Consider the following 57456-nt stretch of genomic DNA (forward strand, 5'->3'; position numbering starts at 1 on the left):
AAACTCATAAAAGGGATTCCCAAACAGGCGAAGATATGATTCAACGCTTCTCAAATCATTGAGGAGGTTTTGATGCGCCGCCGCCGGTATGAACTGACAGATTATGAATGGTCGATCATAGAGCCTTTGCTGCCGAACAAGCCGCGCGGGGTGCCTAGGGTGGATGACCGCCGGGTGATCAACGGCATCTTGTGGCGCTTTCGGGCGGGAACGCCGTGGGCAGACATTCCCGAAAGATATGGTCCCTACACCACCTGCTACAACCGGTTTGTCCGCTGGCGCAAGGCCGGGGTGTGGGACCGACTGTTCGAGGCGGTGAGCAAAGCCCATGACGGTGACATCATTATGATCGACAGCAGCTGTGTCCGTGTGCATCAACAAGGGGCCACGGCAAAAAGGGGGATCAGGACGATGGCTGCATGGGCCGTTCCCGGGGTGGACTGACCACCAAAATCCACGCCCTCGTCGATGCGGATGGTCTGCCGATCAGGCTTTCGCTGACTGCTGGACAGACCCACGACAGCAAACCGGCCCTTGATCTGATTGAGGACATCAAGGAGGAAGCGATCTTGCTCGCTGACAAAGCCTATGATACCGACGCGCTTCGTGCCTTCACCACAGCGCGCAGAGCTTGGGCCAATATTCCGCCAAAAGCCAACCGCAAGCAGTCCTTTACCTTCAGTAAATGGCTGTACCGACACCGTAATCTCGTCGAGCGTTTCTTCAATAAGCTCAAGCACTATCGGGGCATTGCAACGCGCTATGACAAAAACCCGGAGAATTTCCTCGCCGCTGTAAAACTGGCTTCAGTCTGTATCTGGTTGAAAAATTATGAGTCTACGACCTAACAAAAAAAGGCGCCACATAGGGCGCCTTTTTTGTTTCCCGCTTGTCTCTCACCGCCTTAGCTGGCGTTGGCCATATAAGTGGGCAGCCAGCCTTCGTGCGCTGCCTTGAGGGCGTGCAGGTCAAGGTCTAGCGCGCCGTGGTTGACGGTGATGCGTTCGCCGCCGGTTTCACCCAGCACGGTGACCGGGATACCGGCGTCCTTGGCTTCCTTGCGGATTTCCTCAGCCGTGTCGGCGTCGGTTGCGACAAGGTAACGGGCCTGACTTTCGGAGAACAGGTGTGTGTGCACGGGCAGGTCATCGCCCACCGTCACGTTCACGCCCACGCCGCCAGCCATCGCCATGTCGGCCAGCGCTGCGATCAGGCCGCCGTCAGAAAGGTCATGACAGGTGGCAACCTGGCCGTTTTCAATCAGCGCACGCACGAAGTCACCATTGCGGCGCTCAAGCGTGAGGTCCACATGCGGCGGTGCGCCGGCGTCCTCGCCCATAATTTCGCGCTGGTACAGGCTTGCGCCCAGTTCATCCTTCGTTTCGCCGATCAGCACCACGGTTTGGCCCGCGCCCCCAAAGGCAACGGTGGCCATGCGGGCGCTGTCTTTCATCACACCCACACCGCCGATGGCAGGGGTGGGCAGGATGCCTTTGCCGTTGGTTTCGTTATAGAGCGACACATTGCCTGAGACGATCGGGTAATCAAGCGCGCGGCAGGCTTCGCCCATGCCTTCAAGGCAACCAACAAATTGGCCCATGATGTCCTTGCGCTCAGGGTTGCCGAAGTTCAGGCAGTTGGTGATGGCAAGCGGCAGGGCACCCACGGCGGTGATGTTGCGCCATGTCTCCGCCACGGCCTGACGGCCGCCCTCAACGGGGTCCGCAAAGCAGTAACGCGGGGTAACGTCGGTGCTGATGGCCAGTGCTTTTTCCGTGCCGTGCACGCGCACAACGGCGGCGTCGCCACCGGGGCGCTGGATCGTGTCGCCCATGACCATATGGTCATACTGTTCCCATATCCAGCGGCGCGAACACAGGTTCGGCCCGCCGATAAGGTCCATCGCGGCTTTATTCAGGTCCGCCGGTGCTTTCACACTGATGGCCTGACGCTTTGGCGTATACTCAAACGGGCGTTCATACTCAGGCGCGTCTTCAACAAGGCTGTTGATCGGCATGTCGCCCACCACTTCGCCGCCGAACTTGAGCGTCAGGTTGCCGGTGTCGGTGATGTGGCCGATGACGGCAAAATCAAGCTCCCACTTCTCGAAGATGGCCTTGGCCATGTCTTCGCGGCCGGGTTTGAGCACCATGAGCATACGCTCCTGAGACTCCGAGAGCATCATCTCATAGGGCAGCATGTTGGTTTCGCGCTGCGGCACGGTATCAAGGTCCAGCTCAAAACCCACACCGCCCTTGGAAGCCATCTCAACGCTTGAGGAGGTCAGCCCCGCCGCGCCCATGTCCTGAATGGCGATAATGGCGTCGGTTGCCATCAGCTCAAGGCAGGCTTCAATCAGCAGTTTTTCGGTGAAGGGGTCACCCACTTGCACGGTAGGGCGCTTTTCTTCGCTGTCGTCGGTAAACTCGGCCGATGCCATGGTGGCGCCGTGGATACCGTCGCGGCCGGTTTTGGACCCCACGTATACCACAGGGTTGCCCACACCTGCGGCAGCGCAGTAGAAAATCTTGTCCGCATCGGCAAGGCCAACCGTCATGGCGTTGACGAGGATATTACCGTTATAGGACGGGTCGAAATTGGTTTCGCCGCCCACGGTGGGCACGCCTACGCAGTTGCCGTACCCGCCAATGCCTTCCACCACACCAGCCACAAGGTGGCGGGTTTTTGGATGGCTTGGCTCGCCGAACCGGAGCGCGTTCATGTTGGCCACCGGGCGTGCGCCCATGGTGAAGACATCACGCAGAATGCCACCCACACCCGTTGCTGCGCCCTGATAGGGTTCGATATACGATGGGTGGTTGTGGCTTTCCATTTTGAAGATGGCAGCCTGGCCGTCTCCAATGTCGATCACACCGGCGTTTTCGCCCGGGCCCTGAATAACCCATGGGGCTTTGGTTGGCAGTTTCTTGAGGTGAAAGCGTGAGGATTTGTAGGAGCAATGCTCAGACCACATCACGCTATAGATGCCAAGCTCGGTATAGTTTGGCTCACGCCCCATCGCACTTTTGATGCGCGCGTATTCTTCCTCGTTCAGGCCATGTTCCTTGACGAGTTCCGGGGTGATTTTAATCTCGTTACCGTTTTTCATGTCTTTTCCCCTTAACCCAGCGTGTTCATGACGGATTCGAACATCTTGCGGCCGTCTGAGCCACCAAGTGGGCTCTCGATCATGCGTTCGGGGTGGGGCATCATGCCCAGCACATTGCCGCGGGCGTTCATCACGCCGGCAATGCGGCGCTGGGCACCGTTGATGTCTTGCGCATATTTGAACGCGACCTGGCCTTCACCCTCAAGCCGGTCAAGCGTTTCATCGTCGGCGAAATAGTTGCCGTCGTGGTGCGCGACAGGGATGGTGATCTCTTCCCCTGCCTTGTAGGCGTTGGTGAACATGCTGTCGGCGTTTTCCACCGTCATCTTCACGTCCTTGCACACAAAGTGGAGGTTTGCGTTGCGCATCAGAGCGCCGGGCAGGAGGCCGGTTTCTGTCAGGATCTGGAAGCCATTGCACACTCCGAAGGTGGGCACGCCGTCTTCCGCGCGTTTGACAACTTCTTTCATCACGTGGCTGCGCGCGCTCATGGCGCCGCAACGCAGATAGTCGCCGTACGAAAAACCGCCGGGCAGCGCGATGAAATCGACCTTGTCGAAGTCATAGTCCTGATGCCAGACCATGAGTGGCTTTTGCCCGGTGATTTTCTCAAGGGCGACAGCCATATCCCGGTCACAGTTGGAGCCGGGGAAAACGATAACCGCGGATTTCATCAGCTCTACTCCAGCTCGATGGAGTAATTTTCGATCACCGTGTTCGCAAGCAACTTGCGGCACATCTCGTCGACGTTGGCCTCGGCTTTCGCGCGGTCGGTCTCTGATAGCTCAAGCTCGATAAACTTGCCCTGGCGGGCTTCGTCGACACCTTCAAATCCCATATTGGAAAGGGCATGCTCAATGGCTTTGCCTTGGGGGTCCAGAACGCCGTTTTTAAGGGTGACAAAGATACGGGCTTTCATGGGGCTCACTTTCTTCTCAAGTCAATTTCGCCTGATAGGCATTGGTGATGGGCGATATAAAAACTGAGACCAGAAGCGTTACTTCTGGTCCTTGTTGCGGTGGTCTGCAAATTCGGTGATGTCGGCGGAGGGCAGGATACCAAGACGGCGGGCGACTTCCTGATAAGCTTCCATCTCACCACCGAGGTCACGGCGGAAACGGTCTTTGTCCATTTTTTCGCCGGTTTCCATGTCCCACAGGCGACATCCGTCCGGGCTGATCTCGTCCGCGAGGATGGTGATGCAGTCGTCGCCTTCATAAAGACGGCCGAATTCGAGCTTGAAATCCACCAGTTTGATGCCGATGCCGGCAAAAAGGCCGGATAGGAAATCATTGATGCGGAACGCATAATGGGTCATTTCCTCAAGCTCAAGCTCATTGGCCCAACCGAAGGTGAGGATATGTTCCTCCGCGATCAGCGGATCGCCAAGTTCATCCGACTTGAAACAGAATTCAATCAGTGGGCGGGGCAGGTGAGTGCCTTCCTCGATGCCGAGGCGGCTTGAGATGCTGCCAGCCGCGATATTGCGGACGATGACTTCAACCGGAATGATCTCAACCGCTTTGACCAGCTGTTCCCGCATGGAGAGACGCTCGATAAAATGGTTGGGGATGCCGATGTCATTCAGGGCAGTGAAAATATATTCAGAGATATGGTTGTTCACCACGCCCTTGCCTTGCAGGGTGCCCTTTTTCTGGGCATTGAAGGCCGTAGCGTCATCTTTGAAATATTGAATGATAGTTCCTGGCTCGGGCCCTTCGAAAAGTACTTTGGCCTTGCCTTCATAAAGCTTGTTGCGGCGGGACATATATTGCCTCTTCCTCAGCTTGAGGGATGTCAGTGGGTTGCGCGGGCGCGAACATAACCGAGAAGGTGCGCCGCGACAATCTTTCTGTAATAATTTGCAATAAGTTTTGTTTACGCTATGGAAATGAGCAAGCAAACACCCTTAATAAAGGGAATGCTATTGTGTTTCAGCGAGATCTCACAGTGAGACTCGGACAGGAGGAAGTAAAGCCATGACCACTTTTGACGGTCGCGAGAAAGCGTTTGAAGACAAGTTTGCCCATGATGAGGCGATGATGTTCAAGGCGCGGGCACGCCGGAACCGGCTGCTTGGCGAATGGCTCGCCGGGGAACTTGGCCTCGCGGGTGAGGATGTGAAAGCCTATGCTGCGTCTGTCGTGAAAGCTGACCTTGAAGAAGACGGCGATGAAGATGTGATCCGCAAGGTGATGAAGGATATTCAAGCCAAAGGCGTGGACATCTCCCGCCACCGGGTTGAGAAGCACCTTGACGAGATGCTGGCACAGGCCAAAGTACAGTTGATGAGCGAAGTTTAGTCGCTTCAGCGGCGGGAAAAGGAAAACGGGGCTTTTGGCCCCGTTTTTTTATGCTTGCACGATATTTTCATGCTTACGCGATGGCAGCGTGCCGCTTCCTGCGCTCACGCCGTGCGATGAGGGCAAGGCCCGGCAGCAGCAGGAGTGCACTTAGCGGTTCCGGCACGCTTGAAGGCGGTACGGTTGGTGTTATAGGCCCTTCGGCTACAGTGAAATATCCTGACCAGCTCCAGTCGCTCGAGCCGCCTTGTGCATAACCGCCGCCCGGTAGCGCAATGGTGTCACCGTAGGAAATAACATGCAGGCCAATAAAATAGGTCCCTGCGGTATTGATTACGTTGCTTCCGCCAGTGGCTATGGTTTTTTGCAGGTTCGGTGCTACCTGGCCCTGATGATAGGTGTATTGTGCGAGCCATTCGTCGTAATTGTACTGGGTGTTACGGCGAAGGATGAACCACTCGATCCCAAATTTGTTGGTGCTCGGCAGGTCACAGATAGAATAGCCGGCAAACGAAGAGCCACAAGCGTCGAGGATGATGTTGCTCCCAAGCGATACAGGTGAGTAGGTACCCGCATCGGCAATGGTTTGACCGTTTGGATAGGTCGCGCTTGCGCCGACTGACATCGCAGTCAGCAATCCTAGAGCCAGTCCAACTGAAGCCAATTTTCTGATGAAGAAATTGACCATGATTATATCCTTCAAAAAGCCTGTATCAGGCAGCCATGGTTTTGGCGTTAGCCCGCCGACGGCGCTCACGCCGTGCAATCAGGATAAAGCCGGGTAGTAGCATCAGCGCAGCCATTGGCTCCGGGACAGGAGTATAAACTTCGCTGACTGCAAAAGTGTTGGAAAATCCGCCACTTGTATTTGTGGAGCCATCATAGGCGAGATCCGTATCGTTGCCGGTTGCGCCATAACTGCCGTAAGGCAGTGGAACATAGGTGTCACCGGCAACCGCGACGTATAGGCCGATCAGATAGTTTCCGACGTCACTGAAAAATGTACCGGTACCGGTACTGACAGTCGTCTCAAGCCCGTTGGCGACGTTGCTGCCTTCATACCATGACAGAATTTGATAGCTGTCTTCGCTGTAGGCGACCCATCCCAGCGTAAAGTCCTGCAGATTGCTGAGGTCACAGATCGAATAGCTTTCCGACGACCCGTCCGCTCGGTGGAAAGTGGAGCCGCAGGCGTTCAAGTTGATATCGTCACCAAGCGAAATAGGTCCATACGTACCGGGATCGGCAAGGACGTCGAAGTAATTGTAATTGTAGGTGGCAGCCGCACTGAAGGATATACCCACGCCAAATGCTGACACGAGTCCAACCCTTACAAGTGAACGACAAATCTTCAAGTACTTCTTAACCATCGACCTAACCTTCATTCAACCCAAACAAGCCGCCCCTCGGCTACTTTATGTTTGTATCCACCTGTTTGTATCCGCTATTGCTGAGCGAGAATTCTAGCCAGCATTGAGTTGACAAATATTGCATATAAATCAAAATCGCGAAATATTCGTGTAAAATTTTATTAAAATAGAAGAATTCTGGGCGGGAGGAAAAGCTCAAGGCTTGCCATTGTCGGGTTTGACAAGGCATAGTTGCGACGTATTGCTGCCAAAGCTTGTTGCTGGGGCGCTGTACCTCGCCAGCGGGGGTGACGTTCAGCAAAGGCGAACGCCGCGCGCCGCGATCAGTTACGGGGGAACTCATGAGATTTATTATTAAACCGGCTTTGATTGCATCGTTCGGATTGCTTGCCGCGTGTGGTGGTTCGGAAGAGGAAGAAGCCGAGAAAATCGACTATGCATCATTTGATGACAAGGCGGTGCAGCAGTTGGTTGATGACGGTGAGTATCAGAAGGCACTTGAGGTCATTAAGGCGCAGGACGAGCTTGAAATCTCCGACAAAACCGATTTCCTGACGGCGGCGGACATCTACCTGAACTTGCTTGATGGCGTGGCTGCGGAAGTGGCGATTGAAGACGCGCGCGAGGCCGGTGCCTCGGATGGCGAGATTCTGCTAAAACTCAGCCGGGCGCTGCTGCTGCAGCAAAAATTCAAAAAGGCCGACGAAATTTTGAACGACACTTCATTTGAAGGGGAGGAAAAATTCCAGGCCCTTTTGTTGCGCGGGGACATTGCACAACAAAAGCAGGACATACAGGGCGCGCGGTACTTCTATAGGCTGGCAATTGAAGAGAAGCCTGAGGATTTTCGTGGCTATCTCGGCATGGCGCTCCTGTCTCTGAACCAGGGGCAGTTGACGGAAGCCAATGCGTTTGCCGACGAAGCAGCGTCCCGCGTTGAGGATGATCCTATTGTTCAATACGTAAAAGGGGCGGTGGCCAGATATGAGCGCCGTACCGAGGATGCCGAGAAGCATCTGCTGAAAGCGGTTGACCTTCATAGTGGTAACATGCTCGCCTATTTTGAACTGATCGGCATGTATATAGAAACCGGTCAACTGGAAAAAGCGCAGGAACAACTGGATTCTGTGTATGCGCTGGTGCCCAATAACCCGATGGCACAGTATTTTAACGCCCTCATTCTGGCCGTTGAAGGCAAGACCCAGGAAGCAGAGTATATGCTTTTGCGGACCGGTGACTTCACGCGCACGTTTCCACCTGCGGCACGAACATACGGGCATATTGCCTTTGAACTTGGTAAATATTCCACGGCGCAGCCCTATCTTGAGCGGTTTTTGTCCCAGGCGCCGGCCGATCGTTCCACCCGCCTCAAACTCGCCGAGTGTCTGACACGCCGAGGGCAGTCAGCGCGGGCGTTGCTGTACCTTGAACCTCTCATTGGTGAGGGTAGTGAGGACATAGAAGGGCTTTTGCAAGCCGCAGCGGCAAACGGGGCGCAGGGGAACATTGTAGAGACACGCACCTACATTGAACGGGCCAATGAGATTGCCAAGGCTGCGGAGGATATGGATCAGAACCTGATCGCCCAGCTCGGCCAGCGGCTTGCGCTGACGCGTTTTATCAGCGGGGACGAGGTCGGTGCGATAGCCGAACTTCAAGCGCTCTACTCCAATGCGGAAGGCGACGCGGAAAGCCTGACCTTGCTGGCAAACATGCAGATGGAAAACGGTGACCTTTCAGGAGCAGTGGCTACGGCCAAACGCATTCTTGAGGTTGAGCCGGACAGCGCCGTCGGAAATAATCTGCTGGGGGCGGTGGCCTACCGGCATCGTGAAATTGACGCTGCCATGACCTTTTATAACAAGGCGCTGGAGCAGAACCCCGATTATCAGTCAGCGCTTAAAAATCGCGGGCTGGCCAACCTGACGGCAAACAAGTTCGAGGCCGCAAAAAAAGACTTTGAGGCAGTCCTCAGCAAAGGGGCGGAGGATGCCCAGGTCCATGCCATGTTGGGGCGTGCATATCTGGAACTGGGAAATGGTAAAGACGCAGCAACACACCTGAAGCAGGCGGAGGCGATCATCCCGGAATCCGCGATTATCTCCACTGATCTGGCTGAAGCGCTGACGCTTTCGGGGTTGCGCTCGTCCGGCATCACGCAGGCTCAAAAGGCAAAACGTCTGGCCAAGGCCGATGAAAACCTGATGCAGTATATCGACGACCTCATCGTCAAGTGGCAGAAAGAAGAGCTTCAGGCTCAAAAAGACGCTGAGGCGGAGCGCGAAAAGCGCCGCGAAGAGCTGGCGAAGAAGCGCGAGGAAATGGAAAAGGCACGTCGCGCTCTCATCGAAGACGGCAGTCTTAAAGACAAGGAAACGCCGCCGCCCGAAGGTGCTGACGAGCCAAAGAATGAAGGCGATCCGGATGAGGGTGAAGCAGAAGGTGACGCAGAGGATGGCACGCCAGGTCTGCGATCTTAAGTGCCCCGGTGATCTGGTTTAAGGGGGGAGGCCGGCAGACAGACCTTCCCAATTTTTTCTGACATAGGGTGATTATGCCTATCCTGTTCCTCGTCATTTTTGTGGTCATGGCCAGTTTTGCCCTGTTGCTTCCCTCCATCATGTTTGTATTGCAGAACCTGGGTGCAAGCGAGGCGCTCGCCACGCCCATTTTGGCCAGTTACGGATTTGCACAGTTCCTCTCTGGCCCACTGTGGGGGCGGTTGTCCGACCATGTTGGCCGCAAACCGGTCCTCGTTGGCAGCCTGCTGCTTGCGTCATTGGCCTATGTATTTATTGCTTTTGGTGCTGACACTGTATTGAAGATGCATCTTGGGTTGGTGTTTGCGGGCCTGTGTGCGGGAAATTCAGCGGTTTTGTATGCTGCGGTGACCGACCTGACCGGGCGTGAAGGCCGCGCAAAAGGCATGGGGCTTATTGGCGCTGGGATCGGGTTGGCCTTCACCATAGGCCCGGCAGTTGGTGCCATTTTGGGGGGCGGGTCGGCAGAAACCGCTGATATTTCCGCACCAGCCAAGGTATCGATCGCGGCCTGTTTCCTGGGGGCGGTTGTGGTTATGCTGAGGTTCCGTGAGAGCCTGTCGTCCAGCCATATGCCCGAATTTGGCCGGATGGGCCGGATCGAAGCCATACGGCGCCTGGGGCGGCGGCCACTTATGCTGCAATTGAGCATTGTGATGTGTTTTTTCACGTTTGGCCTTGCCATGATGGAGTCGATCATGTCCTACCTCATGAATGACAAACATGGCTGGGGGCCAAGCGACCTGGGGGTGATGTTCGCTTATTTTGGCTTGATTCTGATTGTTGTGCAGAGCGGGCTTGTCGGCCGGCTCGCCACCCGCTTTGGTGAACGAAGCTTGGCGAAGGCAGGTATCGTATTCATGGCGATCGGCCTTGGGGCAATCGCATTTTCCTCCATGAGTGTCGGGGTGTTTGTTGGCCTGACCTTCGTCAGTGTCGGGACCGCTATCTTTAATACCTCTGTGCTTTCAATAGCATCACACTCAAGTGACGCTGGTGAACGGGGCTTGGTGATGGGGGTATTTCAGTCGATGCAGGCGCTTGGGCGCTCCATTGGGCCAATCCTTACCGGCCTTTTGTATGGTGTCTTTCATGAGCTGCCATTTGTTGTCAGCATCGCTATCATGGTCATGCTGTTCATGTGGTCGTCTTTCCTGTTTCTGCAGATAAAGCGACAAGAGGCTTAATAGTGCCTCAGCTTTTGTGATCACAGTACCATGCTGGGTTCCCAAGCCTTGCTTTGCTGGAATATGGCACTGGTTCTCATTCTGGCGCTTGCAATTTTCTGTAATATCTGACAGCTTTTCTTTCAATGTGATCACATTTGGGAGCAAAATAATGCATAAGTGGCTTTTGTCGGCAACGGCCATGGGCTGTCTGGCGTTGACGGGACCGTTGGCGCACGCAGCTGACGATGCGGACGTGGTGTTAACCGGTGGGCGAATTTATACCATCGATGCCAAGGGCCAGACTGCATCGGCTATGGCGATTGCCGACGGTAAAATCGTTTACGTTGGTGATGACGAAGGCGCGACTGCATTCACCGGGCAGAATACCAGGAAATATGACCTGGCTGGTCGACCGGTATTTCCCGGGTTTACTGATAGCCACGCCCATTTGCCAGACGGGGGTGGTACACTTCTAGGCCTTGGCCTTGGTGGCATGGAGACGCCTGAAAAAGTGCTCGCGGCGATTGGCGCTTATGCTCAAGCTCACCCAGAAATGCCTGTTATCGTGGGCTCGGGCTGGGAGTTGAGCCTGTTTCCTGAAGCGAACCCGAGCAAAGACTTGCTGGATGAAATTCTGCCGGACAGACCTGTCTTTTTGTCCGCCGCGGACGGGCATAACGGTTGGGTAAACAGTGCCATGTTGGCACTTGCAGGCATCACCGCTGAAACCGAGGACCCTCAAAACGGTCGTATCGAACGGGATGCACAGGGTGTGCCCACCGGTACCCTAAGGGAAGCCGCCATGGGGCTGGTGGTTCCCTATCTGCCTGAACCCGATCTTGACGATGTGAGTAAAAACCTCGACGCGGGAATGGGCTACCAGTTGTCCCACGGTATTACCGCCAGTATCGATGCCGCCATCATGGACGATATGTTGGAGGAAGCCTATCTTAAGGCCGCCGAACGGGCAGACCTGCCGCAACGGGTACGGGTCTCGCTTCTTGCGGCAACAGAAATGGTCACCTCCACAGTCACGGTTGACAATGTGGATGACACCGTCGCCAATGTTTCCGCGCGCCGCGAGGCTTACCGTAAGCGCAGCAAGGGGCGTGTGGACGCCGAAGCGGTTAAAATCTTTGTTGACGGCGTTGCTGAAAACCATACGGCGGCAATGCTCAAACCATATGTCGGTGCGCCTATGGGCCCCCACCATCGCGGTGATACCAACCTGAGTGAAGCGGCGATGCAGGCGTATGTCACCAAGCTGGATCAGGCAGGCTTTCAGGTTCATATGCATGCCATTGGCGACCGGGCGGTGCGGGTTGCACTGGACGCGGTTGAAAAATCTCAGCAAGCCAACGGCGAACTGGGCCACCGACACCACATCGCGCACCTGGAAATAGTGCAGCCGGAAGATATCAAGCGGTTTGCCAAACTTGGTGTAACGGCCAACATGCAAACGCTTTGGCACTTTCGTGATGCTTATATCACCGACCTGACAGAACCCTTCCTTGAGAAAGACGTGCAGCGCTGGCTGTATCCCGCCCAGAGTTTTGAGGATGCCGGTGTACGTGTGGTGTGGGGCAGTGACTGGCCTGTTTCGACGAGCGATCCGTTTGATTCGATTGAAGTGGCCGTTCTGCGCCGCGACCCACACGCTGATGAGGGGGAGACATGGAATAAGGCCGAAGTATTGAGTGTGGACGAAATGATCCGCGCGCTAACGATCGACGGCGCCTATATCATGGGGCAGGACAAGACACGTGGCTCGCTTGAAGTGGGCAAGCTGGCTGACTTCATCATTCTCAATGCTGACCCCTATAAGGTCGAGCCACAGGATATCAGCGAAATCTCTGTGCTGGAGACCTATATGGAAGGGAAGCTGGTCTACTCAAGGACTGAATGAACATTGCGCAACATGGGCGTCTGTGGGCACCCATGCTGCCATTAAATGTCATCTGGCCCTGCAGACGAGGCGTCCTCGGTGAAGGCGTTAAGGCCAATGATTGTGTAGGTGTCCTTGACACCCGGAGCAACCTGTACCGTTTTCGTAATGAAGCGCCCGATTTCCTGGTTGGGAGAAAGCTGGAACTGGGCCAGCAGATCATAGTTGCCCGAGGTGGAATACACGCTGCGGACTTCAGGCACATTGTCAGCAAGGTGGGCAGCAACATCATAGGTACGGCCCAATTCACATTTGATCATGACAAAGACGGTTTTCATACGGACGTTTCCCGGTTTTGGGTGTCAGATACCCCAAGAATGAATTTTAGTCGCTTGTATCCAATTGTGGCTGGCTTGTGAAGTGCAGATACGGCAAGGTGCCGAAAAGTCAGGACACTGAACCCGCTGTGGCGGCGCAACTTTCACAGGAAAAGCGTGGCTGGATCGGGCTGTCAGTTATGACATAAAACCTTAAGACTCTGGGGAGGGGACTTCATATGTATGATGTGGTGATTGTTGGCGGTGGGCATAACGGGCTGACCTGCGCTTTTTATCTGGCAAAGGCAGGCCTGAAGACTTTGGTGCTGGAGCGCAGGTCCATTGTAGGAGGCGCGGCAGTCACCGAGGAATTCCACCCCGGGTTCCGCAACTCTACCGCGTCCTATACCGTCAGCCTGCTGAACTCGAAAATCATCAAGGATCTGGACCTGAAACGCCATGGCCTGACTGTCGCAGAGCGTGCGGCGTCCAACTTTTTCCCGCTTGATGAAGAGCGTTACCTGATGTTCCCGGTGGACGGCGAAGCCAAACGCCGCGAATTTGCAAAATTCTCCAGCCGGGATGCCGATGCGCTCGAACGGTATGAGGCTGATATTGATGCGGTCGCCGATGAACTTCGGGCATTGCTTTTGAAATCACCACCTAATGTAAGCGGTGGCCTTCGGGACCTCATTCAGGCGGCGGGGCTCGGCCTCAATACCTTGCGAAAACCAATCGAAGCGCAGCGTCTGCTTCTTGATATGGCGACACAGTCTTGTGCGGATCTTCTTGATCGATACTTTGAAAGCGACGAAGTTAAGGCTGCATATGCCTTTGATGGCATTGTTGGGGCTTTCACCGGGCCTCGGTCACTTGGTACTGCCTATGTGCTGTTGCACCACTGTTTTGGTGAGGTTAATGGCAAGAAAGGCATGTGGGGACATGCGGTGGGGGGCATGGGGGCTATCACAGAAGCTATGCGCAAAGCAGCGGTTGAGGCCGGCGCAGAAGTGCGAACGGACAGCCCGGTTCGGGAGGTAGTGGCATCCGATAAAGGTGCTTCTGGCGTGGTGCTTGAAGACGGTACTGTTATTAACGCGCGGGCGATTGCATCCAATGTCGCGCCAAAACTTTTATTTGGTCAACTGGTTGATCCAGCACTGGTGCCGGATGATTTCAGCCGCCGCATCAAGGGGCTCAAAAGCGGATCTGGTACGTTTCGCATGAATGTGGCGCTAAGCGAGTTGCCTCAGTTCAGTTGTTTGCCGGCGGAAGGTCTCGCGCCGCACCATTCGTCAGGCATTGTGATAGGGCCGTCGATTCAATATCTTGAAGATGCCTATCTCGATGCGAAACGGGACGGCTGGTCAAGAAAGCCGGTGGTTGAAATGCTCATCCCGAGCACGCTTGATGATACATTGGCGCCCGAAGGCCAACATGTCGCCAGCCTTTTCTGCCAGCATTTTGCGCCGCATCTGCCAGGAGGCAAAAGCTGGGATGATTGCAGGGAAGAAGCTGCGGATTGCATTATCGACACGGTCAACAGGTTTGCGCCAAATTTCAGAGACAGCATCATCGCGCGGCAAATCCATTCACCACTTGATCTTGAGCGGAAATTCGGTCTTGTGGACGGAGATATTTTCCATGGACAACTGACACCCAATCAGTTGTTCAGTGCCCGGCCGGTTTTGGGGCATGCGGACCACCGAATGCCCATCAAGGGACTTTATCTTTGCGGGTCTGGCGCCCATCCGGGCGGTGGTGTGACTGGTGTCCCGGGGCACAACGCAGCGGCGATTATCGTCAAAGACATGAAAAAGAGAGTATTTTAGTCTTGGAATTGCCAACCGTGTTAAAAGTCGTTTAACTAAATGGCAGTAGCGTCATCTACAAGATCGCTGGCTATGTAGTCAGAGTTGTTGTTCATTTACCAATGACAGCCGCAATTCTTGTTATGGCTGTAGTTAGCCCAAATCGCATCCTTTATCCGGGACAGGGGAAACCGTATGGAATATCGCATCGACGTCAATGAGGACAACACGGCCAGGGTTGTGTTCAACGGCGACATAACCTTTTCTGAAAATGTGGCCTTCAGGCAGTTGCTTAAGGATCTTTCTGTTAAAGACCTGCAATCTTGTGTCTTTGACCTGTCCAATGTCGATATGGTCGACTCGGCGGGCCTGGGTATGTTCCTTATCGCCAAGGAACAGGCTGACACCGGCGGTTGGAAGCTTAGCGTTACGGGCGCGCAGGGCCACGTAGCCAGCATGCTCAAGCTCACAAAATTGTCTGATCTGCTGCAAGGATAGGGCGGTGTTCGCACGGGGGTAAGGTATGGCTGAAACAGGTTCCGGTTCCGGCTTTATTCCCGGTCGTGTCGCGGAAGTCGCTGAGGAAGTCCGCGCTGCCAATATTTTGGTGGTGGACGATATGCCGCTTATGCGCACCATGATCGGCTCGTGCCTTACCAAAGGTGGTTTTTCCAACATCAGCTACGCTGCCGACGGTGCGGAAGCGCTCGCTATTATCGATCAAAGTATGCCCGACCTTGTTGTTCTGGACCTGAACATGCCCAAGGTTTCCGGGTATGAGGTCTGTCGTACGTTGCGGAGCAAACCAGAGACCGTCGATTTACCTATTCTGGTACAGTCGGCATCCGAGACGGCGCAAGAGCGTGTACAGGTGTTTGCGTCGGGTGCGACGGATTTTGTCTCAAAGCCGATTAATCAGCCCGAGCTTTTGGCAAGGGTTTGCATGCACCTTGAAAACAAATTTCTGATACACAGCCTCAGCGACTTCCAGAGCCGCATCCAGGCGGAGCTGAAAATGGCTCGGGAAATGCAGCATTCGCTTTTGCCCGATCAAAAGGCAGTAATGTCGCTCGAAGAGTTTTGCGGCGGTACCATTGAGGCGTTTTACAAAGCATCGTTTGAGCTTGGCGGTGACCTTTGGGGATGTTGGCCCCTGGGTGATGACCGTGTCGGACTATTTGTGCTCGATATAGCCGGACACGGCGTGGGGGCCGCCCTCAATACCTTTCGGGTTCACGCAACTATGGCCAGGTTTGAGATATTCCGCGACGATCCGGCCGACTTTCTGACGCTTTTGAACACCGCACTGCAGCCAGCTTTCCCGCTGGGGCAGTTTGCTACGATGTTTTATGCCGTCCTCAATTTCAAAAGCGGGGAACTGATTTATGCGGGGGCAGGGGCGCCGCGTCCGATTATTTTGTCGACGGATGGCGATGTCCGTCTTCTCGATAGTGTTGGTACACCGCTCGGTATCATCAAATCTGCGGAATATGAAAACAAATATGACCGTCTGGATGAGGGGGAAAGCCTCTTTTGTTACTCCGACGTGCTGACGGAAGCGCCAGAGCCTGATGGCAAGTTTCTTGGTGAAGAGGGCTTTGTGAGATTTGTATCGGAATGTGAGCTTGAGGGAGCCCGGGTTACCCTTGTCGAACGGTTGCTGGACCAGTTTTATATGCGTGTGCCGGGTGCGTTACCCGACGACCTGACCGCAGTGGCGATACACAGGGCACCGGACTTTGCGGCCTTGAGCCCGGATGCGCGAGAAGGACGCTTTATTTTTCAGTCGCGGCGTGAGGCCAAGAAAGTTGCGTCTCGCCTTGCCGCAGCCAGTACCGAGCCGATTGGCGTCGCTGTTGGTCTTATGGAGTTGTTTGTCAACGCAATCGAACATGGCTGTCTTGGTATTGGCCATGACGAAAAGGGAAAGTTGCTTGAGACCGGCGGAATGAATGCCGAGATTCTTCGCCGCCGCGCGCTGCCGGAATATGCCGACAATTATGTATGTGTTGACTTCAAACGAGATGATGCCGCCCTGCGGATCGCGGTGAAGGATCCTGGGAGAGGCTTCAAGTATCAGGCCTTTGTTGACGACGATGCCGGCCACGACAAGAAACATGGCCGTGGTATTACCATGGCCAAGGGATGTTTCGATGAGATGACTTACCACGGGTGCGGTAACGAAGTGCACGTCGTGCATAAGATAAACGGCTAATAAAGCTTACGGCAGTAATGACGGCCATCCGCGCATATCAAGATCCCGGACGGCACTTTCACATACATCCAGCGCATACTGTAGCTCAGAGGACTGTAAGGACGCGTTGACCGTTAGCCTGAGCAGCATCTTGTTGTCTGGCGTCGCGGGAGGGCAAAAAACCGAACCCATCAGGCCGTGCTGATCCAGATAGCGCCTGAAAGCAACTGTATTCTCCAGCCCCCCAGTGATAATCGAAATTATCTGGCTGTCAGCCGCCCTGACATCATATCCCAATGCCAGCAATCCCGTACGAAGGTACCGGTGGTTGGCATGCAGTTTGGCTTGCCGCCAAGGCTCTGCAGCGATAATATCCAGGGCAGCGTTGAAGCCGGCTATCTCATACCCCAGCACCGATGTACTGAAAATCATCGGTCGGGCTTCATAACGCAAATATTCCATGTTACGAGCCGATCCGACAATAACGCCGCCCCGTGCTGCGATGGCTTTTGACAGGCCCATGGTGCGGAAATGCACGCGGTCGGTCAATCCCAGCGCGGCCGTGATACCGGCACCAGCAAGCCCGTGGCAACCAAATGAATGGGTTTCGTCAACAATGATCGCGCAGCCGCCTTCCTCTGCAACATCAACAAAGTCACCAAGAGGGCAAAGGTTGCCATTGGTACTATATAATGAGTCGACAATAACGAGCCCCGGGCCATAGCGCCTGATCTTTCGTTTCAGATCTTCGGCATTATTGTGCCTGAATGGGCGGGCTTTTGCTCGTGCACAGAGGATACCTTCCCACAGCGAGGCGTGGGCCATGATATCAATGTAAACTGGTGTCGCGGGCCTCGCGAAGGTTTGTACCACACCAGTATTGGCATTGTAGCCGGACATCATGAGGACAGCGTCTTCCGCCCCGGTAAGGTCTGCGATACGGTATTCAAATTGCCGGTGCATATCCTGCTTTGAATGAGCAAAAACACGGGAGATGGCGTCGCCATGCCCTTGTTTTAACAACACATCTGCCTTAGCGCGCGCGATGCGCGTGTCCGCTGCAATTGACAGATAATCATTGGATTGCATGAGCACCGCATTCCGTGGTGCAGGCAAATTGGAGAGTACGGCCCGTCCCCGGTGCGTTTCCCCGCAGGGTTCCATCATGCCGTCCACCATTTCGTCTATGAAGGGTGGACTCTCGTGTTTACATTCATAGGTAATATAACTACTATTTTTAAATGAGCTTAGCATCGTGCGTTCCTTAGCTGAAGAGTCGCGTATAAGGCGGTAATCAGGAAACTATCGCAGAGTAATTTCGCTCAGTATTCTACTAAATAACAACTTTTAGTGGATTTTGTAAAATGAGGCTGTTTTCGAAGTTCGTCACTGATTTTGAGTATATTCGTGCCAAAATGCGGATTGGGCTCTTTTTTTCCATATTGGGCTTTCCGCTATATTATTATTTTTGGGCCCATCTTTTTCCTCAATCTTACGAGAACATTTACCTGCGATTGGCGGGGGTGTTGTTTGCCCTGTTGTGGATTGTTTCGGACTACACCCGAAAGGATCATGAGCGTTTCCATTATTGCCTTTCTGTCGTGGCATTGACCTTTGCTGCACCTTTTTTCTTTACCTATATGTTCTTGCAAAACGGGGCCTCCGGCGTCTGGCTGGGATCGTTGATTTGCGCTGTGCTGTATCTTGCCATCGTCGCAGATGCCGTTTCTTTGCTGTTCATGTTCCTTGTCGGGGTGCCGCTCGCCTATCTGGTTTATCTCATACAACCCCACCAGCCCGTTGCCGCCTACGACGTCCTCGAAGCATTGCCGGTAATATTTTTCGCCCTCTCTGGGGCTTTGGCGATGAAATGGGCTGAAGAATGGACGATCCGCGCCAACAAGCGCAAAGCTGTCGCGCTGGCGGGATCAATTGCGCACGAGCTACGCACGCCCCTGCTCGGGGTTAGGCTTGAACTGGAGCATTTTCATCAATTGTGTGATGAACTGGACGAACGTCTGGGAGCGGACAAGCTGCAATATACCCAGGTTTCAGACAGGCTATCCCGGCATGTGCAAAAAGCGTCGCATATTGTCGATTGCCTGCTTCTGAATGTTCGTGAGGAGAATTTCGACCGCAGCGGGTTTACACATCATTCAATGAAACAAGTGCTTGATGACGTGCTTTCGAGGTATCCTTTGTCTGAAAAAGAACGCAGCCTCATCAACATACACCAGGAATACGACTTTACTTTCTGGGGCGACGATCTTTTGATGGCGCATGTTTTGATGAATTTGCTGAAAAATGCACTCTCGGCGATTGCGGCGGCTGAAAAAGGCAATGTCGAGATATATTTTTCCCGAATTAGTGGAAAAAATGCCATGTGTGTGCGAGATACAGGACGTGGTATCAAAGCTGCCGCACGCAAAAAGGTTTTCGACAGGTTTTATTCGGAAACCAGCGGTGGTGCCGGTCTTGGCCTTGCCTTTTGCAAGAGAGTGGTTGACAGTTTTGGTGGGGAGGTCGAGTGCTATTCTGAGGCGGGTATGTACACCGAGTTTCGTGTGTTATTGCCTGCCGGGGAGAGGTTATGATCGGTTCTTACCATCCAGAAATTCCAGTGTATCACCCATGTACAGCCTTATTGCTGGATGATGATGAAGATTTTCTGGCTTCGCTGAAGGCTGTGCTGGGACGTGACGCAGCGGTTCTGGGCTACTCCTCACCGGGCTGCGCATTAAAATGCCTCTCCCGGGCGCAGGAGATTGCCGATGATACCTTCGACGTTTTTGAGCGTTACAGCAGCCACGCCGAAGGAGCGGGGGCAGAGGTTGGTGATCATTTGCTCCTTCTCAAGTCCTCACGGTTGAGGCAGCTCGCGATGTCGGGCTCCCGTTTTGAGATGATCTCTGTCGTGATTGTGGATCAGGTGATGCCTGCCACGAGCGGGTTGGAGTTTTGCTCAAATATCGCGGATATGGGCGTGAAAACCATTCTGCTGACGGGACAGATGAGCGATGAAGCGACGATTGCCGCCTTTAACGATGGGCTGATCGACCGGTTTGTCTCGAAAAATGATCCGGATGCACTTGGCAAGATCAAGGCCATGATGGGTGAACTGCACCGCGAATATATGGCAGACAAACTCGAACCGCTGACCAAGGCACTGCGTGTCTCAGGCAACCACAGCCTTGACCGCTTTGATACCGTTGAATTGATGCGTAGCATCCACAACCTGTTCCCCTATAGCGAATATTATTATCTGCCCAATTCCCGCGGATTCCTGTTGCGGGATATTGAAGGACAGGAGCAGTTCTGCCTGATCGGTAACATGCGTGAGCAGGCCGAAATGGGCGATATTGTAGAGGATATGGTGGGCACATGTGCTGAAAGTGAAGGGCTGCGTCAGGGTAGGCTGGTGGCCTGGGACTTTTTTGATGACTTTGGTGATGATGAACCGTGGCACAACAGGCTTGGTGACCTGGTCTTTCCCTGTCGTCAAGTCGGAGACCTGGTCTGGAGCCTTATCCCAGCCGAGCGGTTACCGTTCCGCACAAACCTTGTTGACCCGAGCTGGAGCAGTTACCGCGCGCGTATGCAGGCAAAGCCTATCAACTGGGTAGGCGGGGGCTCTGGCGTCAGCTAAGGCTATCCTTATTCTGCTATCTATTCTGCCGCGCGTGCCGGAAGACGGCCAGCGAAGGCATCGTTGTGGCTGGTCAGCATATCGCCCAGATAATCATACATGGCCCGGATACGCGCACTACGCCTGAGTTCTGCGTGGCTGACAAGCCATATATCGGTGCTGAACACGGTCAGATCGTCAAATAGCCGCACGAGGTCAGGCTTGTCGACAGCCATTACACAACTGTAGGCGCCAATGCCAAATCCACTCTCAACTGCTGTGGCCAGCGCCATCATGCTGTTGGATCTGAATGTAGCGGAACGTGACAGCGAATACACCTTGCGCGGGTCGGTTTTTGTTTGAGTGAGTATTTCGTCATGGGGCAGGATGAAATTATGCTCTTTCAGTTCTTTGAGGGCCTGCGGTTTGCCGCGAGTTTCAAGGTATGACTTGCTGGCGTAATAGCCGTAATTCATTGTGACCGTGCGTTTGGCGACCAGGTCGTTTTGTACTGGCCGAAACATTCTCAGAGCAATGTCGGCCTCGCGGCGTAGGAGGTCCGAAACAGCATTGTCCACTTTCACATCAACGGTGATGCCGGGATATTGTTCAATGAAGTTACCCAGTTTCTGCACAAGCCACATTGCGCCAATTGCCTCAATGCAGGAAATCATCACACTACCGGAAAGGCTGCTATCGTGGCCGGTGACCAGACGCTCCATGGCATGAACATCGTCCTGCATGTGTCGTGCGTGGTGGCGCATCTGTTCGCCCAGTAGCGTCATCTCAAGCCCGGCCCGGGTACGGGCAAACAATTCAGCGCCAATATTCTCTTCAAGCGCGGTCAGCCTGCGAGAGAGCGTGGGTTGACTGACATTCAGTTTTCGTGCGGCGGCGGACAGACTGCCGTGTTCTGCCATCGCCAGAAAATATTTGAGGTCTTCCCAATCAAGCATGGCCGTATCCTTCCCGAGTTTATGAAATTTGTCCCTGTGCGGCAATTCAAATATGAATATCAAGCCTGCATTTTTTGTCAATTACTATCCATCTTTGTATCACTATATAGGCTTCATCGGCGGTGAGCGACCCGCTGAATACCGGGGAACAGGTGTTCCCCATGCGAGGAGACAAATAATGTTCAAATTTTCAAAAACTCTGACAATCGCGGCGGGTCTTGCTGCCGCCAGTTTCACCGGCGGTGCCCATGCGCAGTCAGTCAAAACCATCTATGTCGGGCAGGATATGAATATCGAGCGCGGGATGAATGCCTTGCGATCTGGCGATCTTGACGGTGCAGCCAAACATCTGCAACGGGCGGCACGCGCGGACATCGGCAACGAGCGGCTGGTGCCGGTTCTGAGCAATCTCTGTGCGGTTGACTATGCCCGGGGTAACCTTGACGCAGCGGAAAAAGCCTGTGATCGCGCCATTGGTGAGGACAAGCTCTTTTGGCGCGCTTATGTCAACCGCGGCAATATCCACAAAGCTCGTGGAGACTTTGTGGCTGCACAGGCTGATTACAAACGTGCGGTGCGCATCGACGACAATGAGTTGGTGCAACGGGCGCTTGCGAGCCTTGAGGCGCACAAAGACAAACTATTGGCCGAAGCAAAATAACGGCTGATATGTGAAGCAAAAAAACGGGGCGTTTCACCCAGGTGAGACTGCCTCGTTTTTATTGCGGTTTGGGAAACCCACCGGCATGAGCCACCATAGAGGGTGCTGGGCGTCCGAGGATAGCCTCAATCCAGTGTGACAGGTCGATGGCTTTTTCCAGGTCGACGCCTGTCACCACGTCGGAACGGTCCAGCATGTATATCAGGTCTTCTGTCCCTATATTGCCAGTGGCTCGCGGGGCAAACGGGCATCCGCCAAGGCCGGCAATCGAACTGTCCAGCACACTGGCGCCTGCCTCATAAGCCGCCCAAGCGTTGGCTATGCCTGTATTGCGGGTGTTGTGAAAATGCGCACGCCAGGTAATCTGTGGCAATGCATCGGTCAGCCGTGCCATTAACTTGCTGACATGAAAAGGTGTTGCGACACCAATTGTGTCGGCAATGGCAATTTCCCGTGGCTCTGCCTCAGCGAGGGACTGTGCCATTTCAATCACTGTATCCTCATCCACCTCACCCTCAAACGGGCAGCCGAAAGCAGTAGAAATAGTCACCTGAGCCTTGAGCCCTTCGCGGGCTGCGAGCTTGATGATTTCCTTGCAGATATCAACGGATTGCTCGCGGGTTTGACCCTGGTTCTTTTCGCCGAAAGTATTGGACGCTGTGGCGACACAGCCAATTTCGTCCACCCCGCGCTTGTTGCCTTCACGTGTAGCAAGGGCGCGCAAATAACCGCGCTTGTTTAGCACCAACCCAACATATTCCACCTCTTTGAGGTCAGGCAGTGCGGCGATGACTGCTTCGGCATCTGCCATCTGCGGGACCAGTTTAGGGTGTACAAAACTTGCCACTTCCAGACGTTTCAGCCCGGCCTCAATGGCGCGGTTGATCAGATTCACCTTCTGCTCTGTCGAAAAATGTACTTTTTCGTTTTGCAGCCCGTCTCGGGCCCCTACTTCAACAATTTCAACGGCGCGGTTTGTGCTCATGATCTTCCCTCAAGCTTGTCTTGTATCCTAGATAGCCATGTTGCAGTGCAATATCAACTTCTCAGCCGAGGCAAGCATGCCCAGGTTTTCCGACTCGCACGGCCTGTTTGTTGAGATTGAAACCGAAACAGACGATGGCCAGGCTTCATCACAGGTTTTTATATTTCAAAAGGTTAGGGCGCTTCCTTTTAAACCCGGATCAGATTTTTGCAATCTATTGCCTGTCTGGTACGCTGGTGTTTGTCCGCTTGAGAAAAGCAACACATGCCTACGCCCGGTTGAGCGCGGAATCTGATTTCCGCTAATCCAGCAATGTGACCTATGGACGGAGGGATCAATGACTAGCGGCACTCAGGCAAGCCCACGAGTAGTAGCACTCGTGGGCCCATATTCGAGCGGAAAAACAACGCTTCTTGAGAATATTCTTTTTATGACAAACACGACCCGCCGCCGGGCAAATGGTGAGCGGGTTTTTGCTGATGACAGTATTGAAGCCAAGGCCATGACCATGGGGGTGGATATTAACGTGGCAGAAGCTGAATATTTAGGTGATCGATATATATTCGTGGATTGCCCAGGCTCGATAGAACTGTTGCAGGAAATGCGTAACGCGATGCATGCTGTGGACGTGGCCGTCGTGGTGGCGGAACCCGAGCCCGATAAAATACAAGCCCTCAGCCCGCTGCTGCATGAGCTTGAGGCCGAAGGTATTCCGCACCTGTTGTTCATCAACAAAATAGATCACAGCAACGTGCATATCCGGGACCTTGCCGCGGCGCTTGATGAGGTCAGTGCGCTGCCAAGCGTGTTGCGGCACGTGCCGATCCGCGAAAAAGAACAGATCAGCGGCTTTGTGGATCTCGCGTCCCGCCGGGCCTATAGCTATGGGATTGACGGGAGCAGGGAGATTACCAAAACAGCAGCAAGCTATGTCGAGCAAGTTGCCGATGAACGTTTCCAGATGATGGAACGTCTTGCGGATTTTCATGACGAACTGATGGAAGAGTTGCTGGATGACATCGATCCGGCGGCGGAAGAAATTTTCAATGATCTGGCCACCGATCTCCGGGCTGGCAATATCATGCCGGTCCTTATGGGCAGTGCGCTCAATTCCTACGGTCTAAGGCGCTTGATGAAAGCGCTGAGGCATGAAATGCCGGACTTCAGCCTTGCGTCTGAGCGCATGATGCCGACCAGAGCGGGGGATATGGTTGCTTATGTTCTGAAGACAAAATATCTGCCGCATATGGGCAAACTCTCGTTTGCACGTATTGTCAAAGGCAAAATGAAAGATGGCATGCAGCTAGGCGATAGCAAGATCAGCGGCATGTTTGCGGTGCGCGGGCCAGAGCTCAAGAAGACAGCCAAAGCCAGCGCGGGGGACCTGATTGCCATTGCCCGCCTCGACGCAGTTGCCGGGGACACATTGGGGGGGACCGGAGCGCCCAAGCCTGAGCATTTACACGCTGTATACGCGCAGGCCCTTGAAGTGCATGACAGGAAGGATGAGGCCAAGTTATCGGAAGCCCTCACAAAATTGGTGGAGGAAGACCCGTCCTTTGAGGTGGAGCACAGGGAAGACACCGGTCAACTGTTGCTATGGGGGCAGGGGGAAATCCATATGCGAACGGCCAAGGCACGGCTTGTTGACAAATACGGGGTGGGCGTGACCTTCGCTTTTCCCCGTGTACCCTATAAAGAGACGATCCGCCGTGCGCGGGTGCAACATACGCGTTACAAAAAACAGTCCGGGGGGCATGGTCAATTCGGCGATGTGGTAATCGAGGTTAAACCACGGGGAATTGGGCAGGGTTTTGAGTTTGAAGAGAAAATTCATGGCGGGTCCATCCCCAAGCAATATATTCCCAGTGTCGAGGCTGGTGTGAAGGAATATTTGAAACAGGGGCCGCTCGGGTTCCCGGTCGTGGATGTCTCCGTGACCCTGCAAGATGGCCAGCATCACAATGTGGATAGTTCTGATATGGCCTTCAAAACTGCTGGGCGCATGGCCATGGCCGACGCGCTGCCGGGGTGTGAGCCTGTACTTCTCGAGCCAATTGAACATGTGCGGGTGATGGCACCTTCAAGCTATATGGCCAAGATCAACGGCATGATCACCTCGCGCCGGGGACAGATTATGGGTTTCGACGCGCGCGAAGGCTGGCCCGGCTGGGATGTTATCGAAGCCCAGATGCCAGCGTCTGAAATGCAGGATCTGATCATTGAACTGCGGTCTGTAACCCAGGGCACAGGCACCTTTGAGCATAAGTTTGACCACCTGAATGAACTCGGTGGCAAGCTGAAAGACAAGGTGCTGGATAAGCATGTGATTGCGCGGCGTACATAGAGCACGAGCGAATATCTGGAAAAAAGTTGTAAGGTTTCACTTTCTCCCCGGACTGTATGTTCTGAGAACGATGGTTCGAGAGGAGAGCAGATTGAATAATATAACCCGAGCAACGACAGCAGGCTTTGCTCTGTGGTGCACCGCATTGGCAGGCGGCGCCGCCACGGCAGCAGAGCCGGACAACCTGAAACCTTGTTTTCTTTCTGGTGTGAAGCAAAGGGTGCAGTGTGCCAGCTTCGATGTGCCGCTTGACTATAGCGAGCCTGGTAGTGGTACCGTCACACTTCACGCCACCATCGTTCCCGCAAAAGCAAGCACGCCAGCAGAAGACCCATTTCTGGTTTTCGCCGGTGGCCCGGGACAGGCGGCCGGGGACTACGGCATGCTGGTGCATGTGGCCTTCGACAACATCCGGACCAAGCGGGATATCATTCTACTTGACCAGCGCGGGACAGGCCGTTCAGCGGGTGTGCGCTGTGACGGGGACGAAATTCCAGAAAAACTGTCGGATATGACAGCCCTGGCACGACAGTGCCGGGAAAGTGCACCAATTGATGTGCGCCATATCACGATGGAAAATGTTGTACGGGACGCCGAAGAAGTTCGCGCCCGGCTTGGATACGAAACTTTGAATCTCTGGGGCGGCTCCTACGGTACCCGCACGGTTGCACTTTATCTGCGGCGATACCCGGAGCGTGTGCGCAGCATCGTTGTTGATGGCGTGTTGCCTCCCGATGTTTCTCTTTTTGAAACGTCGCCGCAAAGTGCGGAACGCGCCAAACATCTGATCGCTGAAGATTGCGCGGCCAATACCGCCTGTGCGGCAAGGTTTCCGAACTTCGAGGCTGATGTAGATGCTTTGATGGCAAAGGCAAAGGCAGGCGAACTGCACTATAGCGGCCCTGACCCTGTAACGGGTGAGACGATAGAGTTTGACCTGCAACATGGGTTTGCTGTGGAGGCATTGCGGGGGGCCTTTTATACCGCCGATACCACCACCTATGTACCACTGGTGGTGGATGAAGCCGTGAAGGGCAACCTCAATCCCCTGATTGCCTCGCTGCTGGGGGCGACGGCGATCTCGGAATCCATGTATCTGGGCACCACATATTCCATACTGTGTGGTGATGAAATCCCGCGCCTGAGCGAGGCTGAAGCCGTGGCGGCAGGCGAGGGTAGCTTTGCTGAGGACAGTTATTATCGATATTGGAAGGCAGGTTGTGCCGGGTGGGACAGCACCATGCCGGAAAGCGATGCCCTGACGCCGATTGAAGGTGATGTACCTGCTCTGGTGTTGTCGGGCAACCTTGATCCAATCACGCCGCCATCGATGGGCGATCATTTTGTAGGGGGCTTCCCGAACGGGCGGCATATTGTGGTGCCCGGTACAGGCCACAACACAAGTTATGTCGCTTGTATGCCTTCCCTTATGGCCGATTTCATCGAAAATCTTGATGTCTCTGCTCTGGATATATCCTGCTTTGATCACCTCCGGCGCCTCCCTCTCGCGGTTGGCCGTAACGGCAATACGGAATAGGGAGCATTACCATGATAAAGATACAAAAAATTGCGAAAAACTTTGGCGATGTGCAGGCTGTACGCGATGTGAGTTTCACAGCCGAAGATGGGTTGATTACCACACTGCTTGGCGCCAATGGCTCAGGCAAGTCCACAACGCTTCGGTCTGTCGCGGGGTTGCTTCGGCCCACGAGCGGTACAGTTACCGTCGACGGTATTGACGTGCTTGGAAACCCGATCGCGGCCCAGGCCCGGCTGGGGGTGTTTCCTGACCAATTTGGCCTCTACACCCGGCTGACAACGCGCGAACATATCGCCTATTTTGCCGAGTTGCAGGGCATGCGGGGACAGGCGCGTGACCATGCGGTGGAGGAGGTTACTCGCCTTCTGCATATGGAAGATATTCTTGACCGCCGGACCGAGGGTTTTAGTCAGGGCCAGCGGATGAAAGTAGCGCTTGCCGGTGCCATTGTGCACAAGCCCCAGAATATTGTGCTGGATGAACCGACCCGCGGCCTGGATGTGATGAGCATCCGGCTTTTGCGTGAAATATTACTGGCACTGAAGGCAGAGGGGCATTGTGTCCTGCTTTCGTCCCACGTAATGGCGGAAGTCGAGGTATTGTCCGACCATGTGGTTATGATGGCGGAAGGCCTGATTTGCGCTGATGGCAGCCCAAAAGGCATTGTGAGGGACAGTGGCCAGCCCAACCTTGAGGAAGCCTTTGTGGCGCTCACTAACGAAGCGATCAATACAACAAAAAGGAGCGCAGCATGAATCGCGCAATCGGTACCATTTACCGCAAGGAAATGAAAGATATGCTGCGTGACAAGCGCGCGCTGATCGCTATCGTTTCTTATGTTTTTGGCTTTCCGCTGATGTTTGCCTTTCTCTTTTACCTGATGTCTGATGACCGCGCGCCTGACGTGAAGTCTACAATTGCCATCGACGGCATGGCGCAGGCGCCCGGCCTTGTGGCATATCTGGAACGCGCGGGATTTGCCATTACCGGGACAGAGAGTGAACCAGTGCCCACAAGCCTGCCTGAGGGTGCGGATGCGCTTGTGGTATTGCCTGATGATTATGCGGCGCGTTTGCGCGACGGCAAGCAGGCGAGAGTCTGGGTTTATGTGGACGAAACGTCTCGCACCGCGGCGGAGCGCGGCATGAAAGCCAGTGAGGCGCTGCTTGCCTACAACCAGCAGATAGCAACTGTCCGGTTGGTTGCACGGGGTGTGCCTACCGGTTTGATGGCCCCGATGCAGATATCCACAGGGGACGTCTCCAAAGCCAGTTTTATCAACAAGGTCATGGGTAACATGATGATGTTGCTCTTTACCCTCGCGCCTTTTGTCGTGGGCCTGAGCGTGGCGCTTGATGCCCTTGCGGGCGAACGGGAGCGCCAAAGCCTTGCTTCTTTGATGGTGTTGCCTGTCAGCAGCGCGACTATAACTATCGGGAAGTGGGCTATGGTGGCAAGTTTTGGCCTTATCGGAACCATGGCGACGATGACGGTAAACCTGATAGCGCTGTCCCTGTTGCCCGCGGACCTGTTGCCTTTCACGCTAAAGGTTACACCGCCAGGCATGATGCTTGCGCTGCTGCAGCTCGTGACCTTGTGTATGTTTGTGGCGTCGCTGCAATTGGTGGTCAGCATTCACGCCAAAAGCTTCAAGGAAGGCCAGACCTATATGTCGATGATGATGATGGTGCCGGCAATCGTCGGTTATGCAAAGATATACGGTGAAAGCAAGCTGCCTGCGTTCGTGAACTATTTGCCGATTTTCTCCGACATGGAAAGCCTTGGCAGCATCTTTTTCTCGGGTGTTGTGGATATCCAGCTGACAGCTGCGGCAATGACGGCGGGACTTCTGGGCACCGCACTGTGCCTGAGCTTGACGATCAAGCGCTTGTCAAGCGAACATATGCTCGCTGAAGCATGACTTGAAGCCTGAAGGGGGCAGGGGTGGAATTTAACGCGGTACTTGGCGAATACGGGCCGATGCTGAGCCGGATCGTCGCCTCTTACGAGGTTGATCCCGCTCAGCAGCAGGAGGTACTGCAAGATGTGTCCCTTGCCCTTTGGCAGGCCCTGCCCAAGTTTCGCGGGGACGGCAGCCTGAAAGCCTTTGTTGCCCGGGTGGCGCAGAACAGGGCCGTCTCTCACGTCGCGAAAGCGGCGAACCGTCCGCGACAGGCTGAACTCAATGACGAGATTATCTGCAAGGCTGATGGGCCTGAAGTACGGCTCGAGAAAGAGCAGCAACGCGCGCAACTGCTGTATGCGGTGCGCGCACTGCCTTTGAACCTGCGACAAGTGACGACGTTGGCGCTTGAGGGGTTCTCGCACCGGGAAATTGCAGAGACCCTCGGTATTTCAGAAAATAACGCGATGGTACGGTTCAGCCGTGCCAAGGAAGCCCTGAAGCTTCAAATGGCACGCGGCAATACCGTGCAGAGAGGCGTTGAATGAGTGATCGCAAGAATATGTCCCACCAGCCAGAGTGGGATGATCTCAAGACCATGTGGCAGGATAGTACGCCGGTAGATATGGAAAAACTGGCTCGCAACGCCCGTCTGGTCTGGTGGCGTATGCGCCTTATCGCCCTTGTCGAAATATTGTTCTGCATTGTCGGTGCGGCGGTTTTTCTCTATGCGATTGTTGAACAGCAATCACTGGCCCGTGTCGTATTTGGTGTGTTTGGTGTCTGCTTTTGTGTTGGCGGGGGATATGCTTGTTTTTGGTCTCGCCGGGGTGCCTGGGGCCATGCGGAGGACGATGCGTTGTCTCTTGTGCGCTTGCAGATTAAACGGGCACGCGCCGGTATCCGCTACGTGAAACTGAATTGTTGGATGGGTGTGGCCTCTATTGCCATCCTTCCCCTTGCTTTTTGGGTCATGAATGACGGAACACGGAACGTTGGTCCTGACCACATGAAGGAGGTCCATATCACCCTTGCCGTTGCCGGGCTTGCGATAATTGCGTCAGTTGTGGCGCTCTGGCCTTACTACCGGAAAAAGAAGCGGGAACTGCATGAACTGGAGGTGCTTGAACATCAATTGTCAGAAGAGGACTGACCCTTGATGATGTCCCGGATCAGTCTGCGCATTGGGTGTAGAAGCGCGATGTGGTCCGTGGGCATCGGTAGCGGGTCGCCGCACAGGCCGGCTGCCAGGTAATTGCCCAGTATCGGGCCGTACTGAAAACCTTTTGAACCAAGGCCTGTGAGTATGCTGAGCCCCGTCAGGGAAGGCGGAGCGCCAAGGCCGCAAGTTTTGGCATCAATGCCCAGCCGCGCATATACCCGCCGCGCGGCCTCCCCGTCGTAAGCCGGGCCCGCATAGGGCAGATGGTCGGGTGTCGTGGCTCTTAGCCCTACCCAGGACCGCATTATCGCATCACCAGATATCTCATTACCGGTAACTGCCTTGTAGGCTGCCAGAATTTGGCGGCGATCGCTTTCTTTAGGAGCATGGGCACTGAGGGTTGCCTCATCCATGCGGTCGAAGGTTGAGCCAAGCGTGCGTATGCCATTGGTATTGGCTGTCAGGTAACCGCCGAATGACGCCGACCCGTCGGGTGCTGTCACTTGTTGTGAATCCAGCACTTCCACCTGACCGCGGTTTGGCCGCACGGTGGGGCGGGAATGGGTATCCAGAAGGTTGGTCGCGTCCAAACCGCAGGCAAGGACAACGTGAGCGGCTTCAATCATCGTGCCTTCGTCGGTCTCCATTGCCCATCCATTATTGGTGCGCTCGAGCTTTGAGACATGCATTTCATGCACCGACAGGCTAGTCCGCAGAGTGCGCAGCGCCATCGCTGTATCCAGGCTGCCGCCGCGCAGAAGGTTCAATCCTTCGGCTGCTTCCTCCAGCCAGTCCGCCGCCCAACCAAGATGGGATGCGATGGCATTGAGCCGTTCCGCATCTTTCGTATTTTTGGGCAGCATGGTGATGCCGGGGACTTCCGACCACGCACGAGCGAACGGTGCGAAGCTCGACGCATAGGCATAGGCACTGGTGAAAAACTCGGCAGCCGGCTGGTCATCCAATAGGAAACGCGGGGCCAAAATGGCGGAAGGAACATTGCTTGCCTGCTGGGCTGTGGGGCTTGTGATAAGTGTGACCGCTCGCCCTCGCTGTTGCAGCGCGTGTGCAGCGCTGGCCCCGGCTATGCCACCCCCAATCACGGCGATAGGCCCGTCGCTGGCCTCGCCAAGCGTGGCCCATTCGGGGAGCGAGACGTCCTTGCTGTATAAAGATGTGGGCGCGACGGCAGCACCGACAAGTCGTTCCCGTTTTCTGCCATACCCCGACACTTTTGCGGCATCAAAGCCACGCGCGATGAGGCCGCGGCGGACAAATCCCGCCGCAGTGAAGGTCGCGAAACGGGTGCCCGGTAGCGACAATCGGGCGATTTGGTCCAACACATCGTCCGACCACATCGCAGGATTTTTGGCCGGCGCAAAACCATCCAGATACCAAGCGTCCATCTTGGCGCGCAGTCGGCCAAACGATGCTGCGGCTTCGCCAAAAAGCAACAGGAGCGTAACGCGCCCGTCATCGAAGTGACGACAATGGAAGCCGGGGGCTGCGGGTGGCCACGCCGCACGCAATCTGGCCGCGAAGCTGGCGACCTCTGGGAAAGTTGCATGAGCTGCCTCAAGCGCTTTTTCTGTCAGCGGATATCCCTCCGCTGAAATGAAGGTCAGCCTGCCTTTGGCGCCACTTTCCCTGAAGGCTTTCCAGGTGGCGAGAAAGTTCAGCCCGGTACCGAAGCCGGTCTCTCCGATCACGAAGTGATCTTTGTTTCTCCAGCCATCCACCGCGTCGGTGCCTTTGATGAAAACATAATCCGCTTCCGCCAGGCCGTTTTCAGCGGAATAATATACATCACCGAAGTGGGCGGATACGGGCGCATTATCACGCCATTCAAGTTCGTTGTGTTCGATCTTTTTCATCTTGCAGCCATTTTGCGACAGAAGGGGTGTTCATTACCCTATTGCGGGCTATTTGTCGTGACAGAATTAAGCTTAGCATTGGCAAGTTTCGAAATTCATGTGTAAGTTGGAAGAGGAAAGTGTGGGGTTTGTATGCTTTATGAATTAGATGGCGTTCAGCCAGAGATCGAGGACAAGTCTGTCTGGATCGCAGATAATGCTACAGTTATTGGAAACGTTAAGCTTTCAGCAAGGTCAAGTGTCTGGTTTGGCGTTACCATCCGTGGCGATAACGATCCGATAACAATCGGCGAAGGTAGCAATATCCAGGACCAGTCTGTCTTGCATACCGATATGGGCGCGCCGATTGATATTGGTCGTGACGTCACCATCGGCCATAAGGTGATGTTGCACGGTTGTCAGATCGCTGATCGCACCCTTATCGGTATGGGCAGTACGATCCTTAACCATGCAAAAATAGGCGAAGGCTCGATCGTCGGCGCCAACAGCCTGATCACCGAGGGGAAGGAATTTCCCGCGGGTGTTCTTATCGTAGGGTCGCCTGCGCGGGTTGTCCGCAAGTTGACCGATCAGGAGCAGGAAATGATCAATTTGTCTGCTAAAATCTACCAGGACAATGCAGTTCGTTTCGCAAATGGCCTTAAAAAGATCACTTTTCCCTAGGAATTTTTATGCAAACCACGTATTCGCAGCCCCGGCAGTATATCATGACAATCTGCCATAGTGGAATTGGGTGACCTGCATGAGTATTGACGTGTCGCAGATGCAAGAACTTCGGAATATAGACCTTGAGGCCCGGGTAGAGATTGCCCGTAAAGTTGGCAGGATTCTGGCTCGTGAAAATGGAGCGGGCGAAAGCGACGATGCGCTTGAGCTTGCGCAATTGCTGGTGGAGGATGCGGCGATCTCTGTGCGGGAGGCGCTTTCAAAAGAGCTTCGGGCCTGCAGTTTCTTACCCCGTGAGCTTGTAAGCAAGCTCGCTCAGGATATAGATCAGGTCTCCATGCCGTTTTTGATGGCCTCGCAGGCCATCGACGATAGTTTCCTTGAGGATATCGTGCGTAGTTGTGGCTCCGGCCAGCAGGAGGCGATTGCCCAGCGGTCTCATTTATCTGAGGTTGTCAGTTTCGCTATCAGTGATGTCGGGAGTTATGACGCTGTTTCCACGCTGGTGGAGAATGACACTGCGACGCTGTCGGGGCGTAGCCACCACCGTGTGGTGGAGCGTTTCCCGGAAGAACGCAGCCTGATGGAGAAGTTGGCGCAACGTGCCGACTTGCCAGCTGAAGTGGTTGAACGCATCATATTCAAGGTTTCAAAGCGATACGGCGAGTATTTGTCGGAGAAGTTTGGCCTGGCAACAGACTATGCTTCCTATCTGGTATCCATGGCCAACCGGCAGGTGTTTTCCCGGACGCTCGAAATGGCGCCACTGAGTGAGATCCAGAACTATCTGCAGCAGTTGAGCACAATCGGAAGCCTGACATCAGACGTGTTGCTCAATTATCTCCAGAACGGCAACGTTCGGCTGTTTACCATGGCAGTGGCTGTCCGGCTTGACCGTCCCTATGAGGCTGTTGAGGCAAAGTTGTCGCAAGGCGATAAAAAGATCGTTGCACGCCTTCTTGAGGCGGCTGGCTTCTCAAAGTCTGTCATCGGTGTCCTTTTGATCGCCTATGAGCGCCTGATCAGGGGCCACTGATACGCGCCTGTATTGCCTGTCCCGGTGGCTTCTGCGTGATATCTCTCATATTCTTCCAATTACAGATTCTGTGGCGAAGGTGTCTCACTATGGCCAGCACGTTCTTGGGCTGTTGTCAGTCAGCCTGACAGCTTCAGTATTCAACCCCACACGACGGGCCACACCTTTGATGTATCATTTTGATGCGATGTTTTAAAATGATACACTATGTAAGGCAATGGCGTGTCTCATATAGAGACAAAAGAACAGAATATACTGATTTATATACATTTAAAAACTGGCATGTGGCTTGCGAATATCCTCATGCCTTAAAGATTTTGCCTGAGATCTGACGGGTACTCAAAAAGAGTATAATAGCGCGGCCCCATTTTGCCTGAGTGGGGCCGCGCTCTAAACTACGCAGCGGACGGGAAATTCCTTGTCCGCTCGTTTTTTATGAGCTAGGGAAATTCTCCCGCGGGGGGCGATGGGGAATGTATTGTGTCGCGGCTTATATACCAGAACCGTTTTTTGTTTCGCTGCTTGATTATGTTGGGCGGTTCATTTTGCGTGCGGGAAATTGGCGTGTCGTAGGGCAGGTACCTAAGCACACGAAATTTGTTGCCATCGCGGCGCCTCATACCAGCAACTGGGATTTCCCGGTCTTTATGGCGCTGGTGGGCGTATTGCGCCTGAAAGTTCGCTTTCTGGGCAAACACACGTTGTTTCGCGGGCCAATGGGGTGGCTATTCTATTGGCTTGGCGGCATCCCTGTTGACCGGGACAGCAGCGGAGCAGCGGGCGTGGTGGCGCGGGCGGAGAATGCTTTTGCGCGGCATCCCTCGCTCATTCTCGGTCTGGCGCCGGAAGGTACGCGCGCAAAAGTGAGCAAATGGAAAACAGGTTTTTACCGGATAGCGGTTACGGCGGAGGTACCTATTGTCCTTGCTTATCTTGACCGTGATAAGCGGGAGGTGGGCATCGGCCCGACATTTTGGCCGACGGGTAACATGGACGCAGACCTAAGGGAAATACAGGCCTTTTATGCCGACAAGGTTGGAATTAACCCGCGTAACCGATGAGCTGGTTATTCGTTGAAAAGCACGCCCGGGTTCATGATGGTATTGGGGTCCAGTGCGTTCTTGATAGACCGCATGGCTGCGAGAGACGCATCTGATTTCAATCGCGAGAGCTCTCTCTTTTTCAGCGTCCCTATGCCGTGCTCGGCGGAAATGGACCCTCCGAAACCGGTGACGATGTCATGGACAAGCGTTGCGACTTCTTCCCAACGGGCGAGAAACTGAAGCTTGTCAGTCCCCTGCGGCTGCATGAGGTTGAAGTGGATATTACCATCGCCCAGATGGCCAAAAGCCACTAGGCGGGCGTTAGGTATCAGCTCCAAAACAGCATCGCTCGCCTTGGCCAGAAACACCGGTACGCGAGAGACAGGTACGGCAATATCGTGTTTGATGCTGCCGCCTTCAATTTTTTGCGCTTCCGACATGCTTTCCCGCAACCGCCAGAAATCAGCTGCTTGTGACAGCGAGGCGGCAACAGATCCGTCAGCTATAACGCCGTCTTCAATGGATGTTTCAAGCCAGGCACTGATATCGTGTTCGAGCGCTGCGTCGCCCCGGCTGTTGGCGATGTCGGTCAGTACGTACCACGGGTGACTGCCGCCGAGGGGGTCGCTCGTGCCCGGGATGTGTTTGAGGACGAGTTCAATGCCGAAGCGCGGCATCAGTTCAAAAGCTGATACCCGATCGCCGCTGGCTATGCGGGCGGATGCGAGCAGTTTTAGCGCCTTTTGGGGACTGTCGACGGCGAGCAGGCAAGTGTGTTTCTGCACTTCCCTTGGGTATAATTTGAAGGTTGCTCTGGTCACCAGGCCAAGGGTTCCTTCAGCCCCGACAAGCAGTTGGCTCAGGTTATAGCCGGTGTTGTTCTTGCGAAGCGCGGTGAGTTCATCAAGAATATCACCGTTTGGCAAAACAGCCTGCAGGCCAAGTGTCAAGGCGCGCGTTGTACCGTATCTGAGTACATGGATGCCGCCTGCATTGGTGGAGATGACACCGCCGACTGTGCAACTGCCTTCCGATGCAAGCGATAACGGGAACAACAGGTCATGCGCGGCCGCTTGCGTCTGCAACTCGGCGATGGTACATCCGGCGTCTGCCGTGATGGAAAAATTATCTGCGTCAACGACACAATGTTTGTTGAGGCGTTTGGTGCTGAAAAGCACTTCCGTACGGCCCTCAAGGCCGGGCGTGCTGCCACCGACGAGGCCCGTATTTCCCCCTTGAGGAACAAGTTTGATGTTATATTCCTGACAGTAGGCAATGAGCCTTGATGCGGTCTCAACGTCGGCAGGCATCAGCATCAATGGTGTGCTGCCGTGAAATTTATCCCGCCACTCGGTGAGGTGCGGCGTCAAAATATCTGCTTCCGAGGTCGAGCCATCAGGCCCCGCGATCTGACGCAGATTTTCCATATGCGTGTTTTGCGTCATGTGGCCTCCCTTGGTGCGGCCGCTCGCTTTAGCCGGTCGTTAATCGCGATCCCGATACTGTGGTTGGGAATGGGAGCGACGGCAATGGTTTGCGCGCCGGTATTGTCGGCCGCCCGCAGTATTCTGAACAGGTTTTGCGCGGCTTCCCGCAGGTCGCCGCTATGGCTAAGTGTATAGTTCCCGGCTACATCGCCAAAGCCGATCATGATTTCGCTGTCATCTGCGTGGCTGGCGTTCATCCGCACATGTGCGGTCGGGGCATAGTGGCTCGCAAGCTGGCCCGGCGCGGTGATTTCGCTGTTGTCGCGGTCAAAGACAGGCTCACCCATCGCCTGGGAAATGTCATCGGCGGTAACGGTGCCGGGACGCAGCAGATAGAGCTTCCCAGCCCGCACACCAACAATGGTTGATTCAATACCAACGTCTGTATTGCCGCCGTCAATAATCAGCGGGATTTTGCCGCCAAGGCCTGTTTTGACATCTGCCACGGATGTAGGCGACAATTTGCCGGATGGGTTTGCGCTGGGTGCGGCGATCGGGTGGCCAAGGGCGCGAATAATCTGTCGGGTGATCTCGTGGTCAGGGCATCGTACTGCAAGGGTATGTAGCCCGGCGGATACTGGCAGTGCTATTTTTGTTGCCTGCCGCATTTCAAGTACGAGGCTAAGCGGCCCGGGCCAGAATCGCTGCATCATTTTTTCTGCAATCGGTGGCACGACCACATAGGATTTGGCCATCTCGATGTCGGATACATGGCAAATAAGCGGGTTGTTTGAAGGGCGGCCCTTGGCCTCATATATTTGCTGCACCGCACAATGTTCCGTAGCGTCAGCCGCGAGCCCGTACACTGTTTCAGTGGGTATCGCCACAAGGTTTCCTGCGCGTAAAAGCTCGACAGCGCTTGAAATTGCACCATCTTCGTGTTCAGAAACGACTTGAGTTTTGAATATTGCCATGCACAAATTCTGCTCAACGGGACAAAGCTTTACCATCAATATAGCTGATAGGCGACTAAGCTCTGGCTGACAATGCCTATTTGGCGCGCAAACGGGAAATGAATGACTATGAGTGAATATCGCGCACCCCTTGAAGAGATTGGCTTTGCACTGGAGACCGTTGGTGGCATGAAGGCGTGGGCTTCGATCCCGGGCTTTGAAGAAGCAGGTGAAGACCTTGTCGCTGCTGTGCTCGAAGAAGCAGGCAAACTCGCCAGCAGTATTATTGCACCCACCAACCGTGTTGGTGACGAAGTTGGCGCCAGGCTCGAAGGCGACGAGGTTATTACTCCCGACGTATTCAAGCCCATGCATCAGGCTTATGTTGAAGGGGGGTGGTCAACCTTGTCTGCCAAGCCTGAACTGGGCGGGCAGGGCTTGCCGCACACGCTTTCTATCGCTGTGACGGAAATGGTGACCTCGGGCAATATGGCCTATAGCCTGCTGTCCTTGCTGACAGCCGGTGCCATTGAGGCCATTGATGCGCACGGCACCGAGGAGCAGCGGAACAGCTATCTGCCCAAGATGATTTCCGGAGAATGGTCTGGTGCCATGAACCTGACAGAACCGGCGGCGGGCTCTGATGTGGGAGCGCTTCGCTCAAAAGCTGTACCGCAGGCGGATGGCACCTACCGCATTACCGGGCAAAAGATTTTCATCACCTGGGGTGAGCATGATCTGGCTGAAAACGTCATTCACCTTGTGCTCGCGCGCCTGCCGGACGCACCTGCTGGCACCAAGGGCATCTCCATGTTCATTGTACCCAAGTTCTTGCTGAACGATGACGGTACGCCCGGCAAGCGCAACGATGTGCGGTGTGTCAGTATCGAGCATAAGCTCGGCATCCATGCCAGCCCAACCTGCGTGATGTCCTTCGGCGATGATAGGGACTGTGTTGGTTATATCGTGGGTGAAGAAAACCAGGGTATGCGCAACATGTTCACCATGATGAACCATGCTCGTATCGGTGTGGGTCTTGAGGGGGTGGCGGTCGCGGAGCGCGCTTACCAGCATTCCGTTGCCTTTGCGCGCGAGCGTGTGCAGTCCGCGGCGGTTGGTGCTGAAACGCGCGAAAGCGTGACAATCATCAATCACCCTGACGTGCGCCGCATGCTTATGACGATCCGCGCGACGGCCGAGGCCGCGCGAGCGATCATTTACCGCAATGTCTGGGCGCTTGACCGTGCGCATTCGCTTGAGGATGTGGAAGCGCGGGCAAAAGCAAAGGGGGAGGCAGACCTGCTGACGCCGATCTCGAAGGCATATTCCACCGATATCGGTGTTGACGCGTCATCGCTGGCAGTGCAGGTCCACGGCGGCATGGGCTTTGTGGAGGAAACCGGTGTGGCGCAATATTACCGGGACAGCCGCATCGCGCCCATCTATGAAGGCACCAATGGCATCCAGGCGCTTGATCTTGTTGGCCGCAAGTTGATGGCCGATGGCGGTGCGCATTGGCGAACCCTCATTTCAGAGATGAAGGTGGCGGCAGGGGAGATGAGCAGCCTTGCTGATGCTACGCTCTCGGAACTGAAAGCCGGGATTAATGCACTTGAAGCCGCCGCTGAGTATCTGTTTGACAATGGTTTTGACAGGATTGTTGATACGGCGGCCGCCGCGACACCTTACCTGCGCTTGTTTGGTAGCGTCGTGGGTGGGTATCTTTTGGCGGTGCAGGCGGAAGAAGCCGCGTCCCGCATGAAAGCAGGCGCGGGTAACGCAGGTTTTCTCAAGGCGAAGATGACAACTGCGCAGTTTTTTATCGAACAATTGTTGCCTTCTGCTACAGCGCTTCTAGCTCCTATAAAGAGTGGAGCTGAAAGCCTGATGGCAATGGAAGAGGAGAGCTTCGCGCGCAACTGAGCCAGACTTTTGCCGTGAACCAGTATTATGGACAGCACAGAACGTCAGAAGGCCGCGTCGGACCTTGATGGTTCCGATGTGGCGGATCATCGCGCGGAAAAACGTAAGGCAGCCGAAGCTCGCGAATTGGAGCGCGCAAACAAAGAAGGGCTTGCCTTTCCCCTGAATACGAAGCCGGAAGGCGATAAAACGGTTGAGGTTGCGGAGGGCATCCACTGGGCGCGTATTCCGCTGCCGTGGTCGCTGGACCACATTAACGTATATCTGTTCGACGAAGGCGATAGCTGGACGTTGGTTGACACGGGCTCGAACGGCAACCGGGGTAAAGCCGCGTGGGAGGCGTTGGAGCAGGGCTTGCTTGATGGTAGACCCGTCAGCCGTATTGTGGCGACCCATATGCATCCAGACCACCTTGGTCTTGCCGGTTGGTTGGCTGAACGTCATGGTGCTGCATTTTACATTACACAGGCGGAATATCTTCTGGCTTCCACGCTTTGGCTGGGTGGCACGGAAGCGGTGCCCGAGCATGAGGTCAAGTTCCTGTTCAGTAACGGCGTTGATCAATCCTACGAGCCTGCAATCAGGGGTGCACGTTTTGATAATTATCGTCGCGGCGTATCAGCGTTGCCGGCAACCTATCACCGCATAGAGGACGGTTCGCTCATTACCATGGGTGGCCGGCGTTGGCGGGTTGTTGTCGGTCGTGGTCACAGCCCTGAACATGCTTGCCTGTCCTGCCTTGACGAGCCGCTTTTTATTGGTGGCGACCAGATCCTGCCAAGCATCACCTCGAATGTTTCGGTGCACGCACGGGAGCCGATGGGCAATCCGCTAGCGCATTGGATTGTCAGCTTGGACCGCATGCGCGCGGTGCCGGGTAACCCGCTGGTGTTGCCAAGCCATGGCCGCGTGTTTATCGGGCTTCAGCAGAGACTGGATGCACTGATCGGCGGTCATATCGAGAAGCTTGAAGCATTGCACAAATGGTGCACAGAGTGCCGCACACCTGTTCAGACATTTCCAGCCCTCTTCAGGCGTAAGATAACGGGCATGGATTTTTACCTGGCGCTTGGCGAAGCGATCGCGCACTTGCATCTTCTTGAAGCCCTTGGGCTTATGACGCGGGAGCCACGCGAGGGCGTGAACCACTTTACCGCGACCGGCGAATTTGACACCGATACTCTGCTCGCTTCAACAACAAAGCTGCCTGGCATCTCCATGCGTTCGCTCACCGAAGTTTATTGAGAGCTATTTGCAGGAATAACCTTTGCGTCCGTGCTTTAGCGGGCCTATAACTGCCAATCAAATTCAACAGAAATATGCTTTGGAATAACGGGTGAGACGGATGGCAGACGCGAAGACCAGCAACGAAGATTTGAAAACCATGAGTTTCGAGCAGGCGATGGCCGCGCTTGAAGATGTGGTGGCAAAACTTGAATCTGGCAACGCGTCACTTGAACAGTCCATCGACCTTTACACCAAAGGCACCGCGCTCAAGAACCACTGCGAAGCAAAGTTGAAAGACGCGCAGGCGAAAATTGAGAAAATCACGCTTGATGCGTCAGGTAATGCGGCTGGCACGGCCCCGCTAGACGTTGAATAGGCGGGGCCCGAGTGGAAAATAATGGCCCATTGAAGGAAGCGCTTGCGGCGACATCTGCCGCAGTCGAGCGCGTATTGGACCCCATTCTCTCGGTGCCGGATGGCCCGGAAGGCCGTGTGATTGAGGCGATGCGGTATTCGCTTTTCTCTGGTGGCAAACGGTTGCGGCCTTTCCTTGTGCTGGCCAGTGCAGAGCTTTTTGGCGTAGATCGTTCGCAAGCCCTTCGGGTGGCGGCGGCGATCGAATGCATTCATTGTTACTCACTGGTGCATGACGACCTGCCCGCCATGGATGATGATGACATGCGCCGCGGGAAGCCAACCGTGCACAAAGCGTTTGACGAGGCTACTGCTATTCTGGCGGGTGACGCCCTTCAAAGCCTGGCTTTTGAAGTTCTGGCCAGTGATGAGACACACTCAGATCCGTATGTTCGTCTCAATCTGGTCCGGGAAATGGCGCGCGCTTCGGGGCATCACGGCATGGTTGGTGGACAGATGATTGATCTGACCGCCGGTCAGCATGAGATGGACGAAACATTCATACACCGACTTCAGCAGATGAAAACAGGTGCGCTGATCAGTTTCGCCGCCGAAGCCGGTGCCATCATGGGCCACGCCAGCAAAGCAGCACGGGCCAGCATCCACGGATACGCCCGTGATCTGGGCCTCGCGTTCCAGATCGCCGACGACCTACTGGACGTTGAAGGCAGCGAAGATGAGGTTGGCAAGGCCGTGGGTAAGGATGAAGAGGCCGGTAAAGCGACATTGGTGACATTAATGGGGGTGGAACGCGCGCGGAGCCAGGCACGTATGTTGTCGGATCAGGCTATTGAACATTTGGCTACTTTCGACGATAAAGCGTCGCTTTTGCGCGCTGTCGCGCATTTTGCTATAAATCGACGCGCCTGAATACATTCAGCTTAAATGCTGATAAAATATAGAAAATCAGGCGCCGTAGAAGGATGAGAGAGTTGAGCGTACGCCCCGAAACGCCATTGCTGGACACAATTGTGAGCCCAGACGACTTGCGAAAACTGCCTGCTGCGAAGCTCCGGCAACTGGCAGATGAACTGCGCGAGGAAATGATCAGCGCTGTGTCTGTGACGGGCGGGCACTTTGGTGCGGGTTTGGGCGTAGTGGAGCTCACGGTAGCCCTTCACTATGTATTCAATACGCCAAAGGACCGCCTGATCTGGGACGTGGGACACCAGGCTTATCCCCATAAAATCCTGACCGGGCGCCGCGATCGTATTCGTACCATCCGCCAGCCGGAAGGCTTGTCGCCTTTTACGAAGCGGGGCGAGAGTGATTTTGACCCATTCGGGGCCGGACACTCTTCCACATCCATAAGCGCGGCGCTGGGTATGGCGGTCGCCAACAAGATGTCCGGCAACCCGGGTAAAGCCATTGCGGTAATTGGCGACGGAGCCATGAGCGCCGGCATGGCCTATGAAGCCATGAACAATGCTGAACAGGCTGGCAATCGGCTTATCGTTATCCTGAATGACAATGATATGTCTATCGCGCCAGCGGTGGGTGGCTTGAGTGCATACCTTGCCAAGATCGTAAGCTCACATACTTTTCTCAGCCTTCGCGGAATTGGCAAAAAACTGATCGATATGCTGCCGCGCCCATTGGCGGACCGTGCTCGCCAGGCGGAAGAATATGCCCGCGGCATGGCCGCGGGTGGCGGTACCCTGTTTGATGAACTTGGTTTTTATTACGTGGGGCCGATCGACGGGCATAACCTTGACCACCTGTTACCTGTGCTTGAGAACGTACGGGATGCCATTGACGGACCGATCCTCGTGCATGTGGTGACCGAGAAGGGTCGAGGGCACCCGTTTGAGGAACCGAACCAGGAAAAATACCACGCGGTTCCGCAGTTTAATATTGTGACGGGCGAGAAGAAAAAATCACAGCCAAAAGCGCCCACCTACACGAATATCTTTGCGCAAGCCCTTGGTGACATTGCGGAAAAAGATGACAAGGTTGTCGCTATCACCGCTGCGATGCCGTCTGGTACAGGCTTGGATAAATTTGGCAAACGCTTCCCGGACCGTACCTTTGATGTAGGGATCGCCGAACAGCACGCTGTGACATTTGCGGCAGGTATGGCCACAGAGGGGTATCGGCCATTTGTGGCAATCTACTCTACTTTTCTTCAGCGCGCTTACGACCAGATCGTTCATGACGTGGCGGTACAGAAGTTGCCCGTACGTTTCGCGATCGATCGCGCCGGCCTTGTGGGAGCCGATGGTCCGACGCACGCAGGCAGCTTCGACGTAACGTATCTTGCGAGCCTGCCAAACATGGTAGTGATGGCCGCAGCAGATGAAGCTGAGCTGATACACATGGTGGCGACCGCACATTCCATTGACGACCGGCCTTCGGCAATTCGGTATCCGCGCGGGGAAGGTACCGGCGTCGCGCTTCCGGCGAAAGGTGAAGTGCTCGAGATAGGCAAGGGACGGATCGTCAAGAAAGGCACCAAGGTCGCCATTCTGTCGCTGGGGACGCGCCTCGGCGAAGCCGTTAAAGCGGCTGAAGAGCTGGAAACAAGGGGGCTGTCCACCACCGTGGCCGACGCACGCTTTGCCAAGCCGGTGGATGAACAACTGATCCGCGACCTGGCCGCAAGCCATGAGCTTGTGATCACCATTGAGGAAAATTCCATTGGTGGTTTTGGTGCTCATGTAATGGATTTCCTTGCGGAAGAGGGCATTCTGGATGGCAAACTCAAGGTTCGTGCCTTGAAGTTGCCGGACCTGTTTCAGGACCACGGAAAGCCGGAACAGATGTATGAGGATGCTGGCCTCAACGCGTCCGGCATTCTGGCTGCCGTATTGAAAGCCCTGGGCCGAAACGACTTGGGGCAGGCTGCTGACGATCTGGCGGCAAGCACCAAACGGTAACTGGAAGGATAGGATGATGGCCGCAAAAATCCGGGCTGATGTAGCGCTGGTGGATCGCGGCCTTGTCGAGAGCCGCGCCAAGGCACAGGCGCTGATTATGGCTGGCGTCGTGTTCTCTGGCGAAAAAAAAATCCTTAAAGCCGGGCAACAGATCAAGGAAGATCAGCCGCTTGATGTCCGTGGCAAGGACCATCCCTGGGTCAGTCGCGGCGGCCTCAAGCTGGAAAAGGGGCTGGTGGAATTTGGCGTTGCCGCAACAGGTGCCGTCGTCGTTGATGTTGGGGCATCTACCGGCGGGTTTACCGATGTTGCCCTGACCAATGGCGCCAAGCGCGTATATGCAGTTGATGTGGGCTCTGGCCAACTGGCCTGGAAACTCAGAAACGATGAACGCGTTGTCGTGCTTGAGAAAACCAATGCAAGGTACCTGACAGCCGCTGAAATTCCTGAACCGGTTGACCTCGTAGTGTGCGACGCCAGCTTTATTTCACTCAAGACCGTACTACCCGCTGCTCTTGCCCAGGTGAAGATTGGCGGGAAGTTGATTGCGCTGATCAAGCCGCAGTTTGAAGTGGGGCGTGAGAATGTTGGCAAAGGCGGCGTGGTGCGTGATCCGGAGCTGCACAAAGCTGTGTGTGAAGATATCCGCCTATGGCTTGACGGCCTTGAAGGATGGCATGCCGAAGGTATCACGGAGAGCCCGATCAAGGGCCCCGAAGGTAATGTTGAGTTCCTCATTTACGGTGTGAAACATGGCGGCTGATATTCTGGAAGTAACGATCACGTCGATTGGCGCTCAAGGGGATGGCATTGCAAGCCATGATGGTGTTCCTGTATTTGTGCCCTTCGCCATGCCGGGTGATGTGGCGAGGGTGATCGTGAAGGACAAGCGCCGCAACGGTATTTATAGCGAGCTTCTGGAGATTGTTTCCGAGAGCGAGAGCCGCCGCGCGCCCGTATGTGCGTATTTTGGTGCCTGTGGTGGCTGCCAACTGCAGTATATGGATGCAAAAACATACAGTGGCTGGGTGAAAAACCGTGCGGTTTTGGCGCTTAAGCAACACGGTTTTGACGATGTGCCGGTGCTGGACCCGGTGATCACGCCCCCTGCAAGTCGCCGCCGGGTTGCGCTCAAGGCGCTTAAAGTCGCCGCAGGTGTTGTACTTGGTTTTAACGAACGGCAAAGCCACCAGATTGTTGACGTCACGGCGTGCCCAGTCACGCGAGAAGAGCTCACAGCCCTGTTTGAGCCTCTGCGTAGGGTGCTTGATGCTGTCTTTGAGGCCAAAATGGCCGCCACTGTGCATATGACGCTGACAGCGAGCGGTGTTGATATGATGATTGACGCGCCAATGGCGCTAGGGCTTGCGGCGCGTGAACGTCTCGTGGAGTTTGCCCATTCACAAGACGTCGCGTCCTTGCATTGGCGGGACCAAGGCTTCCTGGACCCGGTAGCGATCAGACGCGAACCGGTGATGGATTTTGCAGGGGTTAAAGTACCATTGCCACCTGCCGCATTTATTCAGGCGACGGACGAGGGGGAAGCTGCACTTGTAAAAGCTGTAGTGGATGGATGCCGAGGTTTTGGCCGGGTCGCTGACCTGTTTTCCGGCATTGGCACCTTTACCTTGCCATTGGCGCGAGAGCATCAGGTGATGGCGGCTGAAGGTGCCAGGGATGCGTTGGATGCGTTGAAAGCGGGGGTATTGGTGGCGCCTGACCTCAAGCAGGTCATTACCCGGCACAGGGACCTCTTTCGCCAACCAATCAGCGCCACAGAGCTTGAAAAAGTCGATGCTGTCGTGTTTGACCCGCCTCGTGCGGGCGCGGCGGCGCAAGTGGCCGAGGTTGCCAAGTCAGACGTAAAGCGGGTTGTTGCCGTGTCATGCAACCCCAACACATTCAGCCGGGATGCAAGGACGCTTGCAGACAGTGGATATGTGCTTGAGGGCGTGTTGCCGGTAGACCAGTTCTTGTGGTCGTCGCATCTTGAGCTAGTTGGGACCTTCACCCGGCTCTGAAGCGTCTATTTGAACAGCGTCAAGCCCCGCAAGAAAGCTCCGTACCGCAGTCGCAGAGATCGCGGAGATTTCCTCCATTGGCAGGTGCCCGACGTCAGGGTAAGTGATAAGTTCGCTGTTCACCAGCTTCTCATGCATCAGGGTGCCTGTTTCAACCGGTATAAGGCGGTCATCCTCCCCCCACAGAATGAGTGCCGGGAGAGTGATGGTATCGATCAATAGCGACGAACGGCCTTCCCTGTACCAGGCGAAACGTTTGCCCGTGGCTTCCCGGTTGCCGGGATGGCGGGCCAGTTCCCAATAAAGGTCGATTTTGCGCTCAGTGACATTGGTGTCGTCTGAGAAGCATTTTTTCAGGCCTTCCTCTACCATGCTGCGCGGGGTGATGTTCTTGAGGATCCAGTCACTATACCAGTGGCCTGCCAGCTTGAACGCCATGGGTCGGTCGACTTTAATTTTGGTGTCTTCGGACGGGGCAATGCCTGCGGCATCAACCAGCACAAGGCCATCCAGTTTCTCAGCATACCGAAGCGCATAGGCGAGGGTGACACCGCCGCCCATGGAGTTGCCACCGAGTACAAAATGATGGAGGTTGAGAGTGGAGACAAATTCATCCACAAATGTGACCATGCCATTATAGGTATAGTCTTCATTTGGGGTTTTGCCGGTCAGGCCATGGCCGGGCAAGTCAACGGTGACAATAAAAAAGTCGGTTTCCAGCGCGTCAACCCATGGCTCCCACGTATGCAGGGAAGCGTTCGAGCCATGCAACAAGACCAAGGTTCGCCCTTCGAAGTTGCCGCGCATGCGGAAATGCGCGCGGGCGCCGGAAGGCAAATCCAGAAAATCCGAGGCACCGGTCGCGTATTTTTCAGCTAGTACGTCGTGAGGGATATCTGGGGTCCACACACGGTAAATGGCAGCCATCAATACTATAGCCAGTGCCGCTAAGATATATTTCAGCCATTTTCGCATGAATGTCCCCCTCGTTGGAGCGGGCAGTTTACGTCAGAACGGAGAAATGCGCCAGTATTCGCGACGCTAGTCGCCGCATTGTGCCCGGTGCAGCATCATGTGGTCAGCGAGCACGGCAGCCATCATGGCTTCGGCGATCGGCACGGCGCGGATGCCCACACAGGGATCGTGGCGACCTTTGGTGATCACTTCCGTACTTTCCCCGTCTATCGTTACACTTTTTCGTGGGGTGAGGATTGAGCTCGTTGGTTTAACAGCGAAGCGAGCCACAATGGGCTGTCCCGTCGAAATGCCCCCCAATATGCCCCCGGCTTTGTTCGAGAGGAACTCGGGCTTGCCGTTGTCGCCGGGCACCATTTCGTCAGCATTTTCCTCGCCTGTCAGGCATGCGGCCTCAAAACCCGCACCAATTTCAACGGCCTTGGCGGCGTTGATGCTCATCAGCGCGGTTGCAAGGTCCGCGTCCAGTTTGCCATAAACCGGCGCCCCCCAGCCTGCTGGCACGCCTTCAGCGACAACTTCAATCACCGCGCCTACAGAACTGCCGGATTTGCGAATGGCTTCCAGTTCCGTGGCCCACTGTTCTGCCACCACCGGGTCCGGGCAGAAGAAAGGATTTTTGCCGGTTTCAGCCCAATCGAAGCGGTCATAATCGATCTTGGTCCGGCCCATCTGCACCATGGCGGCGCGAATGGTGATGCCGTCCCCCAGCACCCTGCGCGCAATGGCACCCGCGGCAACGCGTGCTGCGGTTTCCCGCGCGCTTGAGCGACCGCCGCCACGATAGTCGCGAATGCCATATTTGGCCATATAGGTATAATCTGCATGGCCCGGACGGAAGGTTTTGGCGATGTCGCCGTAATCCTTCGAGCGCTGGTCGGTATTCTCGATCATCAACTGCACAGGGGTGCCCGTCGTTTTGCCCTCAAAGACACCCGACAGGATTTTCACAGCGTCAGCTTCCCGGCGCTGTGTCGTATATTTATTTTGTCCGGGTTTGCGTTTATCCAGAAACACCTGAATGTCAGCTTCCGAAATCTCCAGCAACGGCGGGACACCGTCGACCGTCGCCCCAAGGGCGGGGCCGTGGCTTTCACCCCAGGTGGTGAAGCGGAAAAGTCTGCCAAAGGTATTAAAGGACATATATGTTCCCTTATTTGTCCATCAGTTCGATGAGTTTTCTCATCGCGTCATCGTCTGTGGGCATGCAAGTAGTTGAGAAACCGCTATCCACATGATGGGTTTCCCCGGTGACGCCTGACGACAGGTCCGACAGCAGATAGAGCCCGGCGCCCGCGACGTCATCAAGCGTGATATTGCGGCGGAGAGGTGCATTTTTCTCATTGTATTTCAACAGCATGCGAAAATCACCAACGCCAGAAGCCGCCAATGTTTTCATCGGGCCGGCGCTAATGGTATTCACGCGGATGCCTTTTTCGCCAAGGTCGCGTGCCATATAGCGCGTGCTGCACTCTAGCGCGGCTTTCGCGACGCCCATGACATTATAATGCGGTACAACCTTTTCGGAGCCGTAATAAGACAAGGTGACCATGCTGCCGCCGTTGTGCATCATCTTTTCCGCACGCTGTGCGACGGCGACGAAACTATAGGCCGAGATATTCATGGTCATCAGGAAGTTGTCGAGCGACGTATCAATGTAGCGGCCCCGCAGCTCGTTTTTGTCGGAGTAGCCAATGGCGTGGACAAAAAAGTCAAGATTGTCCCACTTTTTGCCGAGCTTCTCGAACATGGCGTCAATTGACGCGCCATCGGAGACGTCACATGGCTCAAGGAAATCCGAACCAATAGACGCCGCCAGCGGTTCTACGCGCTTTTTGAGTGCATCACCCTGATAGGTGAACGCAACTTCAGCACCCTGTTCTGCGCACGCCTTGGCAATGCCCCAAGCCATTGAGCGGTCGTTAGCCACCCCCATGACCAGGCCGCGCTTTCCTTCCATCAATTTTGTCATCGTAGCCCCTCTATTTTATCTGTTAGGCCGAAATTTTGGCGCATCCTACACCAAGAACCTTATCCGTCAATCGCTTAACTGTCTTTGTTCCCAGTGGTTTCTGCGTCTTCTTTATTGTCTTCACTGCTATCAGATTTGATCAATGCTTCCTGGTAGTCCTCCGGCATCTCTACGTCCGGTTCTTCATCAAGGCTGTCGGGTTCCTTCTTCTCCCGCCCCTCGAACGTATAGGCTGCGTTCAGTTCCGCACCAAGCACAAAGCCCAAGCTTACGAAAAAGCAGAACAACTGCATCACAACAACGCCGGCAAGCGAGCCATAAGTGACATCATAGTGCCCGGCATATTTGAGGTAAATGCTCAATCCCCGGGCGGTTGCCATCAGAACCACCAAGCTGAGCAAAGAACCGGGTAGGCGCACGGGCTTTTTGATGCGGCGTGGGGTCAGGGCCACATACATTGTATACAGACCCAGTAGCAAGACTGCAGGGCTTACCAGCAGGCTCAGGTATTTCCAAAGTAAATTGAGGCCGCTTGAGATGACGTCAGGGAACAGGCTGGTGAAGGCGGTGACAAGGGGCGGGCCGAGAACCTGAACGGACATGCCGATGACAATCGTAACAGCGCCAAAAACCACAATAGCAAGGCTTTCCAGGCGCCTGATCCAGATCGCACGGGCATGTTCGCGGCCAAACGCCTTGATCAGCGAGCCGCGCCCGGCTTCAATTCCGTTCGCCGCCGTCCAGATGGTGAAGAGGATCGAACCCGTGAGGATCTCCGCGCCCGTGTTCTCAATAATGCCGCGCACCGGCCCGTCAATCACTTCCTCAACCTCGGGCGGTAAAACCGACAACATGAACTGGATTGCTTCCAGGCCGCTCTCCGTCTGCCCCATGAAACCTGAGACGGCGACGAGGAAGATTAGGGCCGGGAACAGCGACAGCATGGTCAGAAAAGCCATATTTCCTGCCGCATCAAGGCCGTTGTTGGCGAAGAAGTGTACAAAAGCGCGGGTCCAGACCTTTTTGTGACGCTCAAGCGCAGGCGGAAGGCTTTTGATCTCGTTTACCATTAATTGAGGCCTGCCTTGCGCCGAAGTGCGTCACCCCCTTTTGCCCCCCAGTCCTTCACCAGTTTCTCAAGTGCAGGGTCACGTTCTGCAGGCAGCATAAGCTTAAGCGTCACGTACATATTGCCTATTTCCTCGCCGCGCTTCACACCTTTGCCCTTGAGGCGGAGGCGTTTGCCGGTTGAACTGTTTTTGGGAATGCGAATAGTAAGGCGCCCTTTAGGAGTCGGCACCTGTATGTCGCCGCCAAGCACAGCTTCATCCAGCGAGATCGGGAGGTCGAGAAGGATATCAAGGCCGTCGCGCCGGTAATAGGGGTGGGGGGCAACGGTAACTTCAACAAGCGCATCGCCTTTTGGCGCACCACCAACCCCAGGCCCACCTTGTCCGGAAAGGCGAATAATCTGGCCATCCTTGATGCCGGACGGAATTTTGATATCCAGCGAGCGGCCGTCATTAAGTGATATACGCCGCGTGCCGCCGATGATGGATTCTTCGAAGCCGATTGTGATCTTGTAGTTGATGTCCAGGCCCTTGCGGCGCCCCGACGATTGAAATGGATTCTCGCGTGCACTGCTGCCAGTACCGTCAGACGCAGTTCCTCTGCGGCCTGCACGCCCGGCGGCGGAGCGAAAAAAGCTGGAAAAAACGTCGCTGGCTTCTTCAAAATCAAACGGATCATAGCGGCTGTCAGAGCTGTAGCGCCGTCCCTTTGCCTGACCACCACCAAAGCCGTATGATGGGGGGCGTTCGTTACCGTTTTCGTCTATCTCGCCACGGTCGTAACGGGCGCGCTGTTCTTTGTCGCCCAGAACCGAATAAGCGGCAGATACACGCTTGAACTGGTCGGCGATTGCCTTGTCGTCTTTGTTGCGGTCGGGGTGCAGCTTTTTCGCCAGTTCACGATAGGCTTTTTTTACCTCGTCCTGGCTTGCATCCCGGCTAACGCCCATTATTTTATATAGATCGCTCATAGGATTGTTTCAGACCGTAAAACCATATACTAAATCAACTGCTTGGCCATCTTACAGGCAGTCGTTGGGCTCGCGCAATATTGCAGTGCATCTGCATCTGTAAACCATCGTTCGGCGTATGCCTATAGTGAAGCAACTTTGTGCAGAGATAAGGGCAGGATATGAGTGAAAAAACAGCGGAATTCAAGGAGCCGTTCGAGCGGCTTCAATCGTGGCTGGCGGAAGCGGAAAAGAGCGAGCCCAATGACCCGACGGCTGTCGCTCTCGCGACTTGTACCCAAGGTGGGGTGCCAAGTTTACGCATGGTGTTGATGAAAGGTTGCGATGAAAACGGCCTCGTTTTTTTCACCAACCTCGAAAGCAGGAAGGGCCGGGAACTTGCCGAGAACCCAAATGTTGCCATGTTGTTTCATTGGAAATCGTTGCGGCGCCAGGTGCGGATCGAGGGCGCTGTTGAACCGGTGACCACCGAAGAAGCAGACGCTTATTTCGCCTCCCGCCCCCGCGCGAGCCGCATTGGTGCGTGGGCTTCAAAACAGTCCCGCGAGATGGCTGGCCGGTTCGAATTTGAGGCCGCGATTGCGCAATACACAGCAAAATTCGGAGTAGGAGACGTGCCACGCCCGGATTGTTGGTCAGGCTTCCGGTTGAAACCCGCATATTTCGAGTTTTGGCGAGACAGGAAGTTTCGCCTGCATGAACGTGTGACGTTCCGGCTGTATGAGGCTGGTTCATCCTGGGAGATCGCCGAACTCTATCCGTGACGCTTAATTGCAACGGTTTAAAACACTCTCCAAAACGTGATGGTTGGGAAACAAAACTGTCACGCACCGCCTCTAGGCTGCCTCGCAAAATAATCAGGCTTATGTCATTGCTGCGTTTCAGGCGCGCAGGCTGCAGGATAGCGAGGCTTTTGTGATGCGTTTTTCGGTGCGTCTTCGAATTTTACTTGGTTTTGTTGCGGTGATCGTCACCTTGGCGGCAGCAAATCTCATTTCCGCCTTTGGTCTTCGTGGCCTTGATGGCGCGTCTAATCAAATAATTGCCAAGACCGACATTGTTCGCCTAGTGAATGACTACACGGCTGATATCGCGACCCAGACCATGGCCCTTCGTGCTTATTCCTTTTCCGGGCTTGAAGCAGACAAGGAAAAAATGACCGAAGCGCGGACCCGCGCCAACAAAAGCCGCAAGCAGGTCGAAAAGCTGCTCATCGCAAACAACGAAGAAAGGACAGTTGAGGACCTGGCTGCTGTAGCAACGTCCTTTGATGAGGTTTTTACTGCCATGGAGAACCGTCTGGGGAACGAAGGTGACGCGCTTCAGGTGGTGGTCATTGGTGTCGGCAAGCTTGAACAAAGTGCAAAAAACCTTGTTGATTTCCTCGCTAATCGGAGTGATGACGAAAAAGCTTTGGCACAGCAGATTTCGCCACTCGTCACGACGTTTAACCAAGCCAGTATTGCCTATGTGTCCAGTGGCGCGAGTACAGATTTCGACGCAGCCATCACGACGTCGGAAGCGCTCGATGGGATCGTTCAGAAAGTCATGGGCTTCATGCGCGGGGTGCCACGGCGGGAGCAGGCCGCGGTGCGCTACATGCGCAGGGATAGTGACGTTATTCGCCAAAGTTTGCGTCAGAAGCATGCAACGGCCACAGCCGTTCACGCAGCCCTCGATCAGCTTGATGCTGCCGCCCGGCAGGTCGAAGTCGTGACAGAGGCGATCAAGTCCGGCACGCGGGCAGGGCAGACATTGGCTCTCAACCACATGATGAGTGCCGTGGAAGGGTCAACACGGCAGAGTTTTATCGGCCTGTTGATTGGGGCGCTGATTGCAGCAGCCCTAGCTTGGTATATTGGCCGTTCTGTCGCAAATCCTCTGGGCAGAATTACAGAGGCTGTCAGCAAACTTGCCGATGGCGACAAATCTGTCGCGATTCCTCACACCAACCGGGGGGACGAACTGGGGCGTATGGCGCAGGCTGCTGCTGTGTTCAAGGACAAAGCTTTTGAGCTTGAGAGCTTGGCAGAAGAAAAACGCGCATCTGAAGCGTTGGCCGCGGATGCGCGCCGGGCACGAGAGGTAGAGCAGGCGGAACTGATGCAGCGCCGTCAACGGGAGGAAGAACAGGAGCGGGCTGATCGTCGTAAAGCACGTATGCAACAGCGTCTTCAGATGGCGGATGCATTTGAGCGCCGCGTGATGGGTGTTGTTGACGCTGTTAACAAAGCATCACGGCGCATGGCTGATGCCTCTTCATCGCTTGTGCAGAATGCCCAACAAACCAATCTTCAAGTGGAAAATACCCATAATGCGACCACGGAGGCTTCCGGCAACGTAAACGCGGTCGCCGGTGCGACTGAGGAACTTTCGGTTTCATTTCGTTCCGTGAGAAACGAGTTGGGCCATAGCGCGCAGGTGGCACAAAGTGCCGTTGGTGAGGCAACACGTACAACCGAGACTGTGGCGGGACTGGCTAAAGCTGCCGACCAGATTGGTGTCGTGGTGAAAATGATCCGCGACATTGCAGACCAGACGAATCTTCTGGCACTCAATGCCACCATTGAAGCTGCAAGAGCAGGGGATGCAGGGCGTGGTTTTGCGGTTGTTGCCCACGAAGTGAAGGGGCTTGCTGCCCAATCCGGACGTGCCACTGAGGAGATCGCAACCTATGTTGACGAAATTCAACGCGTTTCTGGTGACGCCGGTGGCGCGATCAACCGCATTGGCAGGATCATTGGCGAAATGCACGAGGTTAGCCAATCTGTTGTAGCGGCTGTTGAACAGCAAGCCGCCGCGACAGAGGAAATCGCTAAAAATGTCCAGCATGTTTCGGCGGGCACCTCGCTGGTGCGTGAAAGTGTTTCCATCGTTGGCCAGGCTGCCACTGAAACCGAAGCAATGACGTCCGAGCTTCAGGAACATGCGACCCAGTTGATGGGCGAGGCCGATGCCCTCAAGAATGAGGTGGAGCGTTTCCTTTCCGAGATTCGCGATACGCGGGAGGAGGCGGTTGGCAATGAGGTATCGTCGCCCATTCGGCTATTGAAATCCGCCTGAGGATGCAAGAAAGGCGAAATAGTTTCACTTTTTGGTGTGTTTTCAATTTTGGACTTTGAAGTCCAGAAAATGCGTTCTACCTTATTGAATGAATAAGTTCATCGTCGGAAGGGGAGTGACCATGGACGGGACATATAAGGTTGAAACACCTAAAGAAGAAATCGCAGCCATTTTAGCGGCGCAACGAGCCAGTTATCTGGCTGAAGGTGATGTTTCGGCCGCTGTGCGCAAAGACCGCCTCAAGCGTGCGTTGGCTTGTCTTCTTGATCACAAGGATGAATACATCCGACTGATCTCGGAGGACTTTGGCAACCGGTCGGCGGAAACAACATTGTTTGCCGATGTCGTGGCGTCGGCGGGCGCGCTTAAAGACGCTATCAAACATGTCGATAAATGGATGAAGCCGTCAAAGCGGTCGCTTCAGTTTCCGCTGGGCCTTCTGGGTGCCAAGGCACGGGTTGTGCCGCAGCCAAAAGGTGTTGTTGGTTTGATTACGCCTTGGAATTTCCCGCTGACGATGGTGTTTGTGCCGCTTGCTCAGATGCTGGCGGCCGGCAACCGCGTGACAATCAAACCCAGCGAGCATACACCGCGGACATCTGCCTTTTTCAAGGAAGTTTTTGAACAGCATTTTGCTCGCGAAGAAGTGGCGGTGGTCAATGGCGCTGTGGAGACCAGCCAGGCATTTTCAAGCCAGCCGTGGGACCACTTGATGTTCACAGGCGCACCTATGGTCGGCAAACTGGTCATGCGGGCTGCGAGTGAAAACCTTACACCTGTCACACTTGAACTGGGGGGTAAAAGCCCGGTAATCGTTGGTAAAAGCGCGGACATTGACAAGGTTGTCGAGCGTGTTGCGACATTCAAGCTGATGAACGCGGGGCAGATTTGCCTGGCGCCGGATTATCTTAACATCGACCGCAGCCGTCGGGACGAATTTGTGGACCGCTACACGAAAAAGGTCAGCGCCATGTACCCGACCATGCTGTCGAACGACCAATATACCTCAATCATCAGCACCCGGCATCGGGAGCGGCTTGAAGGCTATATTGCCGACGCAAGCGCGAAGGGTGCCGACATCCGTGTCATAAACCCGGCGAAGGAAGATTTTGCCGGGCAGAATAAAGCCAACAAGCTGCCTCCTGCGCTTGTGCTTGACCCCACTGAAGACATGAAATTAATGCAGGAGGAAATTTTTGGTCCGCTTTTGCCTGTGCGCACCTATGAAGACACCGATGAGGTGATTGATTATGTTAATGCGCATGAACGTCCCCTGGCGCTCTATTACTTTGGTGACGATAGCGCCGAGGAGGCCAAGATGTTGAGCAAGACGACGTCCGGTGGGGTGACTGTTAATGATGTGCTGTGGCATGGCGCGCATGAAAACCTGCCTTTCGGTGGCATCGGAAATTCCGGCATGGGCCGCTATCATGGTTATGATGGCTTTCAGGAATTCAGCCACCTGAAATCTGTCCTTCGCCATCCAAAATTATCGATCGGGGGTGTTCTCGGCATTGTGCCGCCCTATACTGATAAACTCAGGAAAAATGTCGAACGCCAGTTGAAGTAGTTTTGATGCTGGCATGCGGGGTGCCAGATGATTGCTTTCAATTTCAATAGTGTTGCTTCCGTTCTGGTTGAGGACGGCGTCGCAAATCAACTCGGCAGCACACTGCGGGCTCGTTTTGGGGCTGAGCGACCGTTTATCATTACTGACCAGGGGCTTGTGAAGCTGGGCATGGTGGCGAAGGTGCAAGCCTCAATGGACGCTGCCGAGCTTGCCCATGCTCACTTTGATGGCGTGGAGGCCGACCCGTCCGAGGCCGTTGTATTGCAGGCGGTTGAGGCCGCGCGGGCCCACGATGCCGACATTATTGTCGGGTTTGGGGGCGGCAGTTCCATGGATGTTGCCAAGCTTGTTGCCGTGCTCGCACAGGGTAAACAACAGCTCGCCGATATATATGGCATTGACCAGATAAATGGTGGGCGCCTGCCGCTTGTGCAAATACCCACGACCGCGGGAACAGGCTCGGAAGTCACGCCAATCTCCATCATTACGACAGGTGAGACCACGAAAATGGGTGTGGTGGATGCCACCCTGCTTGCAGACCTTGCCGTGCTTGACGCGGCGCTGACCACCGGCCTTCCGGCGCATATTACGGCAGCAACGGGCATTGACGCCATGGTGCATGCCATCGAGTCCTACACATCAAAGCTGAAAAAGAACCCAATCTCCGACGGTTTCGCGCGGCAGGCATTGTTGATGCTGGGCAACAACATTGTCACGGCGTGTGATGACGGAAATAACCTTGATGCGCGCCGGGCTATGCTGATTGGGGCGCTGCTGGCGGGGCAGGCCTTTGCCAATGCCCCGGTCGCTGCCGTGCACGCGCTTGCCTACCCACTAGGCGGGCATTTTCATATCCCGCACGGCCTTTCAAACTCACTGGTGTTACCACATGTGCTGCGTTTTAACGAAGCAGCGGCGGGGACGCTGTATGCAGAACTGGCAATACTTGCCGGACAGGGGACCAGTGCCGCCGACTTTATTCGCTGGATGGACCAGATCGCGATCGAAACCAAGGTGCAGCGCCGCTTGCGTGACGTGGGGATAAGCCATAATGATCTGCCTATGCTGGCGGAAGATGCTATGCTGCAGACCCGGCTTCTTGTGAATAACCCGCGCGCCGTGACGTTGGATGACGCCCGTGCGATTTACGAGGCAGCGTGGTAATCATGGCGGAAAAAACATATGAAACCCGGGCTTTGTCTGCGTACGGGCATGTCGCTCCCATTCAGACCCGCTGGATGGATAATGATCTGTATGGCCATGTAAACAACGTGGTTTACTACAGCTTTTTCGACACAGCAGTGAACCGCTTCCTTATCGAAGGCGGCGTGCTTGATATTCATGATGGTGACGTGATTGGCTTGGTAGTAGAAACCAGCTGCCGTTATTTTTCACCGCTTGAATTTCCCCAGTCTCTCAAGGCGGGTATCGCCGTAAGCCATGTTGGCCGTTCCAGCGTGCGGTACGAGATTGGCCTTTTTGCTGACGGCCGGGCCGCTCCGGCTGCCGAAGGCTATTTTGTCCATGTTTATGTGGACAAGGAGACACGTCGCCCCACTTCATTACCTGAACGGTTCAAAGCGCTGCTGGAGACGATCCGGCTTAAGCCTTGATACCTGTCGGTGTGGAGGGAGCCTTATTTTATGGATGTAAAAAACAAGATCGTTGCAATTACGGGCGCGGCAAGTGGTATTGGCGCGGCTTTGGCAAAAGCATGTGCGGCAGAAGGCGCAAAATTTGTTGCGCTTGCTGATATGGATGAAAAGGGTGCGCAGGCGGTTGCGAGTGAGATTGGCGCAGGCGTGAAAGCCTACAAGCTCGATGTAACGGACGAGGCAGCTGTCAAGACATTTGCCAATGAAGTTGAAGCTGACATGGGACTGATTGATCTCTATTTTTCGAATGCGGGTGTGATTTTCTCTGACGCGCCTGATTGGACCGCGATTAGCCAGACAAATGGCCAGTGGGACAAGATTTGGCAGGTGAATGTTTTCGCACATGTCCTGGCATGCCGTGCAGTACTGCCGGACATGCTGAAACGCGAAGGCTGCGGTTTCATTGTTACCGCAAGTGCGGCCGGTCTTCTCAGTCAGATTGGCGATATCAGCTACTCCACGACCAAACACGCGGCTGTGGGGTTCACCGAAAGCCTTGCAATCAACCATGGTGATGACGGGCTTTACGTGGCGTGCCTGTGTCCGCAGGCGGTTAAATCAAAGATGACCGCTGGTGCGGAAAAAAGTTCTGCGGCCGGTGATGGGGTCATGCCTGCGGACGAATTTGCCAGCCGTGTCCTGGCTGGCATGAAGGAAGGGCAGTTTATGATCCGCCCACATCCGCAGGTGGAGGGCTATTTCCGAAAGAAAGCTGAGGATTATGATCGCTGGGTAGGGGGCATGCGCAAGTTTCGCCGCCGTCAACTCGCGAACACGGGCAAGCCGATTTAAGGGGGGTGTCATGGATTATACAAAACTGATGGATTATAGCGGCAAGGTCGT

General features: G+C 54.9%; 52 protein-coding genes (1 of these 52 only partly in view). 34 read left to right on the top strand and 18 right to left on the bottom strand.

All coding sequences use genetic code 11. The annotated features are described in order from the left end of the window. Positions 1-72 precede the first annotated feature (72 nt). Positions 73-848, top strand: a protein-coding gene (locus tag OEU85_RS00515) for an IS5 family transposase (protein WP_262689381.1) whose coding sequence is annotated in 2 segments (ribosomal slippage) — positions 73-388 and positions 388-848 — 777 coding nt in all. Because the reading frame shifts where the segments join, the coding sequence is not laid out codon by codon here. A 56-nt stretch (positions 849-904) separates the two neighbouring features. Here OEU85_RS00515 and purL read toward each other — a convergent pair. From purL to purC, 4 genes are all read right to left on the bottom strand, one after another. Continuing rightward, positions 905-3109 (bottom strand): phosphoribosylformylglycinamidine synthase subunit PurL, encoded by a 2205-nt coding sequence (gene purL, locus OEU85_RS00520; protein WP_262689473.1) that lies wholly within the window; start codon positions 3107-3109, stop codon positions 905-907. Positions 3110-3120: 11 nt separating this feature from the next. Then, positions 3121-3783: a phosphoribosylformylglycinamidine synthase subunit PurQ gene (purQ, locus tag OEU85_RS00525; RefSeq protein WP_262689474.1), complete on the bottom strand. Its 663-nt coding sequence runs from the start codon at positions 3781-3783 to the stop codon at positions 3121-3123. Positions 3784-3788: 5 nt separating this feature from the next. Beyond that, entirely contained in the window at positions 3789-4028 is a 240-nt protein-coding gene (purS, locus tag OEU85_RS00530) for a phosphoribosylformylglycinamidine synthase subunit PurS (protein ID WP_262689475.1), read from the bottom strand. A gap of 78 nt (positions 4029-4106) precedes the next feature. Next, on the bottom strand, positions 4107-4877 hold the full coding sequence (gene purC / locus OEU85_RS00535; protein ID WP_262689476.1) for a phosphoribosylaminoimidazolesuccinocarboxamide synthase: 771 nt from the start codon (positions 4875-4877) through the stop codon (positions 4107-4109). Positions 4878-5088: 211 nt separating this feature from the next. Here purC and OEU85_RS00540 point away from each other — a divergent pair, with 211 nt between their 5' ends. Beyond that, entirely contained in the window at positions 5089-5412 is a 324-nt protein-coding gene (locus OEU85_RS00540) for a DUF1476 domain-containing protein (protein ID WP_262689477.1), read from the top strand. A 73-nt stretch (positions 5413-5485) separates the two neighbouring features. Here the strand turns inward: OEU85_RS00540 and OEU85_RS00545 are convergent, their stop codons facing one another. Next, entirely contained in the window at positions 5486-6037 is a 552-nt protein-coding gene (locus OEU85_RS00545; protein WP_262689478.1) for a hypothetical protein, read from the bottom strand. 88 nt (positions 6038-6125) lie between these two features. After that, positions 6126-6731 (bottom strand): hypothetical protein, encoded by a 606-nt coding sequence (locus OEU85_RS00550; protein ID WP_262689479.1) that lies wholly within the window; start codon positions 6729-6731, stop codon positions 6126-6128. 392 nt (positions 6732-7123) lie between these two features. Between OEU85_RS00550 and OEU85_RS00555 the strand changes: the two genes are divergently transcribed. The 3 genes from OEU85_RS00555 to OEU85_RS00565 all read left to right on the top strand — a co-directional run bounded on the left by OEU85_RS00555 (position 7124) and on the right by OEU85_RS00565 (position 12397). Further along, positions 7124-9262, top strand: coding sequence for a tetratricopeptide repeat protein (locus OEU85_RS00555; protein ID WP_262689480.1), 2139 nt, complete (start codon positions 7124-7126; stop codon positions 9260-9262). A gap of 74 nt (positions 9263-9336) precedes the next feature. Continuing rightward, positions 9337-10509, top strand: a complete 1173-nt coding sequence (locus OEU85_RS00560; protein WP_262689481.1) for an MFS transporter — start codon at positions 9337-9339, stop codon at positions 10507-10509. Positions 10510-10660: 151 nt separating this feature from the next. Then, on the top strand, positions 10661-12397 hold the full coding sequence (locus OEU85_RS00565; protein WP_262689482.1) for an amidohydrolase: 1737 nt from the start codon (positions 10661-10663) through the stop codon (positions 12395-12397). A 41-nt stretch (positions 12398-12438) separates the two neighbouring features. Here the strand turns inward: OEU85_RS00565 and OEU85_RS00570 are convergent, their stop codons facing one another. Continuing rightward, entirely contained in the window at positions 12439-12714 is a 276-nt protein-coding gene (locus tag OEU85_RS00570) for an Lrp/AsnC family transcriptional regulator (RefSeq protein ID WP_262689483.1), read from the bottom strand. A gap of 218 nt (positions 12715-12932) precedes the next feature. On the opposite strand from OEU85_RS00570, the gene OEU85_RS00575 reads away from it, so the two are divergent. The 3 genes from OEU85_RS00575 to OEU85_RS00585 all read left to right on the top strand — a co-directional run bounded on the left by OEU85_RS00575 (position 12933) and on the right by OEU85_RS00585 (position 16719). Beyond that, positions 12933-14525 (top strand): phytoene desaturase family protein, encoded by a 1593-nt coding sequence (locus OEU85_RS00575; RefSeq protein ID WP_262689484.1) that lies wholly within the window; start codon positions 12933-12935, stop codon positions 14523-14525. 174 nt (positions 14526-14699) lie between these two features. After that, a complete protein-coding gene (locus OEU85_RS00580) occupies positions 14700-15002 on the top strand; it encodes an STAS domain-containing protein (protein ID WP_262689485.1) in 303 nt (100 codons plus the stop codon). A 25-nt stretch (positions 15003-15027) separates the two neighbouring features. After that, the gene (locus OEU85_RS00585) at positions 15028-16719 is read left to right on the top strand and encodes a SpoIIE family protein phosphatase (protein WP_262689486.1); all 1692 of its coding nucleotides are present in this window, start codon (positions 15028-15030) and stop codon (positions 16717-16719) included. A 6-nt stretch (positions 16720-16725) separates the two neighbouring features. Here OEU85_RS00585 and cqsA read toward each other — a convergent pair whose 3' ends face one another. Then, a complete protein-coding gene (gene cqsA / locus OEU85_RS00590; RefSeq protein WP_262689487.1) occupies positions 16726-17952 on the bottom strand; it encodes an alpha-hydroxyketone-type quorum-sensing autoinducer synthase in 1227 nt (408 codons plus the stop codon). A gap of 110 nt (positions 17953-18062) precedes the next feature. Between cqsA and OEU85_RS00595 the strand changes: the two genes are divergently transcribed. Together OEU85_RS00595 and OEU85_RS00600 are read left to right on the top strand one after the other, a co-directional pair. Further along, on the top strand, positions 18063-19292 hold the full coding sequence (locus OEU85_RS00595; RefSeq protein WP_262689488.1) for a sensor histidine kinase: 1230 nt from the start codon (positions 18063-18065) through the stop codon (positions 19290-19292). Next, entirely contained in the window at positions 19289-20344 is a 1056-nt protein-coding gene (locus OEU85_RS00600) for a response regulator (protein ID WP_262689489.1), read from the top strand. The genes OEU85_RS00595 and OEU85_RS00600 overlap by 4 nt, the downstream gene beginning before the upstream one ends. 20 nt (positions 20345-20364) lie before the next feature. Here OEU85_RS00600 and OEU85_RS00605 read toward each other — a convergent pair whose 3' ends face one another. Then, positions 20365-21279 carry a LysR family transcriptional regulator gene (locus OEU85_RS00605; RefSeq protein WP_262689490.1) on the bottom strand — a complete coding sequence of 305 codons (915 nt, stop codon included), beginning with the start codon at positions 21277-21279 and terminating at the stop codon, positions 20365-20367. A 178-nt stretch (positions 21280-21457) separates the two neighbouring features. Between OEU85_RS00605 and OEU85_RS00610 the strand changes: the two genes are divergently transcribed. Beyond that, complete coding sequence (locus tag OEU85_RS00610; protein ID WP_262689491.1) at positions 21458-21940, top strand: tetratricopeptide repeat protein; 483 nt, start codon at positions 21458-21460, stop codon at positions 21938-21940. Between the two features lie 58 nt (positions 21941-21998). Here the strand turns inward: OEU85_RS00610 and OEU85_RS00615 are convergent, their stop codons facing one another. Continuing rightward, positions 21999-22925, bottom strand: coding sequence for a hydroxymethylglutaryl-CoA lyase (locus tag OEU85_RS00615; protein ID WP_262689492.1), 927 nt, complete (start codon positions 22923-22925; stop codon positions 21999-22001). Positions 22926-23262: 337 nt separating this feature from the next. On the opposite strand from OEU85_RS00615, the gene OEU85_RS00620 reads away from it, so the two are divergent. From OEU85_RS00620 to OEU85_RS00645, 6 genes are all read left to right on the top strand, one after another. Continuing rightward, a complete protein-coding gene (locus OEU85_RS00620; protein ID WP_262689493.1) occupies positions 23263-25272 on the top strand; it encodes an elongation factor G in 2010 nt (669 codons plus the stop codon). 91 nt (positions 25273-25363) lie between these two features. Next, positions 25364-26809, top strand: a complete 1446-nt coding sequence (locus OEU85_RS00625; RefSeq protein WP_262689494.1) for an alpha/beta hydrolase — start codon at positions 25364-25366, stop codon at positions 26807-26809. Between the two features lie 11 nt (positions 26810-26820). Further along, complete coding sequence (locus OEU85_RS00630; RefSeq protein WP_262689495.1) at positions 26821-27567, top strand: ABC transporter ATP-binding protein; 747 nt, start codon at positions 26821-26823, stop codon at positions 27565-27567. Further along, the gene (locus OEU85_RS00635) at positions 27564-28733 is read left to right on the top strand and encodes an ABC transporter permease (protein ID WP_262689496.1); all 1170 of its coding nucleotides are present in this window, start codon (positions 27564-27566) and stop codon (positions 28731-28733) included. The genes OEU85_RS00630 and OEU85_RS00635 overlap by 4 nt, the downstream gene beginning before the upstream one ends. A 23-nt stretch (positions 28734-28756) precedes the next feature. Further along, positions 28757-29263 (top strand): RNA polymerase sigma factor, encoded by a 507-nt coding sequence (locus OEU85_RS00640; protein ID WP_262689497.1) that lies wholly within the window; start codon positions 28757-28759, stop codon positions 29261-29263. Beyond that, the gene (locus tag OEU85_RS00645) at positions 29260-29868 is read left to right on the top strand and encodes a hypothetical protein (protein WP_262689498.1); all 609 of its coding nucleotides are present in this window, start codon (positions 29260-29262) and stop codon (positions 29866-29868) included. The genes OEU85_RS00640 and OEU85_RS00645 overlap by 4 nt, the downstream gene beginning before the upstream one ends. Here OEU85_RS00645 and mnmD read toward each other — a convergent pair. Beyond that, positions 29847-31751, bottom strand: coding sequence for a tRNA (5-methylaminomethyl-2-thiouridine)(34)-methyltransferase MnmD (gene mnmD / locus OEU85_RS00650; protein WP_262689499.1), 1905 nt, complete (start codon positions 31749-31751; stop codon positions 29847-29849). The two genes, OEU85_RS00645 and mnmD, sit on opposite strands and share 22 nt — an antisense overlap. A gap of 132 nt (positions 31752-31883) precedes the next feature. On the opposite strand from mnmD, the gene OEU85_RS00655 reads away from it, so the two are divergent. The 3 genes from OEU85_RS00655 to OEU85_RS00665 all read left to right on the top strand — a co-directional run bounded on the left by OEU85_RS00655 (position 31884) and on the right by OEU85_RS00665 (position 34514). Continuing rightward, a complete protein-coding gene (locus tag OEU85_RS00655) occupies positions 31884-32414 on the top strand; it encodes a gamma carbonic anhydrase family protein (RefSeq protein WP_262689500.1) in 531 nt (176 codons plus the stop codon). Between the two features lie 79 nt (positions 32415-32493). Next, on the top strand, positions 32494-33453 hold the full coding sequence (locus OEU85_RS00660; RefSeq protein WP_262689501.1) for a DUF2336 domain-containing protein: 960 nt from the start codon (positions 32494-32496) through the stop codon (positions 33451-33453). Positions 33454-33998: 545 nt separating this feature from the next. Then, positions 33999-34514 (top strand): lysophospholipid acyltransferase family protein, encoded by a 516-nt coding sequence (locus OEU85_RS00665; protein WP_262689502.1) that lies wholly within the window; start codon positions 33999-34001, stop codon positions 34512-34514. 5 nt (positions 34515-34519) lie between these two features. Here the strand turns inward: OEU85_RS00665 and OEU85_RS00670 are convergent, their stop codons facing one another. Continuing rightward, entirely contained in the window at positions 34520-35941 is a 1422-nt protein-coding gene (locus OEU85_RS00670) for an FAD-binding oxidoreductase (RefSeq protein ID WP_262689503.1), read from the bottom strand. Further along, positions 35938-36897 (bottom strand): L-threonylcarbamoyladenylate synthase, encoded by a 960-nt coding sequence (locus OEU85_RS00675; protein WP_262689504.1) that lies wholly within the window; start codon positions 36895-36897, stop codon positions 35938-35940. The genes OEU85_RS00670 and OEU85_RS00675 overlap by 4 nt, the downstream gene beginning before the upstream one ends. Positions 36898-37005: 108 nt before the next feature. On the opposite strand from OEU85_RS00675, the gene OEU85_RS00680 reads away from it, so the two are divergent. From OEU85_RS00680 to rlmD, 7 genes are all read left to right on the top strand, one after another. Next, entirely contained in the window at positions 37006-38799 is a 1794-nt protein-coding gene (locus OEU85_RS00680; protein ID WP_262689505.1) for an acyl-CoA dehydrogenase, read from the top strand. A gap of 27 nt (positions 38800-38826) precedes the next feature. Further along, positions 38827-40044, top strand: coding sequence for an MBL fold metallo-hydrolase (locus OEU85_RS00685; protein WP_262689506.1), 1218 nt, complete (start codon positions 38827-38829; stop codon positions 40042-40044). 100 nt (positions 40045-40144) lie between these two features. Then, positions 40145-40402, top strand: coding sequence for an exodeoxyribonuclease VII small subunit (locus tag OEU85_RS00690; RefSeq protein WP_262689507.1), 258 nt, complete (start codon positions 40145-40147; stop codon positions 40400-40402). 11 nt (positions 40403-40413) lie between these two features. Then, positions 40414-41310: a polyprenyl synthetase family protein gene (locus tag OEU85_RS00695; protein ID WP_262689508.1), complete on the top strand. Its 897-nt coding sequence runs from the start codon at positions 40414-40416 to the stop codon at positions 41308-41310. A gap of 53 nt (positions 41311-41363) precedes the next feature. After that, entirely contained in the window at positions 41364-43316 is a 1953-nt protein-coding gene (dxs, locus tag OEU85_RS00700; protein ID WP_262689509.1) for a 1-deoxy-D-xylulose-5-phosphate synthase, read from the top strand. Positions 43317-43332: 16 nt separating this feature from the next. Next, complete coding sequence (locus tag OEU85_RS00705) at positions 43333-44079, top strand: TlyA family RNA methyltransferase (RefSeq protein WP_394805370.1); 747 nt, start codon at positions 43333-43335, stop codon at positions 44077-44079. Then, positions 44069-45337, top strand: coding sequence for a 23S rRNA (uracil(1939)-C(5))-methyltransferase RlmD (rlmD, locus tag OEU85_RS00710; RefSeq protein ID WP_262689511.1), 1269 nt, complete (start codon positions 44069-44071; stop codon positions 45335-45337). Before OEU85_RS00705 ends, rlmD begins: the two co-directional genes overlap by 11 nt. On the opposite strand, the gene OEU85_RS00715 is transcribed toward rlmD, so the two are convergent. The 5 genes from OEU85_RS00715 to OEU85_RS00735 form a co-directional block, all read right to left on the bottom strand. Further along, positions 45311-46312: an alpha/beta fold hydrolase gene (locus OEU85_RS00715; protein ID WP_262689512.1), complete on the bottom strand. Its 1002-nt coding sequence runs from the start codon at positions 46310-46312 to the stop codon at positions 45311-45313. The two genes, rlmD and OEU85_RS00715, sit on opposite strands and share 27 nt — an antisense overlap. Positions 46313-46378: 66 nt before the next feature. After that, complete coding sequence (aroC, locus tag OEU85_RS00720; protein ID WP_262689513.1) at positions 46379-47455, bottom strand: chorismate synthase; 1077 nt, start codon at positions 47453-47455, stop codon at positions 46379-46381. A gap of 10 nt (positions 47456-47465) precedes the next feature. After that, positions 47466-48284 (bottom strand): enoyl-ACP reductase FabI, encoded by an 819-nt coding sequence (fabI, locus tag OEU85_RS00725; protein WP_262689514.1) that lies wholly within the window; start codon positions 48282-48284, stop codon positions 47466-47468. A gap of 74 nt (positions 48285-48358) precedes the next feature. Next, positions 48359-49354 carry a YihY/virulence factor BrkB family protein gene (locus OEU85_RS00730; RefSeq protein ID WP_262689515.1) on the bottom strand — a complete coding sequence of 332 codons (996 nt, stop codon included), beginning with the start codon at positions 49352-49354 and terminating at the stop codon, positions 48359-48361. Next, positions 49354-50325, bottom strand: a complete 972-nt coding sequence (locus OEU85_RS00735; RefSeq protein ID WP_262689516.1) for a J domain-containing protein — start codon at positions 50323-50325, stop codon at positions 49354-49356. The genes OEU85_RS00730 and OEU85_RS00735 overlap by 1 nt, the downstream gene beginning before the upstream one ends. A 161-nt stretch (positions 50326-50486) precedes the next feature. On the opposite strand from OEU85_RS00735, the gene pdxH reads away from it, so the two are divergent. From pdxH to OEU85_RS00770, 7 genes are all read left to right on the top strand, one after another. Beyond that, the gene (gene pdxH / locus OEU85_RS00740; protein WP_262689517.1) at positions 50487-51089 is read left to right on the top strand and encodes a pyridoxamine 5'-phosphate oxidase; all 603 of its coding nucleotides are present in this window, start codon (positions 50487-50489) and stop codon (positions 51087-51089) included. Positions 51090-51243: 154 nt separating this feature from the next. After that, complete coding sequence (locus tag OEU85_RS00745) at positions 51244-53388, top strand: HAMP domain-containing methyl-accepting chemotaxis protein (RefSeq protein WP_262689525.1); 2145 nt, start codon at positions 51244-51246, stop codon at positions 53386-53388. 121 nt (positions 53389-53509) lie between these two features. Continuing rightward, the gene (locus tag OEU85_RS00750) at positions 53510-54958 is read left to right on the top strand and encodes a coniferyl aldehyde dehydrogenase (RefSeq protein WP_262689518.1); all 1449 of its coding nucleotides are present in this window, start codon (positions 53510-53512) and stop codon (positions 54956-54958) included. A 27-nt stretch (positions 54959-54985) separates the two neighbouring features. Beyond that, positions 54986-56122, top strand: a complete 1137-nt coding sequence (locus tag OEU85_RS00755; protein WP_262689519.1) for an iron-containing alcohol dehydrogenase — start codon at positions 54986-54988, stop codon at positions 56120-56122. Between the two features lie 2 nt (positions 56123-56124). After that, positions 56125-56571: an acyl-CoA thioesterase gene (locus OEU85_RS00760; RefSeq protein WP_262689520.1), complete on the top strand. Its 447-nt coding sequence runs from the start codon at positions 56125-56127 to the stop codon at positions 56569-56571. A gap of 30 nt (positions 56572-56601) precedes the next feature. After that, the gene (locus OEU85_RS00765) at positions 56602-57405 is read left to right on the top strand and encodes an SDR family NAD(P)-dependent oxidoreductase (RefSeq protein ID WP_262689521.1); all 804 of its coding nucleotides are present in this window, start codon (positions 56602-56604) and stop codon (positions 57403-57405) included. A 10-nt stretch (positions 57406-57415) separates the two neighbouring features. Continuing rightward, positions 57416-57456, top strand: the 5' end (the start) of a protein-coding gene (locus OEU85_RS00770) for a glucose 1-dehydrogenase (RefSeq protein ID WP_262689522.1). The gene runs 727 nt beyond the window's last position; only the first 41 of its 768 coding nucleotides appear in the window; its start codon is at positions 57416-57418; the stop codon falls past the right edge of the window.

Origin of the sequence: Kordiimonas aestuarii (assembly GCF_025574465.1) — a bacterium.
In the GTDB taxonomy this organism is placed as follows: domain Bacteria; phylum Pseudomonadota; class Alphaproteobacteria; order Sphingomonadales; family Kordiimonadaceae; genus Kordiimonas; species Kordiimonas aestuarii.

What these genes read in the sequence shown, in the direction of transcription:
- purL (WP_262689473.1), bottom strand. Translation starts at nt 3,109, where the DNA reads ATGAAAAACGGTAACGAGATTAAAATCACCCCGGAACTCGTCAAGGAA.
- purQ (WP_262689474.1), bottom strand. Translation starts at nt 3,783, where the DNA reads ATGAAATCCGCGGTTATCGTTTTCCCCGGCTCCAACTGTGACCGGGAT.
- purS (WP_262689475.1), bottom strand. Translation starts at nt 4,028, where the DNA reads ATGAAAGCCCGTATCTTTGTCACCCTTAAAAACGGCGTTCTGGACCCC.
- purC (WP_262689476.1), bottom strand. Translation starts at nt 4,877, where the DNA reads ATGTCCCGCCGCAACAAGCTTTATGAAGGCAAGGCCAAAGTACTTTTC.
- OEU85_RS00540 (WP_262689477.1), top strand. Translation starts at nt 5,089, where the DNA reads ATGACCACTTTTGACGGTCGCGAGAAAGCGTTTGAAGACAAGTTTGCC.
- OEU85_RS00545 (WP_262689478.1), bottom strand. Translation starts at nt 6,037, where the DNA reads ATGTCAGTCGGCGCAAGCGCGACCTATCCAAACGGTCAAACCATTGCC.
- OEU85_RS00555 (WP_262689480.1), top strand. Translation starts at nt 7,124, where the DNA reads ATGAGATTTATTATTAAACCGGCTTTGATTGCATCGTTCGGATTGCTT.
- OEU85_RS00560 (WP_262689481.1), top strand. Translation starts at nt 9,337, where the DNA reads ATGCCTATCCTGTTCCTCGTCATTTTTGTGGTCATGGCCAGTTTTGCC.
- OEU85_RS00565 (WP_262689482.1), top strand. Translation starts at nt 10,661, where the DNA reads ATGCATAAGTGGCTTTTGTCGGCAACGGCCATGGGCTGTCTGGCGTTG.
- OEU85_RS00570 (WP_262689483.1), bottom strand. Translation starts at nt 12,714, where the DNA reads ATGAAAACCGTCTTTGTCATGATCAAATGTGAATTGGGCCGTACCTAT.
- OEU85_RS00575 (WP_262689484.1), top strand. Translation starts at nt 12,933, where the DNA reads ATGTATGATGTGGTGATTGTTGGCGGTGGGCATAACGGGCTGACCTGC.
- OEU85_RS00580 (WP_262689485.1), top strand. Translation starts at nt 14,700, where the DNA reads ATGGAATATCGCATCGACGTCAATGAGGACAACACGGCCAGGGTTGTG.
- OEU85_RS00585 (WP_262689486.1), top strand. Translation starts at nt 15,028, where the DNA reads ATGGCTGAAACAGGTTCCGGTTCCGGCTTTATTCCCGGTCGTGTCGCG.
- cqsA (WP_262689487.1), bottom strand. Translation starts at nt 17,952, where the DNA reads ATGCTAAGCTCATTTAAAAATAGTAGTTATATTACCTATGAATGTAAA.
- OEU85_RS00595 (WP_262689488.1), top strand. Translation starts at nt 18,063, where the DNA reads ATGAGGCTGTTTTCGAAGTTCGTCACTGATTTTGAGTATATTCGTGCC.
- OEU85_RS00600 (WP_262689489.1), top strand. Translation starts at nt 19,289, where the DNA reads ATGATCGGTTCTTACCATCCAGAAATTCCAGTGTATCACCCATGTACA.
- OEU85_RS00605 (WP_262689490.1), bottom strand. Translation starts at nt 21,279, where the DNA reads ATGCTTGATTGGGAAGACCTCAAATATTTTCTGGCGATGGCAGAACAC.
- OEU85_RS00610 (WP_262689491.1), top strand. Translation starts at nt 21,458, where the DNA reads ATGTTCAAATTTTCAAAAACTCTGACAATCGCGGCGGGTCTTGCTGCC.
- OEU85_RS00615 (WP_262689492.1), bottom strand. Translation starts at nt 22,925, where the DNA reads ATGAGCACAAACCGCGCCGTTGAAATTGTTGAAGTAGGGGCCCGAGAC.
- OEU85_RS00620 (WP_262689493.1), top strand. Translation starts at nt 23,263, where the DNA reads ATGACTAGCGGCACTCAGGCAAGCCCACGAGTAGTAGCACTCGTGGGC.
- OEU85_RS00630 (WP_262689495.1), top strand. Translation starts at nt 26,821, where the DNA reads ATGATAAAGATACAAAAAATTGCGAAAAACTTTGGCGATGTGCAGGCT.
- OEU85_RS00635 (WP_262689496.1), top strand. Translation starts at nt 27,564, where the DNA reads ATGAATCGCGCAATCGGTACCATTTACCGCAAGGAAATGAAAGATATG.
- OEU85_RS00645 (WP_262689498.1), top strand. Translation starts at nt 29,260, where the DNA reads ATGAGTGATCGCAAGAATATGTCCCACCAGCCAGAGTGGGATGATCTC.
- mnmD (WP_262689499.1), bottom strand. Translation starts at nt 31,751, where the DNA reads ATGAAAAAGATCGAACACAACGAACTTGAATGGCGTGATAATGCGCCC.
- OEU85_RS00655 (WP_262689500.1), top strand. Translation starts at nt 31,884, where the DNA reads ATGCTTTATGAATTAGATGGCGTTCAGCCAGAGATCGAGGACAAGTCT.
- OEU85_RS00660 (WP_262689501.1), top strand. Translation starts at nt 32,494, where the DNA reads ATGAGTATTGACGTGTCGCAGATGCAAGAACTTCGGAATATAGACCTT.
- OEU85_RS00670 (WP_262689503.1), bottom strand. Translation starts at nt 35,941, where the DNA reads ATGACGCAAAACACGCATATGGAAAATCTGCGTCAGATCGCGGGGCCT.
- OEU85_RS00675 (WP_262689504.1), bottom strand. Translation starts at nt 36,897, where the DNA reads ATGGCAATATTCAAAACTCAAGTCGTTTCTGAACACGAAGATGGTGCA.
- OEU85_RS00680 (WP_262689505.1), top strand. Translation starts at nt 37,006, where the DNA reads ATGAGTGAATATCGCGCACCCCTTGAAGAGATTGGCTTTGCACTGGAG.
- OEU85_RS00685 (WP_262689506.1), top strand. Translation starts at nt 38,827, where the DNA reads ATGGACAGCACAGAACGTCAGAAGGCCGCGTCGGACCTTGATGGTTCC.
- OEU85_RS00690 (WP_262689507.1), top strand. Translation starts at nt 40,145, where the DNA reads ATGGCAGACGCGAAGACCAGCAACGAAGATTTGAAAACCATGAGTTTC.
- dxs (WP_262689509.1), top strand. Translation starts at nt 41,364, where the DNA reads ATGAGAGAGTTGAGCGTACGCCCCGAAACGCCATTGCTGGACACAATT.
- OEU85_RS00705 (WP_394805370.1), top strand. Translation starts at nt 43,333, where the DNA reads ATGGCCGCAAAAATCCGGGCTGATGTAGCGCTGGTGGATCGCGGCCTT.
- rlmD (WP_262689511.1), top strand. Translation starts at nt 44,069, where the DNA reads ATGGCGGCTGATATTCTGGAAGTAACGATCACGTCGATTGGCGCTCAA.
- OEU85_RS00715 (WP_262689512.1), bottom strand. Translation starts at nt 46,312, where the DNA reads ATGCGAAAATGGCTGAAATATATCTTAGCGGCACTGGCTATAGTATTG.
- aroC (WP_262689513.1), bottom strand. Translation starts at nt 47,455, where the DNA reads ATGTCCTTTAATACCTTTGGCAGACTTTTCCGCTTCACCACCTGGGGT.
- fabI (WP_262689514.1), bottom strand. Translation starts at nt 48,284, where the DNA reads ATGACAAAATTGATGGAAGGAAAGCGCGGCCTGGTCATGGGGGTGGCT.
- OEU85_RS00730 (WP_262689515.1), bottom strand. Translation starts at nt 49,354, where the DNA reads ATGGTAAACGAGATCAAAAGCCTTCCGCCTGCGCTTGAGCGTCACAAA.
- OEU85_RS00735 (WP_262689516.1), bottom strand. Translation starts at nt 50,325, where the DNA reads ATGAGCGATCTATATAAAATAATGGGCGTTAGCCGGGATGCAAGCCAG.
- pdxH (WP_262689517.1), top strand. Translation starts at nt 50,487, where the DNA reads ATGAGTGAAAAAACAGCGGAATTCAAGGAGCCGTTCGAGCGGCTTCAA.
- OEU85_RS00745 (WP_262689525.1), top strand. Translation starts at nt 51,244, where the DNA reads ATGCGTTTTTCGGTGCGTCTTCGAATTTTACTTGGTTTTGTTGCGGTG.
- OEU85_RS00750 (WP_262689518.1), top strand. Translation starts at nt 53,510, where the DNA reads ATGGACGGGACATATAAGGTTGAAACACCTAAAGAAGAAATCGCAGCC.
- OEU85_RS00755 (WP_262689519.1), top strand. Translation starts at nt 54,986, where the DNA reads ATGATTGCTTTCAATTTCAATAGTGTTGCTTCCGTTCTGGTTGAGGAC.
- OEU85_RS00760 (WP_262689520.1), top strand. Translation starts at nt 56,125, where the DNA reads ATGGCGGAAAAAACATATGAAACCCGGGCTTTGTCTGCGTACGGGCAT.
- OEU85_RS00765 (WP_262689521.1), top strand. Translation starts at nt 56,602, where the DNA reads ATGGATGTAAAAAACAAGATCGTTGCAATTACGGGCGCGGCAAGTGGT.